46 protein-coding genes, 1 tRNA gene and 5 pseudogenes (2 of these 52 running past the window's edge) are annotated in these 56,951 nt (G+C 72.2%); 23 read left to right on the plus strand and 29 right to left on the minus strand.

What is annotated here, in order from left to right; genetic code table 11:
* The 3 genes from IO33_RS0118465 to IO33_RS0118475 all read left to right on the plus strand — a co-directional run.
* A protein-coding gene (locus IO33_RS0118465) for a DUF2293 domain-containing protein (RefSeq protein ID WP_037685633.1) crosses the window boundary here: on the plus strand, nt 1–570 show its 3' portion. The gene continues 126 nt to the left of window position 1, outside the view; 570 of the gene's 696 nt are visible here — the last part of the coding sequence; its start codon lies beyond the left edge, outside the window; it ends in the stop codon at nt 568–570.
* 142 nt (nt 571–712) lie between these two features.
* Nucleotides 713–1,192: an anthrone oxygenase family protein gene (locus IO33_RS0118470; protein WP_031166215.1), complete on the plus strand. Its 480-nt coding sequence runs from the start codon at nt 713–715 to the stop codon at nt 1,190–1,192.
* A gap of 210 nt (nt 1,193–1,402) precedes the next feature.
* Nucleotides 1,403–2,890 (plus strand): glutamate synthase subunit beta, encoded by a 1,488-nt coding sequence (locus IO33_RS0118475; protein ID WP_031166217.1) that lies wholly within the window; start codon nt 1,403–1,405, stop codon nt 2,888–2,890.
* A gap of 40 nt (nt 2,891–2,930) precedes the next feature.
* Here the strand turns inward: IO33_RS0118475 and IO33_RS0118480 are convergent, their stop codons facing one another.
* Complete coding sequence (locus IO33_RS0118480; RefSeq protein WP_031166221.1) at nt 2,931–3,449, minus strand: carboxymuconolactone decarboxylase family protein; 519 nt, start codon at nt 3,447–3,449, stop codon at nt 2,931–2,933.
* Nucleotides 3,450–3,495: 46 nt separating this feature from the next.
* Between IO33_RS0118480 and pdxR the strand changes: the two genes are divergently transcribed.
* On the plus strand, nt 3,496–4,920 hold the full coding sequence (pdxR, locus tag IO33_RS0118485) for a MocR-like pyridoxine biosynthesis transcription factor PdxR (RefSeq protein WP_031166223.1): 1,425 nt from the start codon (nt 3,496–3,498) through the stop codon (nt 4,918–4,920).
* Between the two features lie 223 nt (nt 4,921–5,143).
* Here pdxR and IO33_RS54095 read toward each other — a convergent pair.
* From IO33_RS54095 to IO33_RS0118500, 4 genes and pseudogenes are all read right to left on the minus strand, one after another.
* Nucleotides 5,144–5,376, minus strand: a pseudogene (locus IO33_RS54095) (SAM-dependent methyltransferase); the annotation flags it as partial.
* Nucleotides 5,377–5,378: 2 nt separating this feature from the next.
* Nucleotides 5,379–5,576 (minus strand): annotated as a pseudogene (locus tag IO33_RS54100) (SAM-dependent methyltransferase); the annotation flags it as partial.
* A 99-nt stretch (nt 5,577–5,675) separates the two neighbouring features.
* Entirely contained in the window at nt 5,676–5,930 is a 255-nt protein-coding gene (locus tag IO33_RS0118495; RefSeq protein WP_031166225.1) for a DUF397 domain-containing protein, read from the minus strand.
* On the minus strand, nt 5,931–6,791 hold the full coding sequence (locus IO33_RS0118500) for a helix-turn-helix domain-containing protein (RefSeq protein WP_031166229.1): 861 nt from the start codon (nt 6,789–6,791) through the stop codon (nt 5,931–5,933). It lies immediately after the preceding gene.
* Between the two features lie 200 nt (nt 6,792–6,991).
* On the opposite strand from IO33_RS0118500, the pseudogene IO33_RS0118505 reads away from it, so the two are divergent.
* The 3 genes and pseudogenes from IO33_RS0118505 to IO33_RS0118515 form a co-directional block, all read left to right on the plus strand.
* Nucleotides 6,992–7,615, plus strand: a pseudogene (locus tag IO33_RS0118505) (ATP-binding protein); the annotation flags it as partial.
* Nucleotides 7,616–7,932: 317 nt separating this feature from the next.
* Nucleotides 7,933–8,307: a hypothetical protein gene (locus tag IO33_RS0118510; protein ID WP_051926861.1), complete on the plus strand. Its 375-nt coding sequence runs from the start codon at nt 7,933–7,935 to the stop codon at nt 8,305–8,307.
* 362 nt (nt 8,308–8,669) lie between these two features.
* Complete coding sequence (locus tag IO33_RS0118515; protein ID WP_031166237.1) at nt 8,670–10,595, plus strand: ABC transporter ATP-binding protein; 1,926 nt, start codon at nt 8,670–8,672, stop codon at nt 10,593–10,595.
* A 6-nt stretch (nt 10,596–10,601) separates the two neighbouring features.
* Here IO33_RS0118515 and IO33_RS51230 read toward each other — a convergent pair whose 3' ends face one another.
* The 7 genes from IO33_RS51230 to IO33_RS0118550 form a co-directional block, all read right to left on the minus strand.
* Nucleotides 10,602–10,778: a hypothetical protein gene (locus tag IO33_RS51230; protein WP_167349458.1), complete on the minus strand. Its 177-nt coding sequence runs from the start codon at nt 10,776–10,778 to the stop codon at nt 10,602–10,604.
* 152 nt (nt 10,779–10,930) lie between these two features.
* On the minus strand, nt 10,931–11,575 hold the full coding sequence (locus IO33_RS0118525; protein ID WP_031166239.1) for a DUF899 domain-containing protein: 645 nt from the start codon (nt 11,573–11,575) through the stop codon (nt 10,931–10,933).
* Between the two features lie 100 nt (nt 11,576–11,675).
* On the minus strand, nt 11,676–12,842 hold the full coding sequence (locus IO33_RS0118530; RefSeq protein WP_031166242.1) for a cytochrome P450 family protein: 1,167 nt from the start codon (nt 12,840–12,842) through the stop codon (nt 11,676–11,678).
* Nucleotides 12,843–12,862: 20 nt separating this feature from the next.
* Entirely contained in the window at nt 12,863–14,215 is a 1,353-nt protein-coding gene (locus IO33_RS0118535; protein WP_031166244.1) for an amidohydrolase, read from the minus strand.
* A 162-nt stretch (nt 14,216–14,377) separates the two neighbouring features.
* Nucleotides 14,378–15,364 carry an SMP-30/gluconolactonase/LRE family protein gene (locus IO33_RS0118540; RefSeq protein ID WP_031166246.1) on the minus strand — a complete coding sequence of 329 codons (987 nt, stop codon included), beginning with the start codon at nt 15,362–15,364 and terminating at the stop codon, nt 14,378–14,380.
* A gap of 130 nt (nt 15,365–15,494) precedes the next feature.
* Nucleotides 15,495–17,342, minus strand: a complete 1,848-nt coding sequence (locus IO33_RS0118545; protein ID WP_031166248.1) for an FUSC family protein — start codon at nt 17,340–17,342, stop codon at nt 15,495–15,497.
* A gap of 199 nt (nt 17,343–17,541) precedes the next feature.
* The gene (locus IO33_RS0118550; RefSeq protein WP_031166251.1) at nt 17,542–18,306 is read right to left on the minus strand and encodes a nucleotidyltransferase domain-containing protein; all 765 of its coding nucleotides are present in this window, start codon (nt 18,304–18,306) and stop codon (nt 17,542–17,544) included.
* A gap of 196 nt (nt 18,307–18,502) precedes the next feature.
* Between IO33_RS0118550 and IO33_RS0118555 the strand changes: the two genes are divergently transcribed.
* Both IO33_RS0118555 and IO33_RS0118560 read left to right on the plus strand, forming a co-directional pair.
* On the plus strand, nt 18,503–18,919 hold the full coding sequence (locus IO33_RS0118555; protein ID WP_031166253.1) for a RidA family protein: 417 nt from the start codon (nt 18,503–18,505) through the stop codon (nt 18,917–18,919).
* On the plus strand, nt 18,919–19,371 hold the full coding sequence (locus IO33_RS0118560) for a GNAT family N-acetyltransferase (protein WP_031166255.1): 453 nt from the start codon (nt 18,919–18,921) through the stop codon (nt 19,369–19,371). The genes IO33_RS0118555 and IO33_RS0118560 overlap by 1 nt, the downstream gene beginning before the upstream one ends.
* A gap of 218 nt (nt 19,372–19,589) precedes the next feature.
* Here IO33_RS0118560 and IO33_RS0118565 read toward each other — a convergent pair whose 3' ends face one another.
* Entirely contained in the window at nt 19,590–20,285 is a 696-nt protein-coding gene (locus tag IO33_RS0118565; protein WP_031166257.1) for a uracil-DNA glycosylase, read from the minus strand.
* A gap of 347 nt (nt 20,286–20,632) precedes the next feature.
* On the opposite strand from IO33_RS0118565, the pseudogene IO33_RS52550 reads away from it, so the two are divergent.
* A pseudogene (locus tag IO33_RS52550) lies at nt 20,633–21,358 on the plus strand (RNA-binding S4 domain-containing protein); the annotation flags it as partial.
* A 469-nt stretch (nt 21,359–21,827) separates the two neighbouring features.
* On the opposite strand, the gene IO33_RS0118570 reads toward IO33_RS52550, so the two are convergent.
* From IO33_RS0118570 to IO33_RS0118580, 3 genes are all read right to left on the minus strand, one after another.
* On the minus strand, nt 21,828–22,295 hold the full coding sequence (locus IO33_RS0118570; protein WP_031166259.1) for a DoxX family protein: 468 nt from the start codon (nt 22,293–22,295) through the stop codon (nt 21,828–21,830).
* Nucleotides 22,296–22,408: 113 nt separating this feature from the next.
* Entirely contained in the window at nt 22,409–23,092 is a 684-nt protein-coding gene (locus tag IO33_RS0118575; RefSeq protein ID WP_031166260.1) for a class I SAM-dependent methyltransferase, read from the minus strand.
* A gap of 154 nt (nt 23,093–23,246) precedes the next feature.
* Nucleotides 23,247–24,158, minus strand: a complete 912-nt coding sequence (locus IO33_RS0118580; RefSeq protein ID WP_031166261.1) for an acyltransferase domain-containing protein — start codon at nt 24,156–24,158, stop codon at nt 23,247–23,249.
* A 109-nt stretch (nt 24,159–24,267) separates the two neighbouring features.
* Between IO33_RS0118580 and IO33_RS0118585 the strand changes: the two genes are divergently transcribed.
* Nucleotides 24,268–24,564: a DUF6343 family protein gene (locus IO33_RS0118585; protein ID WP_051926848.1), complete on the plus strand. Its 297-nt coding sequence runs from the start codon at nt 24,268–24,270 to the stop codon at nt 24,562–24,564.
* A 23-nt stretch (nt 24,565–24,587) separates the two neighbouring features.
* Here IO33_RS0118585 and IO33_RS0118590 read toward each other — a convergent pair whose 3' ends face one another.
* From IO33_RS0118590 to rpsA, 4 genes are all read right to left on the minus strand, one after another.
* A complete protein-coding gene (locus IO33_RS0118590; protein WP_031166265.1) occupies nt 24,588–24,968 on the minus strand; it encodes a tetratricopeptide repeat protein in 381 nt (126 codons plus the stop codon).
* Between the two features lie 50 nt (nt 24,969–25,018).
* Complete coding sequence (gene coaE / locus IO33_RS0118595) at nt 25,019–25,642, minus strand: dephospho-CoA kinase (RefSeq protein WP_031166267.1); 624 nt, start codon at nt 25,640–25,642, stop codon at nt 25,019–25,021.
* Nucleotides 25,643–25,786: 144 nt separating this feature from the next.
* Nucleotides 25,787–26,725: a PAC2 family protein gene (locus IO33_RS0118600; protein ID WP_031166270.1), complete on the minus strand. Its 939-nt coding sequence runs from the start codon at nt 26,723–26,725 to the stop codon at nt 25,787–25,789.
* A 165-nt stretch (nt 26,726–26,890) separates the two neighbouring features.
* Nucleotides 26,891–28,387 carry a 30S ribosomal protein S1 gene (gene rpsA, locus IO33_RS0118605; RefSeq protein ID WP_031166273.1) on the minus strand — a complete coding sequence of 499 codons (1,497 nt, stop codon included), beginning with the start codon at nt 28,385–28,387 and terminating at the stop codon, nt 26,891–26,893.
* 365 nt (nt 28,388–28,752) lie between these two features.
* Between rpsA and IO33_RS0118610 the strand changes: the two genes are divergently transcribed.
* Together IO33_RS0118610 and IO33_RS0118615 are read left to right on the plus strand one after the other, a co-directional pair.
* On the plus strand, nt 28,753–29,589 hold the full coding sequence (locus tag IO33_RS0118610) for a class I SAM-dependent methyltransferase (RefSeq protein ID WP_209438879.1): 837 nt from the start codon (nt 28,753–28,755) through the stop codon (nt 29,587–29,589).
* A 68-nt stretch (nt 29,590–29,657) separates the two neighbouring features.
* A complete protein-coding gene (locus tag IO33_RS0118615; RefSeq protein ID WP_031166278.1) occupies nt 29,658–32,345 on the plus strand; it encodes an ATP-dependent RNA helicase in 2,688 nt (895 codons plus the stop codon).
* Here IO33_RS0118615 and pgfA read toward each other — a convergent pair.
* The 3 genes from pgfA to IO33_RS0118630 form a co-directional block, all read right to left on the minus strand.
* A complete protein-coding gene (gene pgfA / locus IO33_RS0118620) occupies nt 32,335–33,327 on the minus strand; it encodes a cell envelope lipid trafficking protein PgfA (protein ID WP_031166280.1) in 993 nt (330 codons plus the stop codon). The two genes, IO33_RS0118615 and pgfA, sit on opposite strands and share 11 nt — an antisense overlap.
* Before the next feature lie 28 nt (nt 33,328–33,355).
* Nucleotides 33,356–33,490 (minus strand): SPW_0924 family protein, encoded by a 135-nt coding sequence (locus IO33_RS49415; protein ID WP_107069335.1) that lies wholly within the window; start codon nt 33,488–33,490, stop codon nt 33,356–33,358.
* Between the two features lie 163 nt (nt 33,491–33,653).
* Nucleotides 33,654–35,432 (minus strand): lytic transglycosylase domain-containing protein, encoded by a 1,779-nt coding sequence (locus IO33_RS0118630; protein ID WP_031166282.1) that lies wholly within the window; start codon nt 35,430–35,432, stop codon nt 33,654–33,656.
* A 315-nt stretch (nt 35,433–35,747) separates the two neighbouring features.
* Here IO33_RS0118630 and IO33_RS0118635 point away from each other — a divergent pair, with 315 nt between their 5' ends.
* Nucleotides 35,748–36,608: a DUF4184 family protein gene (locus tag IO33_RS0118635; RefSeq protein ID WP_031166284.1), complete on the plus strand. Its 861-nt coding sequence runs from the start codon at nt 35,748–35,750 to the stop codon at nt 36,606–36,608.
* Here the strand turns inward: IO33_RS0118635 and IO33_RS47495 are convergent.
* Nucleotides 36,526–36,936 (minus strand): hypothetical protein, encoded by a 411-nt coding sequence (locus IO33_RS47495; protein WP_209438873.1) that lies wholly within the window; start codon nt 36,934–36,936, stop codon nt 36,526–36,528. The two genes, IO33_RS0118635 and IO33_RS47495, sit on opposite strands and share 83 nt — an antisense overlap.
* An 845-nt stretch (nt 36,937–37,781) precedes the next feature.
* On the minus strand, nt 37,782–40,508 hold the full coding sequence (polA, locus tag IO33_RS0118645; RefSeq protein WP_031166286.1) for a DNA polymerase I: 2,727 nt from the start codon (nt 40,506–40,508) through the stop codon (nt 37,782–37,784).
* A 188-nt stretch (nt 40,509–40,696) separates the two neighbouring features.
* Here polA and IO33_RS0118650 point away from each other — a divergent pair, with 188 nt between their 5' ends.
* The 7 genes from IO33_RS0118650 (at nt 40,697) to IO33_RS0118680 (ending at nt 50,004) form a co-directional block, all read left to right on the plus strand.
* A complete protein-coding gene (locus tag IO33_RS0118650; RefSeq protein ID WP_031166288.1) occupies nt 40,697–43,021 on the plus strand; it encodes an FdhF/YdeP family oxidoreductase in 2,325 nt (774 codons plus the stop codon).
* Between the two features lie 48 nt (nt 43,022–43,069).
* Nucleotides 43,070–43,561: a hotdog fold thioesterase gene (locus IO33_RS0118655; RefSeq protein ID WP_037685634.1), complete on the plus strand. Its 492-nt coding sequence runs from the start codon at nt 43,070–43,072 to the stop codon at nt 43,559–43,561.
* 657 nt (nt 43,562–44,218) lie between these two features.
* A complete protein-coding gene (locus tag IO33_RS0118660) occupies nt 44,219–45,427 on the plus strand; it encodes a branched-chain amino acid ABC transporter substrate-binding protein (RefSeq protein WP_037685675.1) in 1,209 nt (402 codons plus the stop codon).
* Between the two features lie 109 nt (nt 45,428–45,536).
* Nucleotides 45,537–46,475: a branched-chain amino acid ABC transporter permease gene (locus tag IO33_RS0118665; protein WP_031166294.1), complete on the plus strand. Its 939-nt coding sequence runs from the start codon at nt 45,537–45,539 to the stop codon at nt 46,473–46,475.
* A 5-nt stretch (nt 46,476–46,480) separates the two neighbouring features.
* On the plus strand, nt 46,481–48,271 hold the full coding sequence (locus IO33_RS0118670) for a branched-chain amino acid ABC transporter permease (protein ID WP_031166296.1): 1,791 nt from the start codon (nt 46,481–46,483) through the stop codon (nt 48,269–48,271).
* 6 nt (nt 48,272–48,277) lie between these two features.
* Nucleotides 48,278–49,291, plus strand: coding sequence for an ABC transporter ATP-binding protein (locus IO33_RS0118675; RefSeq protein WP_063765770.1), 1,014 nt, complete (start codon nt 48,278–48,280; stop codon nt 49,289–49,291).
* Entirely contained in the window at nt 49,288–50,004 is a 717-nt protein-coding gene (locus tag IO33_RS0118680) for an ABC transporter ATP-binding protein (RefSeq protein WP_031166300.1), read from the plus strand. Before IO33_RS0118675 ends, IO33_RS0118680 begins: the two co-directional genes overlap by 4 nt.
* A 41-nt stretch (nt 50,005–50,045) precedes the next feature.
* On the opposite strand, the gene IO33_RS0118685 is transcribed toward IO33_RS0118680, so the two are convergent.
* Entirely contained in the window at nt 50,046–50,702 is a 657-nt protein-coding gene (locus IO33_RS0118685; RefSeq protein WP_031166302.1) for an ANTAR domain-containing response regulator, read from the minus strand.
* A 99-nt stretch (nt 50,703–50,801) separates the two neighbouring features.
* On the opposite strand from IO33_RS0118685, the gene IO33_RS0118690 reads away from it, so the two are divergent.
* Nucleotides 50,802–50,876, plus strand: a tRNA-Leu gene (locus tag IO33_RS0118690).
* Between the two features lie 76 nt (nt 50,877–50,952).
* Here the strand turns inward: IO33_RS0118690 and pyk are convergent.
* Nucleotides 50,953–52,389, minus strand: a complete 1,437-nt coding sequence (gene pyk, locus IO33_RS0118695) for a pyruvate kinase (protein WP_031166304.1) — start codon at nt 52,387–52,389, stop codon at nt 50,953–50,955.
* Nucleotides 52,390–52,647: 258 nt separating this feature from the next.
* Between pyk and IO33_RS0118700 the strand changes: the two are divergent.
* A pseudogene (locus tag IO33_RS0118700) lies at nt 52,648–54,300 on the plus strand (bifunctional metallophosphatase/5'-nucleotidase); the annotation flags it as partial.
* 67 nt (nt 54,301–54,367) lie between these two features.
* Here IO33_RS0118700 and IO33_RS0118705 read toward each other — a convergent pair.
* The gene (locus IO33_RS0118705) at nt 54,368–55,780 is read right to left on the minus strand and encodes a lysine N(6)-hydroxylase/L-ornithine N(5)-oxygenase family protein (protein ID WP_031166308.1); all 1,413 of its coding nucleotides are present in this window, start codon (nt 55,778–55,780) and stop codon (nt 54,368–54,370) included.
* A protein-coding gene (locus IO33_RS0118710) for a pyridoxal phosphate-dependent decarboxylase family protein (RefSeq protein WP_031166310.1) crosses the window boundary here: on the minus strand, nt 55,777–56,951 show its 3' portion. The gene runs 202 nt beyond the window's last position; the window shows 1,175 of its 1,377 coding nt (coding positions 203–1,377); the start codon falls outside the window, past its right edge; its stop codon occupies nt 55,777–55,779. Before IO33_RS0118710 ends, IO33_RS0118705 begins: the two co-directional genes overlap by 4 nt.

Genomic DNA, 56,951 nt, shown 5'->3' on the forward strand with positions numbered 1-56,951 from the left:
CGCTGCCTGGACTGCGCGGACCTCGGGCACCTGGTGTTCCTGCCGCGCGGGGACACCGCGCTGACCCGCAGGTCGAGGGAGGAGAGCGGGCTGTCGGTCGTGGTGGTGCGGTTCAACCGGCGCAAGAGCCGTTACGAGCGGCAGGGCGTGCTCGTGGAGGAGCCGGCGCTGGCCCGGGCCGAGGCCCGCTGTCTCGCGGACGCCGAGGCGCGGCGCAGACGGCGGGCGCGGGACGCTCGGCGCAGGGCGGTCGAGGACGAGCATTTCGCAGCGGCGTTCGCGGCCGAGATCCTCCGGCTGTTTCCCGGGTGCCCGGCCGACCGCGCGCGAGCCATCGCGGCGCACGCGTCCGCGCGGGGAAGTGGGCGTGTCGGGCGCAGCGCGGCCGGGCGGGCGCTGTCGGAGGGGGCGGTGATCTCGGCGGTGGTGGCGGCCGTACGGCATGTGGACACTCCGTACGACCAGCTGCTGATGAGAGGTGTGGCCCGGTACGAGGCGCGGCGCCGGATCGCCCAGGCCGTGGAGAGTGTGCTGTGGTCCTGGCAGGCCACCGGGACGGGCGTGGGCTGAGCGAATGAAGGGGACGGGCGAGCGGCGCGCGCATGTCGCCGCGCTCCTCGGCCATGGCCGGCGCCGTCGCCCAGGCCTTCACTGGGAGAGGTGGTGATGCCGGAGCCGAACCGGGCGGAACGAGACGAGATGGGGCGTGAAGATGATCGACGGGCCGTTCTTCGTGCTGGTGGTGGCGGGGATTGTCGGCACCGGGCTGACGGCCGGGGTGTTCTGCGCGTTCTCGACCTTCGTGATGCGGGGCCTCGCCGCGTTGCCGCCCGCGCAGGGCGTCGCGGCGATGAACGCGATCAACGGCGCGGCGGTACGGCCGGCCTTCATGACGGTGTTCACCGGCTCGGCGGTGCTGAGCGCGATGATCGCGGTGGTGACGTTCGTGGTGTGGCCGGACGACGGGAGGCTGGAACTGCTGCTGGGCAGCGCGCTGTACCTCGTCGGATCGTTCGGGCTGACGATCGTCGCGAACGTCCCGCGCAACGACAGGCTGGCCCGGCTGACCCCGGGCGCCCCGGAGACCGCCGTGTACTGGCCGGCGTATGTACGCGAGTGGACGTTCTGGAACCACGTCCGGGCCGTCGCGTCCGCCGTGGCCGCCTTGGTCTACGTCCTGGCTCTCACGTGATCTTCGTACGGGCCCGTGGCCCGGCCCGCTCCGGGGCCCTCACCTCCTGATCCACGCTGTCCGCCGCTCTGCGGGGTGGTCGGTGCGGACGTATCGTGGCCGAAAGAGTGCCGATGGAGTGGCGAAAGACTGCCGCAGGACGCCGTCGAACGGCGTACGGCCCGTCGTACACCGGTACCCGCGCGGTACCCGTACGCGAGGAAGACGACCATGGCCGATCCCAAGGGGTTCATGACCACGCCGCGCCAGGAGTGGCCGCGGCGGCCCGTCGAGGAGCGGGCGCGGGACTGGGACGAGGTGTACGTCCCGGGAGCCCTGCTGCCCATCATCAGCAAGCAGGCCGACCGGTGCATGGACTGCGGGATCCCCTTCTGCCACGACGCCTGCCCGCTGGGCAATCTGATCCCGGAGTGGAACGACCTGGTCTCGCGGGAGGACTGGCGTGCGGCGAGCGAGCGTCTGCATGCGACGAACAACTTCCCCGAGTTCACCGGCCGTTTGTGCCCCGCGCCCTGCGAGGCCGGATGTGTGCTGGCGATCAACCAGCCGGCCGTCACCATCAAGAACGTCGAGTGCGCGATCGCGGACCGGGCCTGGGCGGAAGGGTTCGTCCCGGCACGGCCTCCCGAGCGGCTGTCCGGGAAGACGATCGCCGTCATCGGGTCCGGGCCCACCGGACTGGCCGCGGCACAGCAACTGACCCGGGCCGGGCACACGGTCGCCGTGTTCGAGAAGGACGACCGGATCGGCGGTCTGATGCGGTACGGCATCCCCGAGTTCAAGATGGAGAAGCGGCATCTGGAACGGCGTATCGAGCAGATGCGGGCCGAAGGGACCAAGTTCCGCACCTCGATGACCGTAGGGCGCGATGTCGGGGCGGCGGAGCTGCGCGGCCGCTACGACGCCGTCGTCATCGCCACCGGGGCGACCGCGTGGCGGGAACTTCCGGTGCCGGGCCGGGAGTTGAACGGGATACACCAGGCGATGCAGTATCTGCCGCTGGCGAACCGGGTGTGCGAGGGGGATCTGGAGGTCTCCCCGCTGTCCGCGGCCGGCAAGCATGTGGTGATCGTCGGCGGCGGGGACACCGGCGCGGACTGTCTGGGGACCGCGGTGCGCGAGGGGGCCGCGTCCGTGACCCAGCTGGACATCTACGCGCAGCCGGGCGGTGAGCGTGACGAGGACGCCGAGCCGTGGCCGACGTATCCGAAGATCTACCGGCTGTCGGCGGCGCACGAGGAGGCGCGGGATCTGCGTACGGCACCGGCCGCGGACGCGGACGCGCGGCTGTTCGCGGCGTCCACGCTCCACTTCACCGGGGACGACAGCGGGCGGGTGCGGTCGCTGCACCTGGTGGAGGTGGACGAGATGCGGCGCCCGGTGCCGGGCACCGGGCGGGCGCTCCCCGCCGACCTCGTGCTGCTCGCCCTCGGGTTCTCCGGGCCGGACCAGGAGGACGGGCTGATCGGGCAGTTGGGGCTCACGCTCGAACCGCGCGGCACGATCGCGCGGGACGACGGTTTCGCGACCAACGTGCCCGGGGTGTTCGCCGCCGGGGACGCGGCACGCGGGCAGTCGCTCATCGTCTGGGCGATCGCGGAGGGGCGGGCGGTGGCGGCGGCCGTCGACCGCTATCTGATGGGCGGTTCACGGTTGCCCGCGCCGGTCTCTCCGCGGGACCGGCCGATGAGGGTGTAGCCCGGGCCGCGGATTCCCCGCGGCCCTTTCACCGTCCTGGTCAGCCCTTCCTCTCGTCCGTCCCCGCCACCTTGCCCGTCGACAGGGCCACCCGGTTCCACGTGTTGATCGCACAGATCAGGGCGATGACGTGGGCCAGTTCCTCCTGCTCGAAGCGGGCGGCCGCCTCGGCGTAGACGGTGTCGGGGACGCCACCGTCGGCGACCAGGGTCAGCGCCTCCGTGAGCGCCAGGGCGGCCTGCTCCTTCAGGGTGAAGAAGTGCCGGGCCTCCCGCCAGACGGCGACCATGTGCAGCCGGTCCTCGCTCTCGCCGGCCTTGCGGGCGTCGCTGGTGTGCATGTGCAGGCAGTAGGCGCAGTGGTTGAGGTGCGAGGCACGGATCTGGATGAGTTCGACCAGCGCCGGGTCGAGGCCCGCGCGGGCTGCGGCGTCGAAGCCGATGAGGGTCCGGAAGACCTTCGGGGCGGACCGGGCGAAGTCCAGTCGGGTGCGGCCGGCCTCGGCCTCGGTGATCGCGGGCGTGAAGTCGGCTGCGGTGGCTGTCGGGTTCGTCGTCATGGCTTTAACCTACGGGCCTGAAAGACCGGCTGTAGGGTGCATTTCCATGACACAATCGTGGGTCAATTCCGCGCAGCGGATCGGCGCCGACCTGCATCTGGAGCTGTCGGGTCCGGGCGGGCGGCGGGCGGCGCTGACCCGGGCGCTGCGGGAAGCGGTGCGCAGCGGTCGGCTGGCGCCGGGCACCCGGCTGCCGCCGTACCGGTCGCTCGCCGCCGATCTGGGCGTGGCCCGCAACACCGTGGCCGACGCCTACGCGGAGCTGGTCGCGGAGGGCTGGCTGACCGCACGCCAGGGCTCGGGTACCCAGGTGGCCGACCGGGCGGAACCGCTGTGCCGCGCCGAGCGGACGCCCGCGAAGACACCTCCCCCGCGCGCGCGTGGCCCCCGGCATGATCTGCGGCAGGGCACTCCGGACGCCTCGGCGTTCCCGCGAGCCGCCTGGTCGGCCTGCTACCGGCGGGCGCTGGGGGCGGCGCCGAACGAGGCGTTCGGGCCGGGGGACCCGGCCGGGCGCCGGGAGCTGAGGGAGGCGCTGACCGGATATCTGGCACGCGCGCGCGGGGTGCGGACCGAGCCGGACCGGATCGTCGTCTGCTCGGGCTTCGCGCACGCTCTGCGGCTGCTGTTCGGCCAGGGCGCGGGCGGGGTGCTGCGCGGTCCGCTCGGCGTGGAGGCGTACGGGCTGGAGTTCCACCGGGGGCTGCTCGCCACGGCCGGGGTACGGACGGTGCCGCTCCCGCTGGACGAGGACGGCGCACGCGTGGACCTGCTGGAGCGGGAGCGGGCCGTGCTGCTCACTCCGGCACACCAGTTCCCGACCGGCGGCCCCCTGCACCCGGAGCGCCGGGCGGGCGTGATCGACTGGGCACGCGCGCGTGGGGCGGTCGTCCTGGAGGACGACTACGACGGCGAGTTCCGGTACGACCGCAGGCCGGTCGGCGCGCTCCAAGGGCTCGATCCGGAGCGGGTGATCCATCTCGGGTCGGTCAGCAAGAGCCTGTCACCGGCCCTGCGGCTGGGCTGGATGGTCCTGCCGGAGCGGTATGTGGAGCCGGTGCTCGCGGCCAAGGGAGAGCGGGAGGCCTGGGCGAGCGTCCTGGACCAGCTGGCGCTGGCGGAGTTCATCGTCTCCGGGGCGTACGACCGTCATGTGCGGCGCATGCGGCAGCGCTACCGGCGCCGCCGTGACCGGCTCGTCGCCGCGCTCGCCGTGCACGCTCCGCAGGTCGCCGTGACGGGCATCGCGGCCGGGCTGCACGCGGTGCTGCGGCTGCCGCCGGGCACCGAGCGGTCCACGCTGAAGGCCGCCGCGTGGCAGGGCGTCGCTTTGGACGGACTCGCCGCCTTCCGGCACCCGGAGGCCGAGGCGACCGCGGGTGACGGGCTGGTGGTCGGGTATGCGGCCGCCGCCGAACACGCCTACGGCGCGGCGTTGGAGGCGCTGTGCGGGGTGCTGCCTCCCGGGTGAGGAGTGTGGTTCGGAGATCAGAGTCGGCGGCGGTGACGTAAACCTTCGCGGACCGGAGGCCGACGCTCGGCCGGCTTCCGGCAGGACCGGCCGGCCGGAACGGATCCGGCCCACCGGGGGGTAGCGATGACTTGCGACGGAAGGATCCGCTGCCTGCGCACCCGAACCACGGTCACCGTACGCCCCGTGCAGGCGTCGGCGCAGCCGGATTACGGCGCGCGGCCTACCGCTCGCGCGCCACCGGCCCGTACTCGGGAATCACCCCGTCGTCCTGGCCCGGGACCGGTTCTCCCAGGTCGGGGCGCCACTTGTGCACGATCTCGACGCCGGGCGCGACCAGGCCGAGGCCGTCGAAGAAGCGGGCGAACTCCTCGCGGGGGCGCAGGGCGCGGGTGACGCCGGCCACCCTCAGCTTCGCGGTGCGGCCGCCGACTCCTCGGGGGTGAAGCCGGCCGTGGCCAGCGCGTGGCGCGGTGCATGAACGCGCGGTTGACCCGGGCCATCACCGGCACCCGGGGATCGAGGGCCGGCATCTGCCGGCCCATCGCCTCGTCGACGGGGTAGTTGTCCTTGCCGCCGAGACACCAGTCGTACGTCGGCGCGGGATGCGGCGTGCTGGTGTCGATCCCGACGGCGGTCGGGTCCTGCCCTGCCATGCGGCACTCCGTGGACGTCTGGCCGGGCGTGTGGCGTGGTGGGCTTTCAAGTCGGCATCAGGATAAGGAAGTGGAGAATAGAACAGCACACGAGCTGGATCAGGACAGCAGGAAGTCGGCCGCCCCCGCCTTGGCGCCCTCGATGAACGCGGTCATCTCGTCCGCGGTGTAGATGAGCGCCGGGCCGTCCGGGTCGGTGGACTGGCGTACGGCGATCCGGCCGTCGGCCAGCTTCATCGCCTCCAGGCAGTTCCCGCCGTTGCCGCCGCTCCAGGGCTTGTGCCAGCCCTCGCTGCCCAGCTCCCGCGCGGGCATGCCGTTGTAGACGCGCCCGCGCGGCTCGATGCGATCCATTCACAGCTCCTTGCGGAGATCCCGGAGGATCTCCTTCGTGCGTTGTGCCGTAGCGGCCTGCGCCGCCATGCGGTCCATGACCTCCAGGTGGGTCGCCACCTCGGCGCGCGCGTCCAGATAGACGGCGCCGGTCAGGTACTCGCTGTAGACCATGTCCGGCAACTCCGGCATGGCGAACCGGAACAGCACGAAGGGCCCGTACGTCCCCGGGTGGGGTCCGCTCACGAACGGGGCGACCTGGAGCGTCACATGGGGCAGCTTCGTGGCCTCGAGCAACTTGTCGATCTGCGCGCGCATCACCTCCGGACCGCCGGCCTGGCGGCGCAGGGCGGTCTCGTCCATCACCGCCCAGAAACGCGGGGCGTCGGTACGGGTGAGCAGTTGCTGGCGCCGCATGCGCAGGGCGACGTGCCGCTCGATGTCGTCCGGGCTCGTCTGGCCGATGGCTCCGGACCTGAGCACGGCGCGGGCGTAGTCCTCGGTCTGCAGCAGGCCGGGCACGAAGTGCGGTTCATAGGAGCGGATGAGGCTCGCCGCGCCCTCCAGGCTGACGTACATCGAGAACCAGTCGGGCAGGATGTCGCGGAAGCGCTGCCACCAGCCGGGCCTGTTGGCCTCCTCGGCGACCTGGACGAAGAGTTCGGCCTCGTCGTCGGAGACGCCGTAGGCCTTGAGCAGGAGTTGCAGGTACGGGATCTTGAGGGCGACCTCGGCCATCTCCATACGGCGGACGGTGGCGGGCGCGACGCGCAGGACGCGGGCAGCGTCCTCACGTTTCAGTCCGGCGCGTTCCCGCAGGTCCAGCAGGCGCCGGCCGAGGACCACCTGACCCACCGTCGGCGCGGACCGCGGTTCGCTCACGCTCCCACCTCCATCGAAAGCTCCACCGGCCGTTGCGCCGAAATGTTTCCCGACAGCCCTACGGCGCCATTCGAAGATGCATTCGAAGACCGGGCGAGTCTCCGATGCCTCCAATTGGCGCCGCGCGACGTGCTGTTGCGAGCAGTGTGCCACGGCCTCCGACCGAGTCACACAGCACTCTGCAATTTTCAGAGTGACACTTGCCAAGTGTTCACGGCGGGGAGATAGTGGCAAGCGTGATTCCGTCCGCGCCCTTAGGAACAGACGCCGCAGACCGTCCCGGTCTCGGTGCCGCCACGGCAGCCCCTCCCGGGGGCACGGCCGAGCGCCGGTTCCGCTTCGAGCTGGCCGCACATCCGGGTTCCGTCGCCCAGGCGAGGCGTCTGGCACATGCCCGGCTGACCCGCTGGTCGGTGTGCGCGGACACCTGCGACAGCGCGGCTCTGGTCATATCCGAACTGGTCACGAACGCGATCGTGCACACGGCGAGCCGTCGCGTCCTGTGCGAGCTGCATGAACACGCCGACACCGTACGCATAGCCGTACGCGACGAGGGCTGCGCCCCAGGCGAACCCCACCCATCCCCACAGCGGCCCGACGAGGAGCACGGGAGGGGATTGCTTCTCGTCGACGCGCTGTGCCGGGCCTGGGGCGCGCAGGAACACGGGCCCGGACTTCTGGTCTGGGCCGAACTGCCCCGCCGGACCGACGCGGCCGACGGCGCCGCCGATCCGTGCAACGACCTTGGCTGGGGCGCCCGCCCCAAGCCGGGCCGCCCGGACGACTCCGGCGAGGACGACACCCCGGAGGGCCGGCGCCACGCCTCCGGGCACCCCCCGCACCGGGCGACGGGGCAGCAGCACCACGGGATCCCGGAGCGGCAGCACCACGGGCCCCCGGAGCCGCACCGTCACGGGATCCCGGAGCAGCGCCACCCCGCGCCCCCGGAGCCCCGCCGCCACCGGCCCCTGGACCGGCCCCCGCAGCAGCCCGCGCACCGGCCCCCCGAGCAGCACCGCACCGGGGAGCGCCCGTGACCGGCGGCCACGAGGCCGGCCACCGGCATGCCGTCGGCCCGGCCCGGCACCGCGCCACCGCCCCCACGGGGCACACCAGCACCCCGGGCCTCGGTCTCGACACCCTGGTGCGGCTGCAGCGTCGGCGGTCCACGCCGGACACGCCGCATCGGCTGACGGTGCCGGAGGACATGACCGCACCGCTCGGCTGCGACGCCGTGGCCGTGCCCGACCGGCTCGGCCCGCTCGTCGTACCCCGGCTGCCGCGGCTGGGCTGCGTGTACGCCGACGGCGCCCGCTGGTGGTGGATCGTGCCGTCGGACTCGGACTACGCCCTGCCCTGGCCGTCCCCGGCCCACTACGCCCCCGGCGCCCTGGTCGCCGGCGCCGCCCGGCTCATCCACCGCCCGGAGGGCACGGTCCCGTACACCCCGCCGATCCCGCTGTACCTGGCCCTGTGCCGGGTGACGGGGACGGCCCCGGACTGGTCCCGGGCCTAGCCGCCGCGCCTGACCCGCCGTGCCGCCCACTGGGCGTTCCGCTTCATGGGCGACCGCGGATTCACGGGCAGCTCCGGGTTCATGGGCGACCGCGGATTCACGGTTCGGCCCCGGGTTCACGGGCAGCCGCGGTCTGTCCGTCGCCGGTCGCGCCGCTCCTGACGCCCCCTTGACCGGCCCTCGGCCGGGTGACCGCCCCCTCCAGTCTCCCCCGGAAGCCCCGCGCTCCCCCATCACTCCGCCCGTGCTCCACCGCACCGCCCCCTCGCTCCCCCAGGCGCCCTGCCCCCCGCCGGTCCGCCCGGGGATAGTGGCCGTTCGGTGACGCACCGGGGAGGTCGGTCGTGAGGAAGCGGCACGGGATGCCCGAGCCCGCGGTGTCGGAGTCGGAGCGGCTGCTGTTCGGGGGGCCGCTGCGCTACGACGTGGGCTGGAGCGAACACGAGGACGCCGTCCTGAAGCTCGGCTTCCGGACGATGCTGGGCCGGCTGCCCGGCATGCTGGCGTCCGGCCTGCGGCTGGCCCTGCAGGCCGACGCCCGGGCCGCCTGGATCGTCCTGGCCGCCGAGGCGGTCCGCGGTGGCACCCAGGCGGTGAGCCTGCTGGCCGTGAACAGCGCGCTCGGCAGGCTGCTGACCGGCCCGGGCATCGAGCAGCGACTGCGCTCGGCCGCCCCCGCCCTGGTCGCCATGGCCGCCGTGGCCGTCGTGGCGGTACTGCTGCGCGCGGCGTCCACCTACGCCACCGGACGCCTGGAGCCCAAGGTGGAGCGGGTGGCGACCGAGCTGTATCTGGAGCGGGCGGCGAACGTGGAGCTCTCCGCGATCGAGGACCACGCCTTCCACAAACTGCTGGACACCGCCCAGTACGGCGCCGAGTCCGCGCGCCGCATGATCTCCTACGGCACCCGCGTGACGGGCGCGCTGATCTCGCTGATCGCGGCCGCGGGCGTGCTCGCGGTACTGCACCCGCTCCTGCTGCCGCTGCTGGTCACCATGACCCTGCCCAGCGCCTGGGGTGCGCTCACCAACGCGCGGCGCCGCTACGAGTCCTTCCACGTCTGGGTCCAGCACGCGCGCGCCGGCCGGCTGATCAGCCATCTGCTCACCGAGCCCGCCGCCGCCCCCGAGATCCGGGTGCACGGCGTGGGCCCGTTCCTGCTGCGCCATTTCCGGTCCATGTCGGAGACGGCGGAGGCGGAGCAGACCCGGCTGTCCCGGCTCGCCGCCCGTACCGGTCTGATCGCCGCGACCTGGACGGGCCTCGCCACGCTCGCCACCTACGCCACGCTGGGTGCGCTGCTGCTGGCCGGTGCCATGGCCCTGTCGGTGGCCGGTACGGCGCTGATCGCGATCCGTACGGGGGCGGCGAGCCTGGACACGCTGGTGCTGGAGATCAACCAGCTGCACGAGGAGGCCCTCTTCGTGGGGGATCTGCAACGGCTGTACGTGGAGGCGGCCGAGCGGGCCATCCCGGCGGGCGGTGAGGCCCTGCCGGAGGACCCGAAGGAGATCCGCTTCGAGAACGTCACCTTCCGCTATCCGGGCGACTCGGCCCGGCCCGCCCTGGACGACGTCACCCTGACACTGCCGCTCGGCCGGATCATCGCGCTCGTCGGCGAGAACGGCTCGGGGAAGACGACCCTGGTCAAACTGCTCGCCGGGCTGTACACCCCGGACCGGGGCCGGATCCTGTGGGACGGCGTCGACGCGGCGCGGGCCGACCGGCGGCTGCTCGCCGAGCGCATCGCGATGGTGGCGCAGGACTTCAAACGCTGGCCGTTCACCGCCCGGGTGAACGTGGCCGTCGGCCGCTCCTGCGCGTCCATGACCGAGGAGGGCCTGGCCGCGGCGGTCGCCGAGGCGGGCGCCGAGGAGATGGTGGCGGAGCTGCCGCGCGGTCTGGACACCCTGCTGGCCCGTGACTTCAGCGGCGGACACGAACTGTCCGGCGGTCAGTGGCAGCGGCTCGGCATCGCACGGGCGGCGTACCGGCGCGGGCGGGTGCTGATCGTGGACGAGCCGACGGCCGCGCTGGACGCGCGGGCCGAGCTGGAGGTGTTCGAGAAGATCCGGGCGCTGGCGGGCAGCGGGCAGACGGTCGTGCTCATCACCCACCGGCTGGCCTCGGTCCGGCACGCCGACCTGGTGCATGTGCTGGAGCACGGGCGGCTGGTGGAGTCCGGGACCCCGGACGAGCTGCTGGCCAGGGGTGGCGTCTACGCCGAGCTGTACGCGCTGCAGGCGCAGCAGTTCACGGCGCGGGTACCGGCACCGAAGCCGGTCTGAGCACCCTCACTCCGTGTGGTCACCGCCCCGGACGATCACCAGGAACGCGTCCGTCGCGAGGTCCATGACGACTTCCGCCGGCAGTCCTTCCAGACGCCGCGCGTGCGCGAACTCCTCCGCAGGCCAGGATCCCCGCGGACCACCGGCGGGAAAGCGTTCGAGCACGGTTCGCCCGTTCACCATCTCGCACCTCCAGTAGCGTCGTGCTTCTGGGAGTTAACGCCCTGGAGACCGCAATCGCCTCGCTCGGTGACGGGACTGAGACATTACCTACACCCGTCCTGCGCGGGCCGTGAGGATTCGTTCACTTTGTGACACGAACAGCACCGGCTGTGTCAGTAGTCGTACTCGTCGTGAAGGCGGAGCCGGTCGCTGCCGGCGGGACTGCGGCCGAGGGCGGTGAGGTCGAGCAGACCGGCGAGGGTGCCGAGTCCGTCCAGCCCGTCGTCGTACCCCGAGTAGGTGTGGAACACCCGGTCGTGGTCGCGCAGGAAGCAGCTGACGCCGGGGCGGTCGCGCAGGCCTTCGTCCGACTCCACGGTGGCCTCGAAGTCGAGGTTGAAGTCGCCGTGCGCCGAGGAGTACCAGGGCACCGCCCAGCCCATGCGCGCCTTGAACGGCAGGATCCGGGTGAACGGTGCCCTGGAGACGACCGCGAACGAGGTGTTCCGGGCGCGCAGGTGGGCGAGGTGGCCGAGCTGGTCCAGGAAGGCCGAGCAGCACGGGCAGCCGGTCTGGGACTCCGGCGCGAACATGAAGTGGTGGACGACGAGCTGCGCCCGGCCCTCGAAGAGGTCCAGGAGGGTCGCCTTGCCGTCGCCGCCCTCGAAGACGTACTCCGTGTCCACCTCGACCATGGGCAGCCGCCGCCGCTCCGCCCCGAGGACCTCCCGCGCCCGTCTGACCGCCTCCTCCTTGCGCAGCAACTCCTCGCGCGCCGTGCGCCACTGCTCGCGCGAGACGATCTCCGGAAGCGACATGGGCCCTCCTGTCCGACGGTCGGTTCGGGGTGGTGACCGCCGCCGGGAGCGGAACTCATCGCCGCGCACGGAGATTTCCGCGGCGATTTTCCGCCGGGATCTAGTACGTCACGGGAAGGGCCCGCAGTCCCCGGGCGCGCATCGACCGCCGCCAGGTCACCTCCCCGTCCGCGAGGGCGAGTTCCGGGAGCCGCTCCAGCAGGGCCGCCAGGGCGATCTCCGTCTCCGCGCGGGCCAGCGGCGCGCCGAGGCAGTAGTGGATGCCGTGGCCGAGGGCGAGCTGCCCGGTGGCGTCGCGGGAGAGGTCGAGGCGGTCGGGGTCGGGGAAGCGGTCGGGGTCGCGGTCGGCGGCGGACAGGGACACCCAGACCGTCTCGCCCGCCGGGATGGTCACCCCGGCGATCGTCACGTCCTCGACCGGGAACCGGCGCATGGCGAGCAGCATGGGTCCCTCGTAGCGGGCGAACTCCTCGACGGCGGCGGGGAGCCGGGCCGGGTCCTCGCGCAGGGCGGCGAGCTGGTCCGGATGCCGCAGCAGGGCCAGCACGGCGTTGCCGATGAGCTGGACCGTGTTCTCGTACCCGGCGAAGAGGATGAGGAAGGCCAGGGACATCAGCTCGTCCTCGCCGAGCCGGTCGCCCTCGTCGCGTACGGCGATCAGGTCGGAGAGCAGGTCGTCGGCGGGCGCCCGGCGCTTGGCACCGAGGAGCCGGGTGAGGAAGTCGAGCATGGCCGCCATCGCCTCCTTGGTGGCGTGGGGCCGGGCCGGGTCGGGGGCCGTGAGGCTGTCGGTCCACTGCCGGAAGTCCAGCCGGTCCCCCTCCGGGATGCCGAGCAGGTCGCAGATGACGGTGATGGGCAGCGGGGCGGCGTAGGAGGCGACCAGGTCCGTGCTGCCGTGCGGGCCGAGCGCGTCGAGGAGCCGGTCGGCGGTGCGCCGGATCGGCTCGCGCAGTCGCTGGACGCGGCGCGGGGTGAAGGCGCGGCCGACCAGGCGCCGGATGCGGGTGTGGTCGGGCGGGTCCATGTTGAGGAGGTTGGCGTCGAGCGCGGGCGGCAGCGAGAGGCCCTTGTACGCGCCGGCGGTGCCGCGCCGCTTGTCCAGCGACAGCCGGGGGTCGGCCAGGGCGGCACGGACGTCCTCGTACCGGGTGACGAGCCAGGCGGCGGTGCCGTCCGGTCCGGTGATGCGGTGCACGGGCGCGGTGGCGCGCAGGTGGCGGTACACGTCGTAGGGCTGGTCGACAAGGCCGTCCGCGAGATCCATGACGGGCAGCCTACGCGGGATCAGGTGTCGTACTCCTGGATGCGCCGCCCGTGTCCCCGGTCGGTCAGCGCGGGCAGGCGGCGCGTCAACTCGCCGGTGACGGCGGGCAGATCGAGGGTGAGGAGTTCCCGGTCGCGCATCAGGACCCGGCCGTCGACGACGGTCGTACGGACGTCGGACGAGCGCGCGCTGTGCACGAGGGTCGCGGCGAGGTCGTGGACGGGCTGGGTGTGCGGACCGGTGAGGTCGACCAGGATGATGTCGGCGCGCCGGCCGGGCGCGAGGGTGCCCACGCTGTCGCCGAGGCCGACCGCGCGGGCGCTCTGCAGGGTGGCGTGGTGGAGGGCTTGGCGGGACGTCAGCCAGCGCGGATCGCCTTCGGCCGACTTCTGGATCAGGGAGGTCAGCGCCATCGACTCCCAGACGTCGAGGGAGTTGTTGGAGGCGGCGCCGTCGGTGGCGAGTCCGACGGGGACGCCGGCCGCGCGCAGGGCCCGCACCGGAGTCGTGGTCGGCCAGGCGAACTTGAGGTAGCCGCGGGGCGCGGTCGCCACGGCCGTACGGCCGCCCGTGCGGGCCAGCAGGGGCAGGTCGCGCTCGGTGATCCCGGTGCCGTGCGCGATGAGCAGGTCGGTGTCGAGGAGTCCGGCGCGGTCCAGGGTCTCGATGGGGGTGCGTCCGTGCCGGGCGAGGCTGGTCTCGGTCTGCTCGCGGTTCTCGGCGGCGTGGATGTGCACGGGCAGGCCGTGTGCGCGGGCCAGGCCGGCGGTGGCGGCGAGGTCGGCGTCGGTGACGGTGTAGGGGGCGTGCGGGGCGAGGGCGGTGGTGATGCGGCCGCCGGCGCCGCCCCGGTGCCGTAGCGCGAACTCCAGTGATCCCTCCCGGCCTCGGGCGCCCTGCGAGGAGAAGTACGCCTCCCCGAGGTGCGCCCGGATCCCGCACTCGGCCACGACTGCCGCCACCGCGTCCATGCGGAAGTAGTGGTCGGCGAAGCAGGTCACGCCGCCGCGGATCATCTCGGCGCAGGCCAGTCGGGCCCCCAACTCCACGTCTCGCTCGGTGAGGTTGGACTCGATCGGCCAGACGACGTCGTTGAACCACTCGTCGGTGGGCAGGTCCTCGGCGACGCCGCGCAGCGCGGCCATCGGCGCGTGGGTGTGACAGTTGACGAGGCCGGGCATGGCGACCTGTCCGCGGGCGTCGATGCGCTGCGCGGCGGCCGTCCGCCGCACGGCGGCCGCGGTCGTCACCGCGTCGATCACCCCGTCCCGTACGACGACCGCGGCGTCCTCCTCGAACCCGATCCGCTCCTCGTCGTCGTGCACCAGGACGGTGCATCCGGTGATGAGGAGATCGGCGGGTGACTCGGTCATCACGCCACGGTACGACGCGGCCGTCACCTCGGGTGCGCCGAACCGCGCATCCGCTCACCGCTCCGGCACGGGACGGGTCTGCGGACATCCCGGCCGCGCCACCACCGGCGGCAGCGGCGGGGCGGGGCGGGCCCGGGAAGCCGCCCGGGCCCGCCCGGCCTGTCAGAGCCCGTCTTCGCAGCTCAGACGGGCCAGCAGCAGGTTCGGGTCCTGCCGGGTGAAGTACGCGGCGCTGTCGACGTAGACCGTCCCGTCGTGCACGGCCAGGGAGGTGGGGTTGGACAGCCCGTCGGCGTGCGTGAGGACGGCGGTGTGGGTGCCGTCGGGGTGCACCTCGGCGACCTCGTCGTCGCCGATCAGGGCGGCGAGGACGGTGTCGCCGCGCGGTGTGGCGAAGGTGAAGTCGTCGATGTGGTCCAGCCCGGTGGCCCGGGTCTCGACCGTTCCCGCGGAGCCGTTCGGCCGCACGGGGATGCGCAGCAGCGTCCCGCGGTCGCTGTTGGACACCCACACGGCGCCGCCGTGGATCTTGACGCCGTTGGCACCGAATCCGGCGCCGGTCACGGGGACCGGGTCGAGGGCGGTGTCCTTGGCCCACACGGTCGGCGTGCCACCGGCCTGCGGAACCCGCCACACGGCACCCTGCACCGAGTCGGCGGCGTAGAGCAGCCCGTGGCGTTCGTCGAGGGCGAGGCCGTTGGGCAGTGCGGTCGCGGGCAGCTGGGCGATCTGCCGGGGCGTGCCGCCGTCGGGGTCGATGCGCCAGATGCCGGTCTTGCCGGTGCCGGTGGCGTAGTCGACGTAGAGCGTGCCGTCGTGGGCGCGGGCGATGCCGAAGACGGTGGCGGCCTTCAGGTTGGGGGTGTTGGCGTCGGGCTCGTCGGGCAGGGTCGCGCGGATCGTCGTGTGTCCGTCCGGGGTGACGTGGGCGATCTGCCGGGCGGAGGCGAAGGTCAGGTCGGCGGAGCCGTCGGGTTCGACCGCGATGTTCTCCGGCGACTGCCCTGCCGCCAGGTCGAAGTGGGCGACGATGTGCGGCTGGGACACGGCCGGTTCGCCGGCGACCGCGGGCGACGCCGTGAGTACGACGGCGGCGGCGACGGCCGTGGCGGCACCGGTCGCGAGTCTGAGACGGGTGAGTCGGGACATGGACTGGACCTCTCCTCGGGCGGGGAACATGGACCTCTCCCTGGGACGCGGGAACGCCTGTGGAGGTTGACTCTCCCTGAGACACCAGTGATTGATGAGTCGTCAGATCACGGGAGGGATCCGGACCGCCTCATCCGGCGAGGGGAAGTCCGGGCAGCCGCAGCGCCGTCCGCTCCCGGCCCTTCTCGAACTCGGCCAGCAGCTCCGCGAGTCGGTCCAGGTGCCGGGCCGCGAGACGGCCGGAGTCGTCGAGGTGGACGGCGCAGGCGGTGGTCGTGTCCACGAGCCGTTCCAGGGTGGCGACGATCTCGTCCGCGCCCTCCGCGTGCCGGGCCAGCGGGGGGAGTTCGGCGGCGGCGAGGACGACGGCCGCGCGGGCCTCGGCGAGAGCGCGGTAGGCCTCGCGGCGCAGCGTCCAGCGGGTGGCGCGGTCCTGGGACCGGGTCACCACGTGGGCGAGGTACGCCTGCGCCGCGTCCCCCGCGGCGGTCAGCCGGGCCCGCACTCCCCCGCCCCGCTGCCCCGGCATCGGCAGGTGCCCGACGACGAGCACGATCACGCAGGCCAGCAGGGTCTCCCCGATCCGGCTGACGGAGGCCTGGGGCTCCCCGCCGGTCATCAGGAGGCTGAGGACGAGGACGGTCACGACGGCTGTCTGGGCGGCGAAGTGCCGTGTGGCCACGGGGATCAGGGCGCCGCTGACGGCCACGAGCGCGATGAGCCCGCCGGGCCTCGGCAGGACGGCGGCGAACCCGGCGAACACGAGAGCGCCCAGCACGGTCCCGGCCGCCCGGCACAGCACCCGGGACACGAGCGGCCCGAGGTCGGGCTTGACGAGGAAGACGGCGGTGGCCGGCAGCCAGTACCAGTGCTGGTGGTGGCCGTACCAGCGGGTGTGGTGCAGCGCCTGCGCCACGGCGGCGCCGGCGCCGAAGCAGAGGGCGACCCTGAGGCCGTACTCGCGTCCGCCGGCGCCGAGGGCGATGCGCACCAGGGTTGCGGCCGTACGCCTGCGGGTGTGCAGGTCGGTCGGCTTGCCGCGGTCGAAGGCCTCGGCGGCGCGCAGCAGGGCGTCGTCGAGGGCGCGCAGGGCGGGCGCCGACCGGTGCGGGGCGGGCAGCGGGCCGGTGGCGGTGTTGTCGCGGACGGCTGCGGCGAGTCGCCGGGGCCCTGCGGCGGCCCGCGCCGAGACGGGCTCCCCGGCCCAGAACAGGGCGGTGGCGGCCTCGGCGAGGGGCAGCGCGGCCGCGTACCGCGCGTGCAGCCGGCGCTCGGCGGCGGAAGAGGCGAACCGGCGCAGCCGGGGCCCGGCGAGGGCGTCCTGGGCGTGGTCGAGGGCGGCGGTGAGTGCGGCCCGCCGGGCGGTGGCCTGCTCACCGCCCACGGCATCGAGCAGGGCGGCGACGGCGTCGTACACCGCGGCGACCGCCGCCCGCTCCCCGTCGAAGCGGAAGTCCCCGGCGAGCGAACCGGGTGTGGGCAGGGCGAGCCGCAGCACGAGCAGCCAGCCGGCCCCGGCGAGGAAGGCGAGGGCCCGCTGCCAGCCGCTCTCGGCCGCCGGCATCCCGGCACCGAGGGCGGCGCCGACGAGCAGCTGCGTGCCCGCGGCGGAGGCGACGGGTCCGATCGCGCTGACACCGCCGGCGAGCAGCCCGAGCCCGGTGAGCGCCAGGGTCAGCGGTACGGCCGTCAGCCCCTGCCCGGCACACGTGCCCACGAGCAGGCCGAGCGCGCCGGCCAGCGCGGGCACCCCGAGCCGCCTGACGGCGGCCCGGCGGCTGCCGGGCCGGTCGTTGAGGCCGGCGAGCATCGCACCGATGGCGGCGAGCACCCCGGCGGGTGTCCGCCCGGCGAGCACACCGGCGAGCAGCAGCGGCCCGGCGGCGAGCGCGCCCCGGGTCACCGCGCTCCAGGGCACGGGACCGCGCTGGGCGCGCAGGGCGTGGGCGAGCCAGGGGGGTACGGCGGGCCGGGACACGGGGCTCCTTGTGCGTACGAGGGCAAGGGTGGGGGGCCTTCGGACGACGGTGGCCGGGTGGGCTGTGCTTCCACGGTAGGGCGGGTTTCCCGGGGGACCGGGGCGATCACGTTTCAGGCAGGTGAAAGGTGCCCGGGACGGCTGGTTTCTTTATGAACGCAATGCCCGGCGCCTTCACGAACGCACCGCTTCGACGGTTCTACACACGCGGTGCCCCGACGATCCGCTCGGCTTCGGTGACGGCACGCACCAGCACGTCGGGTGCGCCGCGCAGCCCGCCCACCACCGCGTCCATCCGGCGCAGCCCCGCCCGCTCCAGCAGCTGCTTCTCGTTCGTCACCCACTCGCCGCGGGCCGCGAGCACGCCGTGCGCGGCCTGGGCGGCGGCCGTGGCGATGGCCCCGGCGGTCTCGGTGAGGCGGCCGTGGGCGGCGTGGTGGGCCTTCGCGTACGCGAGGGTGGCACCGGCGGTGCCGTGCCAGCGCTCGGCGGCGCTGACGCGCAGCCTGGCCGGGTAGCCCGCGGGGCGGGGGAGGGTGCCCCGGAGCACCTGGTTGACGGCCAGTTCGGCCACGACCAGATAGGTGGGGATACCGGCGAGATGGAAGAGCAGCGGCTCCACCCGGAACCGTCCCTCCTCCGCCTCCGCCAGTTCGTGCTCCACCACGTCCAGATCCCGGTAGTGCACATCCACCCGGCGCCCGTCGACGGTCAGCCAGGCCCCGCCGTTGAAGACCCCGCCGCCCCAGCCGCCGACCTCGGACACCTCCCCCTCCCAGCCGACGGCCCGCAGGTCGTCCGGGTCGAAGGCGCCGCGGTAGTAGACCGCCAGGTCCCAGTCGCTGTCGGGGCGATGGGTGCCCTGGGCCCGGGAGCCGCCGAGGGCCACGGCCTCGACTGCGGGGAGGGCGGCGAGACGGTCGGCCGTGGCGGCGAGGAACTCCGTGTCGGGAAGGGCGGGCATGGTGGGGGCCTCCACTGGTGCGGGGGAAGGGAGGGGGCGGGGAAGGGAGCGTAGGGCGCGGCCGGGGGCCGCGGCGACCCGATAAGTGGCGGCGGCGGGCCAAGTGGGGGCGGCGGGGCGGAAATCCGGATGCGTGGGGCCGTACGGGCCACCGATGATCGGCATTTGACGATTCCGACTACCCCAGGGAGCCGCCATGATCCGCCGGGTCAACGCGCCCAGCCTTTTCCCGCCGCCCACCTACGCGCATGCCTCGGTGGTGGAGGCGGGCACCAGGCTCGCCTTTCTGGCGGGAGCCGTGCCGCTCGACGCGAAGGGGGAGATCGTCGGTCCGGACGACCCGGTACGGCAGGCCGAGCAGGTGATCGCCAATCTGCGGGAGCAGCTGGCGGCCGTCGGGAGCGATGTGGCGCACGTGGTCGCGACGGACGTGTACGTGGTGAGCGGCGAGCCCTCGGTGCTGTCCGCGGTGTGGGAGGTCGTGGAGTCCTCGGGGCTGAGCACGGGTCCGCACTCGTCCACTCTGCTCGGCGTCGCCTGCCTCGGTTACACCGGTCAGCTGGTGGAGATCACGGCCACGGCCGTGGTGCCGGAGCGGGAAGGGGGCCGGTGATGGCGGAAGTGGTGCTGCGCCGGGCCGTGGCGGCGGATGCCCGTGCCGCCGCCGATGTGTGGCTGCGGTCCTTCCGTGCCGCACTGCCCACCGTCGTACGGCCGCACTCCGACGACGGCGTGCGGGAGTTCTTCCGGCATGTCGTGGTGCCGTCGCGGGAGACCTGGGTGGCGGAGGCGGACGGTGAGGGGATCGTCGGACTGATGGTGCTGGACGGGGAGGCGCTGTCCCAGTTGTATCTGGACCCCGACTGGCGGGGGCGCGGCATCGGCGACCGGTTCGTCGCGCTGGCCAAGGAGCGCAGCCCCGGCGGGCTGACCCTGTGGACCTTCCAGGTCAACAAACCCGCCCACCGTTTCTACGAACGCCACGGTTTCACCGCCGTCGAGTGCACCGACGGGGCCGGGAACGAGGAACGGGAGCCGGACGTGCGGTACGTCTGGCAGCCGTGAGGGGCGTTTTCCTGCGGCACGTCTGGCAGCCGTGAGGGGCCCTTTCCTGCAGCACGTCTGACGACCGTGCGACCGGCCCCGCGGCACGTCCACCAGCCGTCGGGCCGGGCCTGCGGCACGTCTGGCAGCCGTACGGGGGTTTGTCCGGCACCGATTCCGAGGACGGGGACGGAGCGATCGCCGCCGGCTCCCCCGAAGGCGGTTTCGGTGAGCGCCGGCTACGGCAGACCGGCCGCGTCCGCCGCTGTGCGCAGCACCTCGCGCAGCATCTGCGGGGTGAGCCGGCCGGTGAAGGTGTTGCGCTGGCTGACGTGGAAACAGCCGAAGAGCTCCAGGCCCTCCAGGGGGACCCGGATGCCGTGGGCGAAGGCCGGGCGGGGGCGGGGCACGGTCCAGCCCGCCTCGGTGAAGGCGGGCAGTGCGGCCTGCCAGCCGAAGGCGCCGAGGACGACGGCGGCCTTCAGGGCCGGACGCAGCAGCTTCAGCTCCTGGACCAGCCACGGGCGGCAGGTGTCCCGCTCGCCGGGGGTCGGCTTGTTCGCGGGCGGTGCGCAGTGCACGGGCGCGGTGACGCGGACGCCATACAGTTCCAGCCCGTCGTCGGCGCTGACGGAGGTGGGCTGCGAGGCGAGTCCCACGTCATACATCGCCTGGTAGAGCACGTCTCCGGAGCGGTCCCCGGTGAACATCCGGCCGGTGCGGTTGCCGCCGTGCGCGGCGGGAGCCAGCCCGATGATCGCCAGCCGGGCGTCGGCCGGACCGAACCCGGGCACCGGCCGCCCCCAGTACGTCCAGTCGGCGAACGCGGCCCGTTTCGTCCGGGCCACCTCCTCCCGCCACTCGACCAGCCGCGGGCAGGCCCGGCAGTCCGCGACACGCCGGTCGAGCCGCGCGAGTGCGCTGCTGTCGTCCATACGGCCACCGTATGCCCGGGCCAGGCCGGACCGGCGAAAACGCCTCTCCCCCACCTCTCCCACACCACCACGGCACCCCCGCCGGGACCGCCCCCGCCGCGCCGGCCCCGGGTCGGCCACGCGCCCAGACGGCCAGACGGCCAGACGGAGACCGCTCAGCTGCCAAGCTGCCAAGCCAACGGCTCCCTCGGGGCGGCGGTGCCGTGGGATGGCACCGGGTCCGCTCCATCGCCGGCCGGACCGGCCCGGGTTCCCTCGACCGGCGGCCTCCAGCTGCTCTCCGGCCACCCCGCAACCCCGGAAAAATCGCCCCCGGCTCATCCGGCCCGGGAGTTAGGGTCGGGGACATGGCTTCCGAGGATGCGGACGAGAACGTGAGCGGTGGGACCGGCGGGCCGGACGCGACCGGTTCTGCTCAGGACGCCCAGGACACCGGTGCCTCCGCTCACCGGCCTGTCGCTGCCGACCAGCCTGTCGATCCGAAGATCGCCGCCGCGGTGGCCGCCGCCGAGGCCGCCGGCCCGGGCCGGGGCGAGACGGTACGGATCGACAGCTGGATCTGGGCCGTACGTCTGATCAAGACGCGTTCCCTGGGCGCCACCGCCTGCCGAGGCGGCCACGTTCATGTGAACGGTGAGCGGGTGAAGCCCGCCTACTCCGTGCGCGTCGGCGACGAGGTGCGCCTGCGGCACGAGGGCCGCGAACGGATCGTGATCGTCAAGCGTCTGATCCGCAAGCGGGTCGGCGCCCCCGTGGCCGCGCAGTGTTACATCGACAACTCCCCTCCGCCCCCTCCCCGAGAGGCCCTCGCCCCTGCCGGAATCCGTGACCGAGGCACCGGCCGCCCCACCAAGCGCGACCGCCGCGAGATGGAGCGCCTCCGCAGCCTCGGGGGCCCGGGCATCCCGGGCGGCGGCTCCGTTGCCTTCCGCGGCCCCGCAGGCCCCAGCGGCTTCGCCGGACCCGGCGGGCTCGGCGGCCCCGGTGGATCCGGTGCCTTCGGAGGATCCGGTGGAGCAAGCGGGCGGGCTGGATCCGGGGCCGGCAGGCGCGGTGGAACCGCGGCTGGGGGGCGGACTGGATCCGGAGCCGGCGGGCCCGGTGGATCCGGCGGAACCAGCGGGCACGGTGGGTCCGGCAGGCACGGTGGAACCGGCTCGAACGGATCCGGTGGATCCGGTGGATCCGGTGGATCCGGTGGATCCGGTGGATCCGGGGCCGGTAGAACCGGTGGGCGTGGGTCCGCTGGGCGCCCCCGGGGACGGTGATCCGAGGGCGGGGGCCCTACCCGCAGGCATGCATCCGCCGAGTACAGCGACCGGGCCCCCGCGCCCGGCCGTTGCGTCGACCCGCCGCCACGGTGAGGCCCGCCTCCTTCGCCCCTGCGGCGGCTCAGACCGACGGCCCAGGCCCATCCGCCCGTGCTCTCGTCCGCTCGTCCGCTCGTCCGCTCGTCCGCTCGTCCGCTCGTGCAGGCTTCGGCCCGGTCGGCTTGGCCGTCGAGGCACCGGAGTCTCCGCACGGTGCCAGGGGACGTCGGCGTCATCCTCGCCGCACCGACCGCAGCAGCTCCCTGTTGTGACCACGTCGCGCCCAGGCGATCAGGGCGAGCGGCACCATCAGGATCAGCGGGGTCGCCGCGTTCTGGCCGTCGAAGACCGTGAGCTGGACGATGAACGCGCCCACCATGAGCGCGCTGAGCGCGATCGCCGCCACGGACTGCAGGACGGGGATCAACAGCGCTATGGCTCCGGCGAGTTCGAGCGCGCCGATGGTGTACATGGCCCCGCTGCCCCAGCCGATCCTGTCGAAGGACTCGACGGCCGAGGGATGCGCGATGAGCTTGGGAAGCGCGCTCGCGACGCCGTAGAACAGCGCGAGCAGCACCTGCACGGACCGCAGCGCGACCCGAGCCGCGCGCCTCCGGCCGCTGGGGGAACCGGCGAGGGTGACCGGAGTGGCGGGGGTGACCGGAGTGGCGGGCGCGACGCGGGCGGTGGACTCGGACATGGGGGTCTCCTGGGGGAAGCGGTGCCGGTTGCTTTCACAGAGGTAGACCCCACCCGAACCGGAAACTCATCGCTCTCCGCCCGCCCGCTGCGACCAAGTGCCCGCTGCGACCGCTACGCCTTCGGCACCGCTCTCACCCAGGTCCCGTCCGGGGTCAGATACGCGTCCACCTCCAGTCCCGCTTCCTCCAGTGCCGACTCGAACTGCTGCTTTGTCAGCGGTCGGGCCAGGAACGTCTGGGTCCAGAACGCGTCCGGGAAGACGTACTCCGCGCGGACCGAGTTCACCCCGTCTCCGGCCGGCTCCACCGAGGCGATCCTCACGGTGAATCCGCTCGGGTCGACCCGCTCCCTCGGCACATTCGTGTGGTAGTCCTCGCCCTCCCGCTGAATGAGCACGCAGCCGCCCTCCGCCACATGGCCGGCGCAGGTGCGCAGCATGCCCAGGCGCACTTCCTCGTCGCCGTTGTGCACGAGGAACGACGCGAGCATCACCACCTCGAATCTCTCGCCGCCCAGGTCCAGGGCCTCGATCGGACTGCATATCGTGCGCGCCCCGCGGACCCGGCTCAGCATGTCGGCGGACTCGTCCACCGCCGTGACCGTGAAACCCCGCTCGATCAAGGGGTGGGTCATGCGGCCCACCCCGCTGCCCAGCTCCAGGATGTGCGCCCCGGCCGGTGCCGCCGCGGCGATGATGTCCGGCTCGTTGCCCACCGGCAGCCGCTCGTACAGCTCCACCGCGCAGCCGTCCGGGGTGATCGCACCGGGTCCCGTGCCCTCGTATCCCTCACGCATCTCGACCGTCATGCCCGGACAACGGCCCGTCTCCGCACGTCCGTTCCCCTACGCCGACGATTCACCCGTTCGAGTCATTCCGCGTCAGCCGGCGGAGACGCCAGGGGGCGGAGAACGTCAGCCGACGGAGGACGTCGATCGGTGCAGGACGTCGTCAGTCGGCCGAGAACGGGAACCACCCGTGGCCGACGTACCAGTGGCCGCCCGCCCGCAGGTGGTCTCCCACGGCCCGCTCCACGGAGGTGCGGCGCGGCAGTTCCGCGACCGGCAGGTCGGGGTCGCCGAAGACGAACAGGACCGGTTCGGTGTCGGACGGCTCGGTGTCCTCGCGGGCGGTGCGGAACCGGTCCTGGAAGCGGACGATGTGGGAGTCGGCGGGCAGGTACCGCTTCAACTGCGGGTCGAGGAGCCAGGAGTGGCACAGCGCGGCCACCGGCCGCTCCTCGGGGTAGTGCACCGCGAAGAACTCGCGGGCCCGGGCGAGGGAGCGGTCACAGGCGGACGGTGTCAGCGGGCCGTGGAAGTCGGGGATGTGCAGGTTCAGACAGGGCGTACCGGGGGCCGCGTCCAGTCCGGCCGCCGCGATCACCGGTGCCGAGCGCTGACCGAGCCGTGCCCGCTCGAACTGGAGCCTGCCCAGCTGGTACAGCTCTCCCCGGAAGTGCCGGACGAGCCAGCTCTGGGCGTGCACGCCCGTCGTACCGTGCCGTCGCCGGTGCACCGCCATCTGACGGCCCAGGTCGGCCAGGGTGCGCCGGGAGACCTCGGCCGGGATGCCGCGTTCCCGGTGCCGGGCGAGTGTGTGCGGGAGCGCGGCGATGAACACGTACGCGGCGAAGGTGCCGCTCAGCCCGGCCGGCGCCGCGGCGAAGAGGTCGGCGAGGTCGGGTGGGTGACCGGTCGCCTCCGGGTGGCGGAAGAGCTCCTCGACGCACTCCTGCAGGAGTACCAGCGCACCCGGGTCAGCGGTCACCCGGCGCCGACCGGCCACCAGTTCGTTGACGTCCTCGTGCGGCACGGCCAGGTCGAGGAGCAGTTCGGGCAGGTCATCGGCGTCCGGCAGCAATGGATCCCCCTTCGACGCGCGGCGACACCCGCGCCTGGGCGCCGGACGGAAGCGCGCCGTTGATGAACGTCGTCACCGAAGAGTACGTTGCTGGAAGGAGTGGTGACCGATGCGTACCGGCAGTGAACCGGCGACCGCGCGCAGTGTTCTGCGGGCGCGGTTCTGGTTGTGCGTGTGGGGGCTGGTCTGGGCGGTGTTCGGCACGGCGGCGTTCGCGCTCGCCGGGCGTCCGGGGTGGGCGGCGGCCTGCGGGGTGCTGTGGCTGGTGGTCACCGTGGACATGACCATGATCCTCAGACACATCCGGCAGGGCCCGCACTACCAGCCGGGCCGTGACGTGCCGCCGTACCCGCCGCCGGACGGTGGGCCGCCGTACCCGGGGCCGCCGAGGCACCGTCATCCGTGATCGGCCGACGGAGCGGGGGCCGCTCACTCGTCGAAGCGCGCCGCCTTCACGTACTGCGGGTTCGGGTCGAGCGCGGCCGCGAGGCGGAAGTGGCGTTTGGCCTGGTCGGGACGTCCCTGGCGTTCATAGGTGCGGGCCAGTGCGAAGTGCGCGAACGCGTTGTCCGGCTCACGCTCCAGCACAATGGTGAATTCCAGCTCGGCGGGCCTCAGTTGTGCCGCGGCGAAGAAGGCACGCGCGCGGAGCAGGCGGGCCGCGGTGTTCTCCGGGTACGCCGCGATGACTCCGTCGAGCAGCTTCACCGCACCTCGCGGATCCCGCGAGTTGAGCAGATGCTCGGCTGCACGGAAGTCGATGACATGCGTTTCCGGAGTACGTCCGGTGGAACCGCTGGTCTCGGGCACGGCAGAGTCCTTCCCTCGCTGCGGCACTTCAACGCCCGCGGCGGGGCCCGCTATTCCGCGCCCTGCGCCGCTGAACCCGCGCGGGCCCGCCGTACGAGGTCACCCCACACCTCGGCGACACGCTGGTGCAGCGCGTCCAGGGGTACGTCGTTGTCGATCAGGACGTCCGCGATCTGCCGGCGCTGCTCGCGGGTCGCCTGCGCGGCCATACGCGCGCGTGCGTCGCTCTCGGTCATCCCGCGCAGCCGGACCAGCCGGTCGAGCTGGGTCGCGGGGCTCGCGTCGACGACGACCACGAGGTCGTAGAGCGGTGCCAGACCGTTCTCCGTGAGGAGGGGCACGTCGTGGATCACGACGGCGTCGTCGGCCGCGGCGTCCTCCAGCTCGCGGGAGCGGGCGCCCACCAGGGGGTGCACGATCGAGTTGAGGACGGCGAGCTTCTCGGGGTCGGCGAAGACGATCGAGCCGAGCTTGGGCCGGTCCAGTCCGCCGTCCGCGGTGAGGATCTCCTCGCCGAAGGCCTCGACCACGGCGGCGAGGCCGGGGGTGCCCGGCGCCACGACCTCCCGCGCGATGCGGTCCGCGTCGATCAGCACGGCCCCGTGCTCCACGAGCAGCCGTGACACCTCGCTCTTGCCGGCGCCGATCCCACCGGTCAGGCCCACTTTCAGCATGACGGGAAGCCTAGACGCTCCGCTTGGCGGCCGGAGCGACGGGTGCTGCCGCTGCGAGGGGTACGGGCCGGTACGCCGCACAGGCAGGTGGGAGCCGGGCACCCCGCACGGCGAAGCCCCCATCGATACGGCTCCGGCGTGCTCTCAGCTGTCGCCCTCCCGCTCCGCCAGGAACCGCTCGAACTCGCGCCCGATCTCGTCGGCCGACGGGATCTCCACGGGCTCGGCGAGCATGTTGCCCCGGGTCTCGGCGCCCGCGGCGGCGTCGTACTGGTGCTCCAGGCCCTGGACGAGCGCGGTGAGTTCCTCGTCGCCCTCCTGGATCTGCCGGTCGATCTCCGTCTGGGTGCGGTGCGCGTCCGTGCGCAGCGCGTGCGCCACGCCCGGCAGGACGAGCCCGGTGGCAGCCGTGATGGCTTCCAGGACGGTGAGGGCGGCGTCCGGGTAGGCGGAGCGGGCGATGTAGTGCGGGACGTGCGCGGCGACGCCGAGGACCTCGTGTCCGGCTTCCATCAGGCGGTACTCCACCAGCGCCTCGGCGCTGCCGGGCACCTGGGCCTCGTCGAAGGGGCTGCGGTGGCCGGGGACGAGGTCCGTGCGGTTGCCGTGCGGGGTGAGGCCCACCGGGCGGGTGTGCGGGACGCCCATGGGGATGCCGTGGAAGTTCACGGACAGGCGGACGCCGAGCCGCTCCACGATCTGCCGTACGGCCGCCGCGAACCGCTCCCACTCCACGTCCGGCTCGGGACCGGACAGCAGCAGGAAGGGGGCGCCGGTGGTGTCCTGGACGAGGCGGACCTCGATGGCCGGGACCTCGTATTCGGTCCAGCGGTCCTGCTTGAAGGTCAGCAGGGGCCGGCGGGCCCGGTAGTCCACGAGCCGGTCGTGGTCGAAGCGGGCGACGAGCTGGTGGGGCAGTGAGTCGAGCAGCCGGTCGACGATCTGGTCCCCGGTCTCGCCCGCGTCGATGTATCCGTCGAAGTGGTAGAGCATGACAAGGCCGGCCGACTCCTGGGCGAGCGCCATGTCGACAACGGCGAGGCCCTTCGGCTCCCATGCGTACAAACCCTGCGGATCAAGCACTGTGACCGCTCCTCCTCGTGTTCGTCGTCGTCAACACGCCCTGGAGAGCGGGCATTCCCGCGACACGCCACTGATCAGCATCGGCCTCGAAAACGCCTGAGGGGCCGCACCTCGAAAGGTGCGGCCCCTCAGAGCCGACTATCGGCTACGCCTCAGCGGCTGCGCTCAGCTCTGGCCGCCGGCCAGCTTCTCGCGCAGCGCGGCCAGCGCCTCGTCCGAGGCCAGCGCACCGGAGGTGTCCGCACCCTCGGAGGAGTACGAACCGCCACCCGCGGCCGGAGCCGCACCGGCGGCGTCGCCACCCTCGGCGGCAGCGGCAGCGTCGGCCTCGCGGCTCTTGATGACCTGCTGCTGGTGCTGCTCGAAGCGCGTCTGCGCCTCGGCGTACTGGCGCTCCCACTCCTCGCGCTGCTTCTCGTAGCCCTCGAGCCAGTCGTTGGTCTCGGGGTCGAAGCCCTCGGGGTAGATGTAGTTGCCCTGGTCGTCGTAGGACGCGGCCATGCCGTACAGGGTCGGGTCGAACTCGACCGAGGCCGGGTCGGCACCGAAGGACTCGTTGGCCTGCTTCAGCGAGAGGCTGATGCGACGACGCTCGAGGTCGATGTCGATGACCTTGACGAAGATCTCGTCGTTGACCTGGACGACCTGCTCCGGGATCTCCACGTGGCGCTCGGCCAGCTCGGAGATGTGGACCAGACCCTCGATGCCCTCGTCCACGCGGACGAACGCACCGAACGGAACCAGCTTCGTGACCTTGCCGGGCACGACCTGGCCGATCTGGTGGGTGCGGGCGAACTGCTGCCACGGGTCTTCCTGGGTCGCCTTCAGCGACAGGGAGACGCGCTCGCGGTCCATGTCGACGTCGAGGACCTCGACGGTGACCTCCTGGCCGACCTCGACGACCTCGGAGGGGTGGTCGATGTGCTTCCAGGACAGCTCGGAGACGTGGACCAGACCGTCGACGCCACCCAGGTCCACGAAGGCACCGAAGTTGACGATCGAGGAGACCACACCGGAACGGACCTGACCCTTCTGGAGGGTCGTGAGGAACGTCTGGCGGACCTCGGACTGGGTCTGCTCCAGCCAGGCACGGCGGGACAGGACCACGTTGTTGCGGTTCTTGTCCAGCTCGATGATCTTCGCCTCGAGCTCCTTGCCCACGTAGGGCTGGAGGTCGCGGACACGGCGCATCTCGACCAGGGAGGCCGGGAGGAAGCCGCGGAGGCCGATGTCGAGGATGAGACCACCCTTGACGACCTCGATGACGGTACCGGTGACGATGCCGTCCTCTTCCTTGATCTTCTCGATGGTGCCCCAGGCACGCTCGTACTGGGCGCGCTTCTTCGAGAGGATCAGGCGGCCTTCCTTGTCCTCCTTCTGGAGGACCAGGGCCTCGATCTCGTCACCGACGGCGACGACCTCGTTGGGGTCGACGTCGTGCTTGATCGAGAGCTCGCGGCTCGGGATGACACCTTCGGTCTTGTAACCGATGTCGAGCAGGACCTCGTCCCGGTCGACCTTCACGATGACGCCGTCGACGATGTCGCCGTCGTTGAAGTACTTGATCGTCTCGTCGATCGCGGCGAGGAAGGCTTCCTCGTTACCGATGTCGTTGACCGCAACCTGCGGGGTGGTGGCGGTGGTCTCGGTGCTGCTCGTCATGTGGGAAAGGGCTCCGGTACGGACATTGAAGTCGTAGGTACTGCTACGCCGGGAGCCCGTATCGCTCTGAAGAAGCCGGACAGCCAAGGAAGCGCCCCACCAGAGAACTGGTGATGGCGCCTCGACAACCGAGGGGACATACAACAGATGCGAGCGCAGCCTGCTACGTCTGAGGTGCGCAGGCCCGCAGCGCAACTTGTAGCATACGGGGGCAGCCGGAAAGGGTCAATGCGCGAAGGCGCACACCGGGGGCAGAACGCCACATAACCGGCAGAAGAAACGTCCTTTGAGGCCACACGGCCCATGAACCCGCCTGGGTCGCGGGCCCCGTCCGGGCTGGACGGAAGAGTACGACGAGGGAGCCGATCATCCAAGAGTCGGAAACGTACGAGACCCGGGAATCCGAGGCGGCCGAGCCGGAGGCCACGCGGCGTGACGCGGGCGTCACGGAGAGCGCACGGGCCAACCGGGGCTGGTGGGACCGCAACGCGGACGAGTACCAGGTCGAGCACGGCACGTTCCTCGGCGACGACCGCTTCGTGTGGGGCCCTGAGGGTCTGGACGAGATCGAGGCCGAGCTGCTCGGCCCGCCGGAGGAGCTGAAGGGCAAGGAGGTCCTGGAGATCGGCGCGGGTGCGGCACAGTGCGCGCGCTGGCTGGCCGCCCAGGGGGCGCGCCCGGTGGCCCTGGACCTCTCGCACCGCCAGCTGCAGCACGCCCTGCGCATCGGCGGCTCGTTTCCCCTGATCTGTGCCGACGCCGGCGCGCTGCCCTTCGCGGACGGCTCCTTCGACCTGGCCTGCTCGGCGTACGGGGCGCTGCCGTTCGTCGCCGACCCGCGGCTGGTGCTGCGCGAGGTGCGCCGGGTGCTGCGGCCGGGCGGCCGGTTCGTCTTCTCGGTGACGCATCCGATCCGCTGGGCGTTCCCCGACGAGCCGGGCCCCGAGGGCCTGTCCGTGGCCTCGTCCTACTTCGACCGCACGCCCTATGTGGAGCAGGACGAGGAGGGCCGCGCGGTCTATGTCGAGCACCACAGGACACTCGGGGACCGCGTGCGGGACATCGCGGTGTCCGGCTTCCGGCTGGTGGACCTGGTGGAGCCGGAGTGGCCGGCCTGGAACACCTCGGAGTGGGGCGGCTGGTCGCCCCTGCGCGGCAACCTGATCCCGGGGACGGCGATCTTCGTGTGCGAGCGGGACTGAGCACCGGCCGACCCTGATGGGCACGCGCGCGTAGGGGCCGTTTTCGCCGTCGTACGACACTAGGGGGCGTGATCCGTTACGACGCCCTGGACGCGCTGCCCGTGCGTTCCGCCCTGCCTGCCCTGACCGAGGCCCTGGAAGGAGCCGGCACCGCCGTGCTCGTGGCGCCGCCCGGCACGGGCAAGACGACGCTGGTACCGCTCGTCCTGGCGGGGCTGGTCGGCGGCGGTCCCGCGCGGCGCGTCGTGGTGGCGGAGCCGCGCCGGATCGCGGCCCGGGCGGCGGCCCGGCGGATGGCGTGGCTGCTGGGTGAGAGGCCCGGCGAGCGGGTGGGGTTCACCGTGCGCGGCGAACGGGCCGTGGGGCGGCACACACGCGTGGAGGTCGTCACGACCGGTGTGCTGCTGCAGCGGCTGCAGCGGGACCAGGAGCTGCCGGGCGTCGACGTCGTCGTCCTCGACGAATGCCACGAGCGGCATCTGGACGCCGACACGGTGGCCGCGTTCCTGTGGGACGTACGGCAGGCGCTGCGGCCGGAGCTGCGGCTGGTGGCCGCGTCCGCGACGACGGACGCCGAGGGCTGGGCGCGGCTGCTGGGCGGGGCGCCCGTGGTCGAGGCGGCGGGCGTCGCGCATCCGGTGCGGGTGGTGTGGGCGCCTCCGGTGCGTCCGCTGCGGCCGCCGCACGGGATGCGCGTCGATCCGGCGCTGCTGGCGCACGTGGCGTCGGTGGTGCGCCGGGCGCTGGCGGAGCGGGATGGGGACGTGCTGTGCTTCCTGCCCGGTGTGGGCGAGATCGCGCGTGTGGCGGGGCAGCTCGGGGATCTCGGGGCGGTGGACGTGCTCCAGGTGCACGGGCGGGCGCCGGCCGCCGTGCAGGACGCGGTGCTGGCGCCGGGGACGCGGCGCCGGGTGGTGCTGGCGACCTCGGTGGCGGAGTCGTCGCTGACGGTGCCCGGCGTGCGGGTGGTGGTGGACTCGGGCCTCGCGCGGGAGCCGCGGGTGGACCACGCGCGCGGGCTGAGCGGGCTGACGACGGTGCGGGCCTCACGGGCCGCCGGGCGGCAGCGGGCGGGGCGGGCCGGGCGCGAGGCGCCGGGGACGGTGTACCGGTGCTGGACGGAGGCCGAGGACGGGCGTCTGCCGGCGTTTCCGGCGCCGGAGATCAGGGTGGCCGACCTGACCGCGTTCGCCCTGCAGGCGGCCTGCTGGGGCGATCCGGACGCCTCCGGGCTGGCGCTGCTCGACCCTCCCCCGGGTGGGGCGATGGCGGCGGCGCGCTCCGCGCTGACGGCGGTGCGGGCGGTGGACTCCCTCGGCCGGGCCACGCCGGTCGGTGTGCGGTTGGCCCGGCTCGGAGTGCATCCCCGGCTGGGGCGGGCCTTGCTGGACACGGCCGGTGAGGGTGCGGAGGTCGTCGCTCTGCTCTCGGAGGAGGTGCCGCGGGACTACGGGGACGATCTCGCCGGTGCGCTGCGGCGTGCCCGGCGCGGGGGTGACGCCTACGCCGCGCGATGGGCTGCGGAGGTGCGGCGGCTGCGGGCCGTCGCGACGGAGTTCTCCCGCCCGCCCGCTCCCGGCCGTCGGCCGGAAGGCACCGGGCAGGCCGGTGCGGGCACCCCGGCCGAGGCGCGCGACCGTCGGGCAGGGACGGGCGCCGGGGCGGGAGCAGCTGCCCTGGCCGAGGGGGGTGACCGGCTGCGGGCGGGGGGCGTCGAGGGCAGGCCGGACGCTTCCGCGGCCGCCTCGGCCCCGGCCGGGACGGACGGGCGGGCCGGGGCCGGGGAGGACGGGCTCGCCGGTCTGGTCGCCGCCCTCGCCTTTCCCGAGCGGGTGGCCAGGCTGAACGGCGGGTCGTACCTCATGGCCTCCGGGACGCGCGCCGAGCTGGTGGACGGGTCGGCGCTGCGGGGCGCTCCCTGGATCGTCGTAGCCGTGGCCGACCGGCCCGCCGGGAAGGGTCACGCGCGCGTGCTGCTCGGAGCCGCCGTCGAGGAGGGCGTGGCGCTCGCCGCCGCCGGGGCGCTGTTCGCCGAGCGGGACGAGGTGCACTGGGCCGGCGGCGACGTCGTGGCCCGGCACGTCGAGCGGCTGGGGGCGATCGAGCTGGCCGCGCGCCCGCTGCGGGACGCCGACCCGGCGCTCGTACGGGAGGCCCTGCTGGACGGGCTCCGGCAGGAGGGGCTCGGGCTGTTGCGGTGGACGGCGGAGGCGGAGACGCTGCGGCAGCGGCTGGCGTTCGTGCGGGCACACCTCGGGGAGCCGTGGCCGGACGTGTCGGACGACGCGCTGCACGCGCGCGTGGACGAGTGGCTGGAGCCGGAGCTGAGCAGGGCCGGGCGACGGGCCGATCTCGGCCGGGTCGACGCCGGGCAGGCGCTCGCGCGGCTGCTGCCCTGGGCCGGCGGGGAGGCCGCCCGGCTGGACGAGCTGGCGCCCGAGCGGATCGCCGTGCCGAGTGGGTCCATGATCCGGATCGACTACGGGGATCCGGAGCGGCCGGTGCTCGCGGTGAAGCTCCAGGAGATGTTCGGGCTGCGGGAGACGCTGGCCGTGGCGGGGGTGCCGCTGCTCGTGCATCTGCTCTCCCCCGCCGGGCGGCCCGCCGCCGTCACGGCCGATCTGGCCTCCTTCTGGCAGGACGGTTACAAGGGTGTGCGGGCGGAGCTGCGCGGCCGGTATCCGAAGCATCCCTGGCCCGAGGACCCGGCCGCCGCCGAGCCCACCCGGTTCACCAATGCGCGGCTCAGGCGCTGACCGGTTCGGGGTCCGTCGCCTCCGCGGGGGCCGGGCCCTCCGGGCGGCGGCCGAGGGCTTCCAGGCAGAGGGAGAGGGCGAGGAGCAGCAGGCCCGCCGTCAGGGAGCCCCAGGGGACGTACGAGGTGAGCATCAGGACCAGGGTGCGGTTGTGCTCGACCAGGGCGACGGTGTGCTCGATGTAGTCCTCGCGCATCTTCACGTCCCCGGCGAACGCCGTGACGCCGGGCCGGCCGCCCAGCAGGGTGCCGCCGCGCAGTTCCTCCTGGTGGAGTTCCTCGCCGTAGACGGGTGCGCCGGTGACCGGCTCGACCCAGAACCTGCGGACCGTGCTGTACCAGCGGGTGGTGCCCGTCCTGGCGACCGATTCGGGTGTGATGCCCCGCACCGGCATGCTCCTGGGCATCGGGACCTTGGTCCAGGGGATGGTCTGTTCGAAGAAGTAGACCTTCAGACCGCGGAAGGTCCGGGTGCCCTTGTAGTGGATGGGGCTGGTGGTGCGGGTCTGCGCGTCGAAGTACTCGTAGTCGCGTTTCTGGGTCAGGAAGGGCCACTTGAACTCGATGCCCTGGCGGGTGACCGGGTCGCCGTCGACCATCTCGCCGGTGGCGTGGACGGGGTCCTGGCTGTGGGCGTCGAAGATGTACCGCTCGGGGACCTTGGAGACCATCTTGCCGTCGGGGCCCTGGACGTAGGAGAGGCCGTCCCAGACCACGACCGGCCGCCCCGCCGTCTTCCCGATCCTCTTGGCCGCGTCCACATCGCCCTTGAGGGTCTGCACGATGGTGACCTTGGAGACCTTCTTCGCGCGCATGGTGCCGTAGTCGAGGAGGGTGGCGCCCCTGGCCTCCAGGACCATGTCCTGGTACTGGTTCGCGGGGATCCTGGCCAGGCGCGGGAAGGCGTACCAGCGCATGAGCGGGGACAGCGCCGCGCAGAAGACGGCGCAGGCGAGCAGGACCAGGCTTGCCTTGCGGCGCATGGCCGGCCTCCCTCCCGGACGGGTGCGGCTACGGGTGCGAGGGCACCGTCGTCAGCAGCGGCTTGGGGGACGTACGGCCCGCCGGTGTGCCCGTCGCGGTGATCGTGAGGACGACGGCGAGGGCGAGGACGAGACCGGTGGCGGCGGCGATCAGGGCGCGCATACGGGCCTCCCGGCGGACGGTCTGACTGCCGACGATGTTCTGATGACTCGTCAGGTCTCGGCACCGTAGCAACGGGCGGGTGAGATGAGAACAGCGGTGCACGGACGAACGGGGGCGCCCTCCCCGCGGGTGCGGGGAGGGCGCCCTGCCGGTGCGCGTGGTGTCAGGAGGCGGACGGGGACGGCGACGGGCTCGCCGAGGTGCCGGCCGCGGCGACGTTCAGTTCGACGGTGAGGGTGCCGCCGCCGGGGGTGGTGATGCGGAGCAGGAAGGTGCCGGTGGTGTCGTCCGCGTACAGCTTCGGCAGGGTCAGCAGCCCCCTGGCGTCCGTCCGGAGGCCGGTGAGGGTGCGTACGGGCTTGCCCTCGGCGTCCTTGAAGTAGGGGCCCTTGTCGTTCTCGGTGGCGTCGGTGTCGGACGTGATCAGGGTGGCGGTGGCCGCGACCTTGTCCGCGACGGCGTCCTTGTACGTGGCCTTCACCTGGACCTGGTCGGCGAACTCGCCGCCCGGGGTGCAGGTCAGCGGGGTGTCGCTGGCGCGGGCCAGGGTGTCAGCGGCACGCTCGGTGACGGTGGCCGTGTAGCCGGCGCCCTTGACCTTGCGGCCCACGACGGTGGCCGTGACCTTGAAGTCGCCGGTCTTCTCGCCCGCTTCGAGCGCCGGGGCGAGTGCGACACCCTTGGCGTCGGTGGCGACCGTGGCCACGGTCTCGCCGCCGGTGAAGGTGGCGTCGGTGTCTCCGCTGATCGTGAACCTGAGCCTGACCTTGGCGACGGACTTGTCGGCCTTGGTCTCGGCACGGGTGCCGATCCGCTCGGTGAAGGCGTGCCCGGCCATCGCGGTGAGCTTGGCGGTCCCCGCGTCCTCCAGGTGGTCCACCGTGTCGGTGGGCGTCGACGGGGTCGCCGGCGGGGGTGTGGGCGGGACGGGCGGCTTGGGCGGCTTGGGGCTGGGACTTTCGTTCCCGCCACCCGGCTTGTCCGGCTTTCCAGGCTTTCCGGGCGTTCCAGGCTTTCCGGGCCTGTTCGGCTTGTGGTGCTTCGGGGCGGACCTGGGCTTCGACGGGCCGGAGTGCTTCGGCGACGTGGCGTGCGGGGTGTCGTCGTCGCTGCGGTGGGTGGGCACCCGGCCGGTGCCGTCGGGCACGGAGTGGGTGCCCTTGCGGTAGTACTCCAGCCAGTTCAGGACCAGGTTCAGATAGTCCTGCGAGTTGTTGTAGCTGAGGATCGCGCTGTGCAGGTCGGCCTCGCGCGACAGGTCCCAGCCGTTGCGGCACAGGTAGTGGCCGGCGGCGAGGGCGGCGTCGTAGACGTTGTTGGGGTCCTTCTTGCCGTCGCCGTTGCCGTCGCGGCCGGCCCAGGCCCAGGTCGACGGGATGAACTGCATGGGGCCGACGGCCTGGTCGTACGCCGTGTTGCCGTCGTAGGCGCCGTGGTCGGTGTCCTTGATGAGCGCGAAGCCGTTGCCGTCGAGGGCCGGGCCCAGGATCCGCCCCAGCGTGGTGCCGTCCGCGTCGACCCGGCCGCCGCGGGCCTGGCCCGACTCCACCTTGCCGATGGCGGCGAGCAGCTGCCAGGGCAGATTGCAGCCGGCCTTGGCGGAACGCAGTTCGGCCTCGGCCCTCTTGTAGGCGTCGAGGACCGTCGTCGGGATGCCGGCCTCGGCGTCGCCCCGCGCGACGGGGGTACCGGCGCTCGGCGAGGGGCTGGGGCGGGGGCTGTTGAGCGGTGGCAGGTCCGTGTAGTACGGGGAGTCGCCGGTGGCGTTGCCGTCGGAAGGCGGGTCGGGCACGGGGGCCGAGGCGCCGGCCGCGGCCTGTCTGCCGTGGTCCTCGCCGGTCACTCCCGGAGCCTGGGACGCGGACAGTGCCGCGACCGCTGCCGCGGCCACGGCGGTGGTCGCCGCCCCCTTGCGCAGCCGCCTTCCGAAATGCGCCGCCATCGAGTGAATCCCTCCCGTGGACGCCCCGCGTCCGTCTCCGTCGGTCTGTCCTGCTCTGGTCTGACGGTTGACCCGGCGATCCGGTTGCCCCTGTGTCGTCCTTCCGTCCGAGTGACGCGTGTTCGACCCCGTGCGCCCGGCAGGCGACGCAGGTGACCCTACGACAACTTTCTTGGCGTCGGGACCCGTTCACGCCCGTTTTCACCGGTTGGCCAACTCTCGTTACCGCCTACGGCTCCGAAGGGGGGTCCCGCATACTGAACGGACTTGATCACCGGCTCGGCACCCGTGCCGACGACCGCCGCGGAGGCCTCGTTGCCGTTCACGCTCAGCCATGCGGCCGCCGTCCTGCCCGCGGTCCGCCGGGACGGCACCGGCCGCGGTCCGCTGGTGCCGGCGGTGCTCGTCGCGGGGTCGTTCGCGCCCGACATGACCTTCTATGCGGCGAGTGTCCTTCCGGGTGGCATGGAATTCGGCGCGGTCACCCACTCGTTCGCCGGCGTCGGCACGGTCGACGTGCTCATCTCCTGGGCGCTGGTGGGGCTGTGGCTGCTCGTCCGCGAACCGTTGCTCGCGCTGCTGCCCCGGTCCCGGCAGGGGCGGCCGGCCCTGCTGCTGGCCTGCGCCGTGCCACGCAAACGGGTACGGGCCGCGACGGTGGGGTGGTGGTACGTCTCCGCCGCGCTGGGTGCGCTGACCCATGTGGTGTGGGACGCGTTCACACATCACGGGCGGTGGGGGACGCGGCTGGTTCCGGCCGTCGGTCGGGATCACCCGGCGGGCGTGCCGCTGTTCACGTGGCTGCAGTACGGCTCCTCCGCCGTCGCCGCGGTCGTGATCGTGGTGTTCTCCGTGCGTGCGCTGCGGCGGGCGCCGGCCGGGCAGCCGGTGGGGGTGCCCGTGCTGTCCGGGCGGGACCGGTGCTGGGCCGGCGCGGTGATCGGCGGCTGCGCGGTGGCCGGGGCGGTGCAGCGGGCGGCGCGCCGGTGGGGCGCCGGGGGCGCGCCCCAGCGGCTCTGGGAGCTGGTGCCCACTCTGTGCTTCGGGGTGGGCTCCGGGCTGGTCCTGGGGCTGGTGCTGTACGCCGTCGGGGTCAGGGTGTGGCGTCCGGGCCCGGTTCCGGGCGGCCCCGGTGGGGTGGTCGGTGCGAGCCGGGAGAGGCCGGTCGCTCGGTGAGGGACGCGACGAAGACCGTGAGGGTGGGCCGGGGGCGTGAGCGCGGGATCACGGTGAGCGCGAGGGCCAGGTAGCCGCGGGCCAGGTCGGCCCACTGGCGCCAGTCCGGGGCGTGGTCCGCGCGGGCGGTCAGGCCGGCGAGTCTCTGCCGGAGGTGCATGGCGGCTCTGCGGACCGTCGCGGCCAGGTCGGCGGGGATGCGGGCGGTGCTTGCGTCGGCCGCGAGGGCCGGGACCGGCGAGGCGGGCATGGCCTGCGCCGAGGCGGTGTCCGCCCAGGCCCGGGTGACTGCCTCGGGCGTCCGGCGGTGAAGCATGCGTATACCCATGCCCGCAGTTTTGCGGCTGTGGGGGGTGGGGGGCGTTTTGGCGGGGGCCACGTGAGTGACGGTCCCTCCGGGGGTCCGGCGGACGGTTCCGTGTGGCGCCGGTCCCTGTGCTGGTGGGGTGGGGTGCCGCGGGGCGGAAGGCGCGGGGGAAGCGGGAGGAGCCGGAGGAGCGAGGTGGCGCCCGGTTCGGCACCGCCGGTACGCGCCGAGGCGGCTGAACACCATCACGGCGGAGACACCGCCGCAGGTCCTGCGAAGAACGCGCCGCAGATACTACGGCCGAGTACCACGAAGGCGGCGCCCACCCGGAAAAGCAGGCTCGCACCCAGATCGCCACCGCCGGTACGCGCCGAGGCGGCTGAACACCATCACGGCGGAGACACCGCCGCAGGTCCTGCGAAGAACGCGCCGCAGATGCTACGGCGGGGCGCCGCAAGTGCCGCGGAGGGGGCCCGCAGTTGCCCTGAGGGCGCGCCGCGGATGCCGCGAACGGGACACCGCAAGTGCCGCGAGGGACGCCGCGGACGAGGCGCCGCAAGCGCCACGAGGGACGCCGCGGACGAGGCGCCGCAAGCGCCACGAGGGACGCCGCGGACGGGGCACCGCAAGCGCCACGAGGGACGCCGCGGACGGGGCACCGCGGATGCCCGCGAGGAGGCGCCGCAGGTGCTGCCGACGGCACACCGCAGGAGCCGCGATGGGCCCGCCGCAGCTGCCCCGGACGGGGCCACCCCGCAGGCCGCGAAGGGCGCGCCACAGACGCCGCTGAGGGGGCACCGCAGCCCCGCGAGGGGGCGCCGCAGCCGGATCGGCTGTGGCGGCCCCCGCCGCCGGGGTGCCGCGGGCTAGTGGGCTGCCGACTCCCAGTCCGGGCCCACGCCCACCGAGACGTCCAGTGGGGCGTGCAGCTGGACGGCGCTCGCCATTTCGCGGCGGACGATCTCCTCCACGGCCGCCCGCTCGCCCGGGGCGATCTCCAGGACGATTTCGTCGTGGACCTGCAGGAGCATGCGGGACCTCAGGTCCGCCGCCCGCAGCGCGCTGTCCACCTTGAGCATGGCGATCTTGACGATGTCGGCCGCGGTGCCCTGGATGGGCGCGTTGAGGGCCATGCGCTCGGCCGCCTCGCGCCGCTGGCGGTTGTCGCTGTTGAGGTCCGGCAGATACCGGCGGCGGCCGAACAGTGTCGCCGTGTAGCCCGTCGCCCGTGCCTCGTCGACGGCACGGCGCAGATAGTCCCGGACGCCGCCGAAGCGTTCGAAGTACGCGTCCATGAGGGCGCGCGCCTCCGCCGCCTCGATGTTCAGCTGCTGGGAGAGCCCGAAGGCGGACAGGCCGTAGGCCAGGCCGTACGACATCGCCTTGATCTTGCGGCGCATCTCCGCGTCCACCGCGGCGGGCTCGACGGCGAACACCTGGGAGGCGGCGGTGGTGTGCAGGTCCTCGCCGGAGGTGAACGCCTGGATCAGGCCCTCGTCCTCGGACAGGTGGGCCATCACCCGCAGCTCGATCTGGCTGTAGTCGGCCGTCATCAGGGACTCGAAGCCCTCGCCGACGACGAAGCCGCGGCGGATGGCCCGGCCCTCGTCCGTGCGGACCGGGATGTTCTGGAGATTCGGGTCCGTGGAGGAGAGGCGGCCGGTCGCGGCCACCGTCTGGTTGAACGTGGTGTGGATGCGGCCGTCGCCCGCGATGGTCTTGATCAGACCCTCGACCGTGACCCGCAGCTTCGCCTGCTCGCGGTGGCGGAGCATGATCACCGGCAGTTCGTTGTCGGTCTGGGTGGCGAGCCAGGCCAGCGCGTCGGCGTCGGTGGTGTAGCCGGTCTTGGTCTTCTTGGTCTTCGGCAGGGCCAGCTCCTCGAAGAGGACCTGCTGGAGCTGCTTGGGCGAGCCCAGGTTGAACTCGTGGCCGGCGGCGGCGTGCGCCTCCTTCACGGCCTGCTGCACCGCGCCCGCGAACATCTGCTCCATCGCTTCGAGGTGCGCGCGGTCGGCGGCGATGCCATGGCGCTCCATGCGGGCGAGCAGGGCGGACGTCGGCAGCTCCATGTCGCCCAGGAGTTCCGCCGCGCCGACCTCTTCGAGGCGGGTCCGGAAGGCAGTGCCGAGGTCGAGGACCGCGCGGGCCTGGGTCATCAGGGCGTCGGCCTCGGCGCCCTCGTCGGTGCCGAAGGCCAGCTGGCCGTCGGCCGCGGCGGCGGGCGCCAGCTCGCGGTGCAGGTACTCCAGGGACAGCGCGTCCAGGTCGAAGGAGCGGCGGCCGGGCTTGACCAGGTAGGCGGCGAGCGCGGTGTCCATGGTCACCCCCTCGACGGACCAGCCGTGCTCGGCGAAGACGCGCATGGCGCCCTTGGCGTCGTGGAACACCTTGGGGCGGGCGGTGTCGGCCAGCCAGGCCGCGAACGCCTTCTCGTCGGCCTCGTCCAGCTCGGCCGGGTCGCACCAGGCGGCCGCTCCCCCGGCCGCGGCCAGGGCGACCTCGGTCACCGAGCCCGTGCCCAGCGCCCAGGTGTCCACGGTGGCGACGCCCAGGGTCTCGGCGCCGTGCTCGGCGAGCCAGGGGGCCAGCTCGCCGGTGCGCAGGATCGTGCCGTCGATCTCCACACCCTCCGCCGTGACCGGGGTGGCCTCGGCCTCCTCGGAGCCGGGGTCGACGGCGAAGAGACGCTCGCGCAGGGACGGGTTGCGGATCTCCAGGGTGTCCAGGACCATCGTGACGGTCTTGCGGTCGTACGCGGCCCGCTCCAGGTCGAGGACGGACCGCGGCAGCTCGACCTGGCGCTCCAGCTCGGTCAGGACGCGGTTGAGCTTGACCGACTCCAGGTGGTCGCGGAGGTTCTGCCCGGCCTTGCCCTTGACCTCCTCGGCGCGCTCCACCAGCTCCGCGAACGAGCCGAACTGGTTGATCCACTTCGCGGCCGTCTTCTCGCCGACGCCGGGGATGCCGGGGAGGTTGTCGGAGGGGTCGCCGCGCAGGGCCGCGAAGTCCGGGTACTGGGCGGGCGTCAGGCCGTACTTCTCGAACACCTTCTCCGGGGTGAACCGGGTCAGCTCCGAGACCCCCTTGGTCGGGTAGAGCACCGTGATGTTCTCGGTGACCAGCTGGAAGGAGTCGCGGTCGCCGGTGACGATCAGCACCTCGAAGCCCTCGGCCTCGGCCTGGGTGGCGAGGGTGGCGATGATGTCGTCCGCCTCGAACCCCTCGACGGCGAAGCGCGGGGCGTGCATCGCGTCGAGCAGCTCGCCGATCAGCTCGACCTGGCCCTTGAACTCGTCCGGGGTCTTGGAGCGGTTCGCCTTGTACTCGGTGAAGCGCTCGGAGCGCCAGGTCTTGCGCGAGACGTCGAAGGCCACGGCGAAGTGCGTGGGCTCCTCGTCACGCAGGGTGTTGGCCAGCATCGACGCGAAGCCGTAGATCGCGTTCGTCGGCTGGCCGGTCGCGGTCGTGAAGTTCTCCGCCGGCAGCGCGAAGAACGCGCGGTAGGCGAGCGAGTGCCCGTCCATGAGCATCAGCCGGGGACGGGTGCCGCCAGGGGTCTTGTCGGTCTTCTTCGATGCTGTCTCTGCCACGCCCCCGATCCTGCCACGCCGCACTGACAGTCCGGGTCGCGTCCCGCTGGTGGGTGTGACCGCCGGCACAGCGATCGAAGATCGACGAGGGGAGGTCAGGGCGGGTGGGGCGGGGGCGGCACCGTTGTCGGTGCCGCGTGGGAGGATCGTCGGCGTACTCGGACCGCGCAGTCGAAGAGGAGCGTGCGATGGCGACGAAGCCACCGAAGGGGGATCCGGTTCAGGACGCGCCGCAGGTCGCGGAGCCGAAGCACGCGGCCGCGGGGCTGCCCGCCATCGGGCACACCCTGCGCATCGCCCAGCAGCAGATGGGTGTGCGGCGCACGGCGCTGACCCTGCTGCGGGTGAACCAGAAGGACGGGTTCGACTGCCCGGGCTGCGCCTGGCCGGAACCGGACCACCGGCACAAGGCGGAGTTCTGTGAGAACGGCGCGAAGGCGGTGGCCGAGGAGGCCACCCTGCGCCGCGTCACCCCGGAGTTCTTCGCCGCGCACCCCGTGACCGACCTGGCCGGCCGCAGCGGCTACTGGCTGGGCCAGCAGGGCCGGCTCACCCACCCCATGTACCTCCCCGAGGGCGGCACGCACTACGAGCCGGTCAGCTGGGAGCGAGCCTTCGGCATCGTCGCCGAGGAGATCGCCGCCCTGTCCTCCCCCGACGAGGCCGTCTTCTACACCTCGGGCCGTACCAGCAACGAGGCCGCGTTCCTGTATCAGCTCTTCGCGCGCGAGCTGGGCACGAACAACCTCCCGGACTGCTCCAACATGTGTCACGAGTCGTCCGGGTCGGCGCTGGTCGAGACCATCGGCATCGGCAAGGGCAGCGTCCGCCTGGAGGACCTCCACAAGGCCGACCTGATCATCGTCGCGGGGCAGAATCCGGGGACGAACCATCCGCGCATGCTCTCCGCGCTGGAGAAGGCCAAGGCGAACGGCGCGAAGATCATCAGCGTCAACCCGCTGCCCGAGGCCGGCCTGGAGCGGTTCAAGAACCCGCAGACCCCGAAGGGCATGCTCAAGGGCGCCGCGCTCACGGACCTGTTCCTGCAGATCCGCATCGGCGGCGACCAGGCCCTCTTCCGGCTCCTCAACAAGCTGATCCTGGCCGCGCACGACAGCGCCCCCGGCGCGGTCGACGAGGAGTTCATCCGCGAACACACCCACGGTTTCGAGGAGTTCGCGAAGGCCGCCCGCGCCGCCGACTGGGACGAGACGCTGAAGGTGACGGGTCTCACCAGGGAGGAGATCGAGCAGGCCCTCGGCATGGCGCTCGCCTCGCAGCGGACGATCGTCTGCTGGGCCATGGGCCTCACCCAGCACAAGCACGCGGTCCCGACCATCCGCGAGGTGGTCAACTTCCTGCTGCTGCGCGGCAATATCGGCCGGCCGGGCGCGGGCGTGTGCCCGGTGCGCGGCCACTCGAACGTGCAGGGCGACCGCACGATGGGCATCTTCGAGCGCCCCGCGCCGGCCTTCCTGGACGCGCTGGAGAAGGAGTTCGGGTTCGCACCGCCGCGCGAGCACGGCTTCGACGTCGTACGGGCGATCCGCGCGCTGCGTGACGGCGAGGCGAAGGTCTTCTTCGCCATGGGCGGCAACTTCGTCTCCGCCTCCCCCGACACCGAGGTCACCGAGGCGGCGATGCGGCGCGCGCGGCTGACGGTGCATGTGTCGACCAAGCTGAACCGTTCGCACGTCGTCACGGGCGCGCGGGCACTGATCCTGCCCACGCTGGGCCGCACCGAGCGGGATCTGCAGGACAGCGGCGAGCAGTTCGTGACCGTCGAGGACTCGATGGGCATGGTGCACGCCTCGCGCGGGCGGCTGGCGCCGGCGGGTCCGCAGCTGAAGTCGGAGCCGGCGATCATCTGCGGTCTCGCGCGCCGTGTGCTCGGCGCGGACAGCGTCGTGCCGTGGGAGGAGTTCGAGAAGGACTACGCGACGGTCCGTGACCGCATCGCGCGCGTGGTCCCCGGTTTCGAGGACTTCAACGCGCGCGTGACCCGCCCGGGCGGCTTCGCGCTGCCGCACGCCCCGCGCGACGAGCGCCGCTTCCCGACCGCCACGGGCAAGGCGAACTTCACGGCGGCACCGGTGGAGTATCCGGAACTGCCCGAGGGCCGGCTGCTGTTGCAGACCCTGCGCTCGCACGACCAGTACAACACCACGATCTACGGCCTGGACGACCGGTACCGGGGCATCACGGGCGGCCGCCGGGTGGTGCTGGTGCACCCCGAGGACGCGCGGGCGCTCGGCTTCGCCGAGGGGTCGTACGTCGACCTGGTGAGCGAGTGGAAGGACGGCGTGGAGCGGCGGGCGCCCGGCTTCCGGGTCGTGCACTATCCGACGACGCGGGGCTGCGCGGCGGCGTACTACCCCGAGACGAACGTCCTGGTCCCGCTCGACGCCACAGCCGACACCAGCAACACCCCGGCCAGCAAGTCCGTGGTGGTCCGGCTCGAAGACCACACGGAGGGCACGACGGACCGTCTGGAACAATCAGCGACCGACTGAGCGTTTGCTCAGCCAGCAGACAGGTGGACCAAGAACGGAGCCGGGCCCATGGGCGAGCAGCAGCGAGTGAAGTTCCCGCAGGAGATCATCGACGAGTACGCGGCGCTCGGTGTCGACCTGCCCGCCCTGTTCTCGGCCGGGCACCTCGGCACCCGCATGGGGGTCGAGATCCTGGAGGCCTCGCCGGACAAGGTCGTCGGCACCATGCCGGTGGAGGGCAACACCCAGCCCTACGGCCTGCTGCACGGCGGCGCCTCCGCGGTGCTGGCGGAGACCCTGGGCTCGGTCGGCTCCATGCTGCACGGCGGCAGCTCGAAGATCGCGGTGGGGGTGGACCTCAACTGCACGCACCACCGCGGGGTGCGCTCGGGTCTGGTGACGGGTGTGGCCACGCCGGTGCACCGGGGCCGTTCGACGGCGACGTACGAGATCGTGATCAGCGACGAGGAGGGCCGCCGGGTGTGCAGCGCCCGGCTGACCTGCCTGCTGCGCGACGTGAACAAGGACGACGCGGCGCACGCCCGGGGCGCGGGCGCCTGACGACAGGCCGGCGGGGCCGCGCGGCCCCGCCGAACCGCCGCGCCCGGTTCCCCGGGCCGCCAGGGACGAAACAGCCCGCGCACCGATGAGTTGACGGACCGACAGGTCCTCGCCAGTCCCGCCCCGTACCGCCGGGGCCCTTACCGGCCGGCCCGGCACGCCCTGGGCGTGCCCCCGCGTGAACCCGCCCCGGCGCGGAGACGCGAAGAATTTCCGAAGCCTGGACTTCCCTCCCCCGCGTAACTCTACGTAATACGCGTGCAATATACATTTGTTCTTTCACTCCAGACTCGCGTCGCGGACAACGCCCCCCAAGGCCGCGGAAGTAGCCCCCGGCAACAGTGATGTGTCATTACCAAATCGCCTGAGACGCCTGAACGGATCATGGTGAGTCCTGCGGGTTCTCAGAATGCGGACGGGGTGAATCGGCCTGAATTCCTGCTTTCCCCCCACGCTGTACCGCTCTCCATTACCTCGTGTCATAACAAGAGCGTCACAGCCTTGGTCAAGCCCTCCTCCACGTTCCCTACACACGCTTAGAGTCACGGCCAGTCACCGCTCCATCGGGAGTTCGGTACCGGCGCGGCACCCGCCGTTCCCCTTGAAGACGGGGGCGGATTGTGCCTGCGGAAAGGATCGATTGTGCGACAGCGTTCTCTGGTGATTCTTACCTCCGTGCTGACCACCGGAGCTCTGACCCTCACCGCGTGTGGCTCCCGCGACAAGGACAACAAGGGCGGCGACAGCGGCAACGTGACGGTCACGATCGGCGTCGACGCCCCGCTGACCGGCCAGAACTCCGCGACAGGCCTGGGCATCCAGTACGGCGCCCAGATCGCCGTCGACGACGCAAACAAGAACAAGGCCGTCCCGGGCGTCACCTTCAAGATCAAGGCGCTGGACGACAAGGCGATCCCCGCCACCGGCCAGCAGAACGCCACCCAGCTCGTCTCCGACAAGGACGTCCTCGGCGTGGTCGGCCCCCTCAACTCCGGTGTGGCCACGCAGATGCAGCAGGTCTTCGCGACCGCCAACCTGGTGGAGATCTCCCCGTCCAACACCGGTGTCGAGCTGACCCAGGGCAAGAACTGGCAGACCACCAAGTCCCGCCCGTTCAAGACCTACTTCCGCACCGCCACCACCGACGCGCTGCAGGGTGCCTACGCGGCGGACTACGCCTACAACGGCATTCACAAGAAGAAGGCGTTCGTCGTCGACGACAAGCAGACCTACGGCGCGGGCCTTTCCAAGATCTTCAAGGAGCAGTTCGTCAAGCAGGGCGGCAAGGTCATCGGTACCGACCACGTCAACACCGGCGACCGCGACTTCTCCACCCTGGTCACCAAGATCAAGAATTCCGGTGCCGACGTGCTCTACTACGGCGGCCAGTACGACGAGTCCGAGGTGCTGACCAAGCAGCTCAAGGACGCCGGCGCCAAGATCCCGCTGTTCGGCGGCGACGGCATGTTCACCCCGACCTACATCAAGACCGCCGGCAAGGCCTCCGAGGGCGACCTGGTCACCTCGATCGGTGTCCCCGTCGACACCCTGCCCGCCGCCAAGGACTTCGTCGCGACCTACAAGGCCAAGAAGTACCCCGGTGACTACGGCACTTACGGCTCCTACGCCTACGACGCCACCACCGCCATCATCAAGGCCGTCGGCCAGGTCGTGAAGGACGGCAAGGTTCCGTCCGACGCCCGCAGCCAGGTCGTCGACGCCGTCCAGAAGACCTCCTTCGACGGCATCTCCGGCAAGATCTCGTTCGACGAGTACGGCGACACCACGAACAAGCAGCTGACCGTCTACCAGGTCACCAAGGGTGTCTGGAAGTCCGTCAAGAGCGGTACGGCCAACCCGAAGTAAGCCACCGCAGCACATCGCACCCCCAGGGCCGCGCGGCGCAGACCACCGTCACCGCGCGGCCCGCCTTCTACCGCCCCCTTGACTCTCCCCACCACATGGAGGCCATGCGGTGAACACCCTGCCGCAGCAGCTGGCCAACGGGCTGTTCCTCGGCTCGATGTACGGGCTGATCGCCATCGGCTACACGATGGTGTACGGCATCGTCCAGCTCATCAACTTCGCCCACGGCGAGATCTTCATGACCGGAGGTTTCGGCGCCCTCACGGTCTACCTCGCCCTGCCGGACGGCATATCCATGTGGATAGCCCTGCCGGCGATGCTGATCGGCGGTGCACTGGTCGCCGTACTCATCGCCGTCGGCGCCGAACGTTTCGCCTACCGTCCGCTGCGCGGCGCGCCACGCCTCGCCCCGCTGATCACCGCGATCGGTCTGTCGCTCGCGCTGCAGCAGGCGGTCTTCAACTGGTACCACGTCGACGGCGACGCCAAGTCCGCCCGGGTCTTCCCGCAGTTGCCGTTCGGCCCGCTGCACATCGGCTCCGTGACCGTGCAGAGCGGTGACGTCTTCCTGATCATCGCCGCCCCGCTGTGCATGGCGGCCCTCGCCTTCTTCGTCCGGCTCTCCCGCACCGGCCGCGCCATGCAGGCCACCGCCCAGGACCCGGACACCGCCCAGCTGATGGGCATCGACACCAACCGCATCATCGTCATCGCCTTCGCCATCGGCGGCTTCTTCGCCGCGGTCGCCGGTGTCTCCTACGGCCTCAAGTACGGCTCCGTCTCCTACGACATGGGCTTCCTCGCCGGTCTGAAGGCGTTCACCGCGGCCGTCCTCGGCGGCATCGGCAACATCTACGGCGCCATGCTCGGCGGTCTCGTGCTCGGCGTGGCCGAAGCCATGGCCACCGCCTACATCGCCGACGTTCCCGGCATGCACCAGCTCGGTGGCGGCAGCTGGGCTCCGGTGTGGGCCTTCGTCCTCCTCATCCTCGTACTCCTCTTCAGGCCACAGGGCCTGCTCGGCGAACGCGTCGCGGACAGGGCGTGAGCAGCATGACCGACACCACCACCGAGCCCACCGCCAAGGCCCCGGAAGCGGCCGGACGCGGACTCGTCCCGCTCCCCCGGGCCGCCGCCCGGCTGCTCATCATGATCGGCGCGATCGGCACTATCGCCAGCACCTTCCTCAGCTGGACCTGGACCTCCGACTTCCCCGGCGACCTGACGATCTACGGCTACCCGGCGGGCCTGCAGGTCATCGCTCTCGTGGCCGGCGCCCTCACCCTGCTCTACGGGCTCGTCCTGTGGAACGTACGAGGGCTGGGCTGGCTGAACCCGGGGAAGGCCACCACACCCGTCTTCCTGATCGCCCTCTCGGCGTTCGCCGTCTGCTGGTTCACCGGCATCGCCATCGCCGTGGACCTCGGCGGCCTGGTGAACCTGGACCCGGGCGCCTTCGTGGCGATGGCGGCCTCCGCACTGCCCGTCGTCGGTGCCCTCGCGCTGCCCCACCCGGCCCCCGGAACGGGCCTGCGCGGCTACTTCGCCAAGCCCGACCAGCCCCGCCACGGCGCACTCTCGCCGCTCGCCGAGCGTGCCGTCATCACCGTGGGCACCGCCCTCGGCCTCGTGGTGTTCACCTACGGCATCGGCATCAACGACGACGACAGCGAGACCTTCATCGGCTTCCTGCTCGTCCTGGCCTTCGGTGCCTGGGGACTGGTCCACGCCGGACTGCTCGACCGGTACGCGACGATGTCCGCCCGCCACAAGGGCTTCGCCACCACCCTGGCCTTCGTCGCGGCCGTGCTCTTCCCCTTCACCCAGAGCGACGACCACAACGCCAACATCGGCGTCAACATCCTCATCTTCGCCACCGTCGCCCTGGGCCTGAACATCGTCGTCGGTCTCACGGGTCTGCTCGACCTCGGTTACGTCGCCTTCCTGGGCGTCGGCGCCTACGCCGCCGCGCTGGTCTCCGGCTCGGAGTACTCCCCCTACTCCGTCCACTTCCCCTTCTGGGCGGCGGCCGTCACCGGTATGGGCGCCTCGCTGGTCTTCGGCGTCCTGATCGGCGGGCCCACGCTGCGACTGCGCGGCGACTACCTGGCCATCGTCACCCTCGGCTTCGGAGAGATCTTCCGCATCACCGTCAACAGCCTCGACGGCGACTCCGGTCCGAACGTCACCCGGGGCCCCAACGGCATCACCCAGATCCCCGACATCAACATCTTCGGGTTCAACCTGGGCGACGCCCACGACGTCGCCGGATTCACCCTCGGCCGCTTCGCCAACTACCTCTTCCTGATGCTCGTCATCACGGCGATCGTCGTCCTCGTCTTCACGCGCGCCGCCGACTCCCGCATCGGCCGCTCCTGGATCGCCATCCGCGAGGACGAGACCGCCGCCACCGCCATGGGCATCAACGGCTTCCGCGTCAAGCTGATCGCCTTCGCCCTCGGCGCGTCCCTCGCGGGCCTCGCCGGCACCGTGATGGCGCACGTCAACTACAGCGTGAACCCGCAGCCGTACCAGTTCGCCGGCGCAGCCCCGCCCAACTCGGCCTTCCTGCTGGCCGCCGTCGTCCTCGGCGGCATGGGCACCGTCAGCGGCCCGCTGCTCGGCGCGAGCGTGCTCTACCTGGTCCCGGAGAAGCTCCAGTTCCTGCAGAACTACGAGCTGTTCGCCTTCGGTATCGCGCTGATCCTGCTGATGCGGTTCCGGCCGGAGGGCATCATCGCCAACCGCCGCCGCCAGCTGGAGTTCCACGAGACCGGCCAGCTCGACGTACCGGCGCAGACGACGCTCACGGACGATCCGGCCGTCACCAAGGCAGGGGCGTGAGGAACCATGACGACACCTGTACTCGAAGCCCGTGACGTCACCATGCGTTTCGGCGGCCTGACCGCCGTCCGGTCCGTCGACTTCACGGTCAACAGCGGCGAGATCGTCGGTCTCATCGGCCCCAACGGCGCCGGCAAGACGACCTTCTTCAACTGCCTCACCGGTCTGTACGTCCCGACCGAGGGCACGGTCGCCTACCAGGGCCGGGTCCTGCCGCCCAAGCCGCACCTGGTGACGCAGGCGGGCATCGCCCGTACGTTCCAGAACATCCGGCTCTTCGCCAACATGACCGTTCTGGAGAACGTCCTCGTGGGCCGCCACACGCGGACCAAGGAGGGCCTGTGGTCCGCGCTGCTGCGCGGCCCCGGGTTCCGCAAGGCCGAGAAGGAGTCCGAGGCGAAGGCCATGGAGCTCCTGGAGTTCGTCGGCCTCGCCGCCAAACGCGACCACCTCGCCCGCAACCTGCCCTACGGCGAGCAGCGCAAGCTGGAGATCGCGCGGGCACTGGCGAGCGAGCCGGGACTGCTGCTGCTCGACGAGCCGACGGCCGGCATGAACCCGCAGGAGACCCGGGCGACGGAGGAACTGGTCTTCGCCATCCGGGACAAGGGCGTCGCCGTCCTCGTCATCGAGCACGACATGCGCTTCATCTTCAACCTGTGCGACCGGGTCGCCGTGCTCGTCCAGGGCGAGAAGCTCGTCGAGGGCACCTCCGAGGTCGTACAGGCCGACGAACGCGTCGTCGCCGCCTATCTGGGCGAGCCCTTCGAGGGCGACCCGGGAGAGGCGGAGGCCGCGGAGGTCGAGGCCGCGGAAGCAGCCGCCGCGTCGGAGACCGCTGCCGAGTCGGAGTCCGACACCGCCGCCCCGTCCGAGACCGAGACCGCCGCCGCGCCGGAGTCCGACACCGCCGCCGTATCCGAGACCGAATCCGAGACCGCCGTCGCGGAGAGCACCGGTGACCCGGAGGACACCACCGACGCGGAGAGCACCGGCACCACCGAGGGAGAGGCCCAGTGACCGCACTGCTGGAGGTCGAGGACCTCAGGGTCGCCTACGGCAAGATCGAGGCCGTCAAGGGCATCTCGTTCAGCGTCGAGGCCGGCGAGGTCGTCACCCTCATCGGCACCAACGGCGCCGGCAAGACGACGACCCTGCGCACCCTGTCGGGTCTGCTCAAGCCCACCTCGGGAAGGATCGTCTTCGACGGCAAGCCGCTCACCGGGGTCCCAGCGCACAAGATCGTCGCGCTCGGGCTCGCCCACTCCCCCGAGGGCCGGCACATCTTCCCGCGCCTGAGCATCACCGAGAACCTGCAGCTCGGCGCCTTCCTCCGCAAGGACAAGGAGGGCATCGAGAAGGACATCCAGCGTGCCTACGACCTCTTCCCGATCCTCGGGGAGCGGCGCAAGCAGGCCGCCGGCACCCTTTCCGGCGGTGAGCAGCAGATGCTCGCGATGGGCAGGGCGCTGATGTCCCGGCCCAAGCTGCTGATGCTGGACGAGCCGTCCATGGGTCTGTCGCCGATCATGATGCAGAAGATCATGGCGACGATCGCCGAGCTGAAGTCCCAGGGCACGACGATCCTGCTGGTCGAGCAGAACGCCCAGGCGGCGCTCTCGCTCGCCGACCAGGGTCATGTCATGGAGGTCGGCACCGTCGTCCTGTCCGGCACAGGGCAGGATCTGCTGCACGACGAGTCCGTGCGGAAGGCCTATCTGGGCGAGGACTGAGCCGGGCCACGCCGAGCCCCGCGCCCCTCGGGACGCGGGGTTCAGCCCTTCTTGGCCGCCTTCTTCTCCTCGTTGTCCGCGATGACCGCCTCGGCGACCTGCTGCATCGACATGCGGCGGTCCATCGAGGTCTTCTGGATCCAGCGGAACGCGGCCGGCTCGGTCAGCCCGTACTCCGTCTGCAGAACGGACTTGGCGCGGTCGACCAGCTTGCGGGTCTCCAGGCGCTGGCTGAGGTCGGCGACCTCCTTCTCCAGCTGCTTCAGCTCGGTGAAACGGGAGACGGCCATCTCGATGGCGGGGACCACGTCGCTCTTGCTGAACGGCTTGACCAGGTACGCCATGGCGCCGGCGTCCCGGGCGCGCTCGACGAGGTCGCGCTGCGAGAAGGCGGTGAGCATCAGGACCGGCGCGATGGACTCCTCGGCGATCTTCTCGGCCGCGGAGATGCCGTCCAGCTTGGGCATCTTCACATCGAGGATGACCAGGTCCGGCTTGTGCTCGCGGGCCAGCTCTACGGCCTGCTCGCCGTCCCCGGCCTCGCCGACGACGGTGTACCCCTCCTCCTCCAGCATCTCCTTCAGGTCGAGCCGGATCAGCGCCTCGTCCTCGGCGATGACGACACGGGTCGTCAGCGGAGGCACGTGCGACTTGTCGTCGTCGGGCGCGTCTACGGGCTGGGGCGACTCGGCGGTCACGGGGGCTCCTCGTTCCAGGCAGGGTACTGCTGACAAGAGCCTACCTAGCTACGGTATGGTGGACGCGCGGAGGGTCGGGGGAAACCTTGGATTCTGCGAGCCCCGGTAGCCCAATTGGCAGCAGGCAACGGATTCAAAACCCGTACAGTGTCGGTTCGAGTCCGACCCGGGGCACTTTTCCTTGGATTCCAAGGTCAGCGCTTCCGGCGGGCCCCTCTCGGTGAGGGGCCCTTCGCTGTGACAGGCGCCGTCACCTGGGCCTGTCGTCCTCGCCGATGCGGTGCACCCGGACCATGTTCGTCGAGCCGGAGACCCCCGGCGGGGAGCCCGCCGTGATCACGACGACGTCGCCCTTCTCGCAGCGTCCGTACTTCAGCAGCAGCTCGTCCACCTGGTCGACCATGGCGTCGGTGGAGTCGACGTGCGGGCCGAGGAACGTCTCGGCACCCCAGGTGAGGCTGAGCTGGGAGCGGGTGGCCGGCTCCGGGGTGAAGGCGAGCAGCGGGATCGGCGAGCGGTAGCGGGACAGCCGGCGGGCGGTGTCTCCCGACTGCGTGAACGCCACCAGGAACTTCGCGCCGAGGAAGTCACCCATCTCGGCGGCGGCCCGGGCCACCGCACCGCCCTGGGTGCGCGGCTTGTTCCGCTCGGTCAGCGGGGGCAGGCCCCCCGCCAGCATGTCCTCCTCCGCCGCCGCGACGATCTTCGCCATGGTGCGCACGGTCTCGACCGGGTACGTGCCGACGCTGGTCTCGCCGGACAGCATCACCGCGTCCGTGCCGTCGAGGACCGCGTTGGCCACGTCGGAGGCCTCGGCGCGGGTCGGCCGGGAGTTGTCGATCATCGAGTCGAGCATCTGGGTGGCGACGATGACCGGCTTGGCGTTGCGCCGGGCGAGCTTGATCGCGCGCTTCTGCACGATCGGCACCTGCTCCAGCGGCATCTCCACGCCCAGGTCGCCGCGCGCGACCATGAGCCCGTCGAAGGCGGCCACGATACCTTCGAGGTTCGCCACGGCCTGCGGCTTCTCGACCTTGGCGATCACCGGGAGGCGCCGGCCCTCCTCGGCCATGATGCGGTGCACGTCCCTGACGTCGTCGCCGCTGCGGACGAAGGAGAGGGCGATGACGTCGAAGCCGGCGCGCAGCGCCCAGCGCAGGTCGTCCTCGTCCTTCTCGGAGAGGGCGGGGACGGAGACGGCGACGCCGGGGAGGTTCAGGCCCTTGTGGTCGGAGATCACCCCGCCCTCGACCACGCGGGTGCGCACGCGAGGACCGTCGACGTCGGTGACCTCCAGGCAGACCTTGCCGTCGTCCACGAGGACGCGCTCGCCGGGGGTGACGTCGGCGGCGAGACCGGCGTAGGTGGTGCCGCACCGGTGGCGGTCGCCCTCGACACCCTCCTCCACGGTGATGGTGAAGGTGTCGCCGCTTTCAAGGAGTACGGGGCCTTCCGCGAAACGGCCGAGCCGGATCTTCGGACCTTGAAGGTCGGCGAGCAGTCCGACACTACGACCCGTCTCGTCGGCCGCCTTGCGCACGCGCCGGTAGCGCTCCTCGTGTTCGGCGTGCGTGCCGTGGCTGAGATTGAAGCGGGCGACGTCCATTCCGGCGTCGACCAGTGCCTTGATCTGGTCGTACGAGTCGGTGGCGGGCCCCAGAGTACAGACGATCTTTGCTCGGCGCATACGTCGAGCCTAGGCCTTACCCGTGGGTAGAGAATCGGGCCCACATGTCCACTCAACAACCTTTGGGTGAAGGCTCATTGACAAGTGTTGAATTGGGCGGCCACTCGCTCCGATGAGCGAATTCCCCTGTCGCAAAGCCTGGCGCCTTGGGTCATGTTCAGGTCAGAATCTACGCGCGTCGTTGACCGATCCAGCACGCGCCTTTGACCGATCCCCCAGGAGAGCATGAGATGGCCTTGAACCGCCGGACGTTCCTCAAGCAGCGATCTGCACGGCCACGTCTTCAACTGGGACTACTTCAAGGACGCGGAGTACTCCGACAAGGCCGGCAACGCGATGGGCCTGGCCCGCATCTCGACCCTCGTCGATCAGGTACGCAAGGAAAGGGGCCGCTGCAACACCCTGCTGCTGGACGCCGGCGACACCATCCAGGGCACCCCGCTGGCCTACTACTACGCCAAGGTCGACCCGATCACCGCCCAGGGCGGCCCGGTGCACCCCATGGCACGGGCGATGAACGCGATCGGGTACGACGCCGCGGCGCTCGGCAACCACGAGTTCAACTACGGCCTCGAGACCCTGCGCGCGTTCGAGGACCAGCTCGACTTCCCGCTGCTCGGCGCCAACGCGGTCGACGCGAACACGCTGCGGCCCGCCTTCCGCCCGTACGTCCTCAAGACGTTCCACGTGCCGGGCGCGAAGCCGGTCAAGGTCGCCGTGCTGGGCCTGACCAACCCGGGCATCGCCATCTGGGACAAGGCCTGTGTGCAGGGCAGGCTGGCGTTCCCCGGGCTGGAGGAGCAGGCCGCGAAGTGGGTGCCGAAGCTGAAGTCGATGGGCGCGGACGTGGTCGTGGTGTCGGCGCACTCGGGCACCTCGGGCACCTCCTCGTACGGCGACCAGGTGCCGTACGTGGAGAACGCGGCCGCCGAGGTGGCCAGGCGGGTGCCCGGCATCGACGCGATCCTCGTCGGGCACGCACACGTGGAGATCCCGGAGCTGAAGGTCGTCAACGAGAAGACCGGCAGGACGGTCGTCCTCTCCGAGCCCCTGTGCTACGCCGAGCGCCTCACCCTCTTCGACATCGAACTTGCCTTCGCCAAGGGCAGGTGGGAGGTCCGGTCGGTCTCCGCCTCGCTGCGCAACTCCAACGCGGTCGCCGACGACCCCAGGATCACCAGGTTGCTGCGGGAGGAGCACCGGAAGGTCGTCGCGTACGTCAACCAGGTCGTGGGCAGGGCGACCGAGACGCTGACCACGGTCGAGGCCCGGTACCGGGACGCCCCGGTCATCGACCTGATCACCAAGGTGCAGGAGGACGTCGTCAAGGCGGCCCTCGCGGGCGGCGCGTACGCCTCGCTGCCCGTGATCGCCCAGGCCTCGCCGTTCTCCCGGACCTCCGAGATCCCGTCCGGCGACGTGACCATCCGGGACCTGTCGGGCCTGTACGTCTACGACAACACGCTGGTGGCCAAGCTGCTGACGGGCGCCCAGGTGCGGGCGTACCTGGAGTACTCGGCGGAGTACTCCACGCAGACGGCCGCCGACGCCCCCGTCGACGTCGACAAGCTCACCAACGCCGGCGGCCGTCCGGACTACAACTACGACTACGTCTCGGGCCTGTCGTACGACATCGACATCGCGCAGCCCGCCGGGTCGCGGATCAGGAACCTCACCTTCAAGGGCGCCCCGCTGGACGACACCCAGCAGTTCGTGCTCGCGGTGAACAACTACCGCGCCAACGGCGGCGGCGCCTTCCCGCACGTCGCCACCGCGAAGGAGCTGTGGTCGGAATCGACGGAGATCCGCACCCGGATCGCGGAGTGGGTCACCGCGAAGGGCGTCCTGGACCCGAAGGACTTCGCGTCCGTGGACTGGAAGCTGACGCGGAACGGTACGCCGGTGTTCTGACGGCCGGTCCGGCCTCATGTCCCCCCACCGCGGACATGAGGCCGGCGCCGCTGCCGTGCTGTGCCCGCTACCACCTCTCGACGAGCGGAGTGAGCAGCTCCGCCCGCCGGGCCCGCAGCACCCGGGTTCCGGCGGTTTCGAGCCCGAAGGTGGTGAAGGCCGTTCGGGCGGGCAGCCGGTAGGGCTCCTCGCCGGTGAGGGAGTTGAGGATGGTGGCGCTGCGCCAGGCGGCCAGGCCGAGGTCGGGGGCGCCGACGCCGTGGGTGTGCAGTTCGGCGTTCTGGACGTAGACCGTGCCGGTGACCAAGGGGTCCAGGACGAGGCGGTACTCCTCGTCGATGCGCGGGCGTTCGCTGCTGTCGCGGCGCATATAGGGGTCGAGTCCGGCGAGCAGGCGGCCGAGGGGGCGTTCGCGGTAGCCGGTGGCGAGGACGACGGCGTCGGTGGTCAGCCGGGAGCGGCTGTCCTGCTGGAGGTGCTCCAGGTGCAGCTCGACCTTGGTGGTGGCGATCCGGCCGGCCGTGCGGACGCTGACGCCGGGGGTGAGGACGGCGTCGGGCCAGCCGCCGTGCAGGGTGCGCCGGTACAGCTCGTCGTGGATGGCGGCGAGGGTACCGGCGTCGATGCCCTTGTGCAGCTGTCCCTGGGCGGCGACCAGCCGGTCGCGGACGGGCTCGGCGAGGGCGTGGAAGTAGCGGGTGTAGTCGGGGGTGAAGTGCTCCAGGCCGAGCTTGGAGTACTCCATCGGCGCGAACGCCTCGCTGCGGCCGATCCAGTGCAGCTTCTCGCGGCCGGGCGGGCGGTGGCGCAGCAGGTCCAGGAAGACCTCGGCGCCGGACTGTCCGGAGCCGACGACGGTCACGTGTTCGGCGGCCAGCACGGCGGACCGGTGGTCCAGGTAGTCGGCGGCGTGGATGACGGGCACGCCCGGGGCGTCCACCAGCGGCTGGAGCGCGTCGGGCACATAGGGGGCGGTGCCGACACCGAGGACGATGTTCCGGGTGTAGGTACGGCCCAGCGCCTCGACCTCGCCCTGGGCGTCCAGCTGGGTGAAGTCGACCTCGAACACGTCCCGTTCGGGGTTCCAGCGGACCGAGTCGACCTGGTGGTGGAAGCACAGCCCGGGCAGGCTCTGCGCGACCCAGCGGCAGTAGGCGTCGTACTCGGCGCGCTGGATGTGGAAGCGCTCGCCGAAATAGAAGGGGAAGAGCCGCTCGCTCGTCCTGAGGTAGTTCAGGAAACTCCAGGGGCTGGTCGGGTCGGCGAGGGTCACCAGGTCCGCAAGGAAGGGCACTTGGACGGTGGCACCCTCGATGAGCAGGCCGGGGTGCCAGTCGAAGCCGGGGCGCTGTTCGTAGAAGACGGCGTCGAGTTCGGCGAGCGGGTGGGCGAGGGCGGCCAGGGAGAGGTTGCACGGTCCGATGCCGATGCCGACCAGATCGCGGGGGGAGGCCGGATCGTGGCCTGGGGAGTTGGTCATGCGCGGGTGCCTTCTTCTGCGAGTTTCAGGAGCTGGGCCAGGTCGTCCGGCCGGGTGTGGGGGTTGAGGAGGGTGACCTTGAGCCAGAGGCGGCCGTCGAGCCGGGCGCGCCCGAGGACGGCCCGGCCCTCGTGCAGCAGCCCGCGGCGTACGGCGGCCACGGTGTCGTCGCCGGCGCCGGCGGGCCGGAACAGGACCGTGCTGATCACGGGCCGGTCATACAGCTCGAAGCCGGGGTGTTCCCGGACCAGCGCCGCGAACTCGGCGGCCCGGGAGCAGACTTGGTCGACCAGGGCGCCGAGTCCGGTGCGGCCGAGGGTCTTCAGGGTGACGGCGATCTTGAGGATGTCGGGGCGGCGGGTGGTGCGCAGCGAGCGGTCGAGCAGGTCGGGAAATCCGGCCTCGGTGTCGTCGGCGGCGTTCAGGTAGTCGGTGCGGTGGTGGAGTACGGCGAGTTCGGCGGGGCGGGCGACGGCGAGGAGGCCGGCGGCTGCCGGCTGCCAGCCGAGCTTGTGCAGGTCGAGGCCGACGGTGTGGGCGGCCTCCAGGCCGGCGAGCTTCTCGCGGTGCCGGTCGCTGAAAAGGAGGCCACCGCCGTAGGCGGCGTCGATGTGCAGCCGGGCGCCGTGGGCGGTGCACAGACCGGTGATCTCCGGCAGCGGGTCGATGAGGCCGGCGTCGGTGGTGCCGGCGGTGGCGGCGACCAGCAGGGGGCCGGAGAGCGCGGTCAGGGCCGCGTCCAGGGCGGCGAGGTCGAGGGTGCCGCCCGGCGCCGGGACGACGACCGGGTCGGGCAGACCGAGCAGCCAGGCGGCGCGCGGCAGCGAGTGGTGGGCGTTGGCCCCGCACACCAGCCGCACGCTGCCGCCGTGGGCCTCGCGGGCGAGCAGCAGCGCGAGCTGGTTGGACTCGGTGCCGCCGGAGGTGACGAGGGCGTCGGCGAGGCCCGCGGCGTGGGCGAGCGCGCGGGTGACGGCGGCCTCCAGCGCGGAGGCGGCCGGGGCCTGGTCCCAGGAGTCCAGGGACGGGTTGAGGGCGCTGGCGGCGAGGTCGGCGGCGGTGGCCACGGCGAGCGGCGGGCAGTGCAGATGGGCCGCGCACAGCGGGTCGGCGGGGTCGGCGGCGCCCTCCGCGAGGGTGTGCACCAGGGCGCGCAGGGCATCGGGGTCGC

It is taken from the genome of Streptomyces durhamensis (genome assembly GCF_000725475.1).
GTDB lineage: Bacteria > Actinomycetota > Actinomycetes > Streptomycetales > Streptomycetaceae > Streptomyces > Streptomyces filipinensis.

Excerpts from the sequence above, each read along its gene's own strand:
- IO33_RS0118470 (WP_031166215.1), top strand. The coding sequence starts at position 713 with ATGATCGACGGGCCGTTCTTCGTGCTGGTGGTGGCGGGGATTGTCGGC.
- IO33_RS0118475 (WP_031166217.1), top strand. The coding sequence starts at position 1,403 with ATGGCCGATCCCAAGGGGTTCATGACCACGCCGCGCCAGGAGTGGCCG.
- IO33_RS0118480 (WP_031166221.1), bottom strand. The coding sequence starts at position 3,449 with ATGACGACGAACCCGACAGCCACCGCAGCCGACTTCACGCCCGCGATC.
- pdxR (WP_031166223.1), top strand. The coding sequence starts at position 3,496 with ATGACACAATCGTGGGTCAATTCCGCGCAGCGGATCGGCGCCGACCTG.
- IO33_RS0118495 (WP_031166225.1), bottom strand. The coding sequence starts at position 5,930 with ATGGATCGCATCGAGCCGCGCGGGCGCGTCTACAACGGCATGCCCGCG.
- IO33_RS0118515 (WP_031166237.1), top strand. The coding sequence starts at position 8,670 with ATGCCCGAGCCCGCGGTGTCGGAGTCGGAGCGGCTGCTGTTCGGGGGG.
- IO33_RS51230 (WP_167349458.1), bottom strand. The coding sequence starts at position 10,778 with ATGGTGAACGGGCGAACCGTGCTCGAACGCTTTCCCGCCGGTGGTCCG.
- IO33_RS0118525 (WP_031166239.1), bottom strand. The coding sequence starts at position 11,575 with ATGTCGCTTCCGGAGATCGTCTCGCGCGAGCAGTGGCGCACGGCGCGC.
- IO33_RS0118530 (WP_031166242.1), bottom strand. The coding sequence starts at position 12,842 with ATGGATCTCGCGGACGGCCTTGTCGACCAGCCCTACGACGTGTACCGC.
- IO33_RS0118535 (WP_031166244.1), bottom strand. The coding sequence starts at position 14,215 with ATGACCGAGTCACCCGCCGATCTCCTCATCACCGGATGCACCGTCCTG.
- IO33_RS0118540 (WP_031166246.1), bottom strand. The coding sequence starts at position 15,364 with ATGTCCCGACTCACCCGTCTCAGACTCGCGACCGGTGCCGCCACGGCC.
- IO33_RS0118550 (WP_031166251.1), bottom strand. The coding sequence starts at position 18,306 with ATGCCCGCCCTTCCCGACACGGAGTTCCTCGCCGCCACGGCCGACCGT.
- IO33_RS0118555 (WP_031166253.1), top strand. The coding sequence starts at position 18,503 with ATGATCCGCCGGGTCAACGCGCCCAGCCTTTTCCCGCCGCCCACCTAC.
- IO33_RS0118560 (WP_031166255.1), top strand. The coding sequence starts at position 18,919 with ATGGCGGAAGTGGTGCTGCGCCGGGCCGTGGCGGCGGATGCCCGTGCC.
- IO33_RS0118565 (WP_031166257.1), bottom strand. The coding sequence starts at position 20,285 with ATGGACGACAGCAGCGCACTCGCGCGGCTCGACCGGCGTGTCGCGGAC.
- IO33_RS0118570 (WP_031166259.1), bottom strand. The coding sequence starts at position 22,295 with ATGTCCGAGTCCACCGCCCGCGTCGCGCCCGCCACTCCGGTCACCCCC.
- IO33_RS0118575 (WP_031166260.1), bottom strand. The coding sequence starts at position 23,092 with ATGCGTGAGGGATACGAGGGCACGGGACCCGGTGCGATCACCCCGGAC.
- IO33_RS0118585 (WP_051926848.1), top strand. The coding sequence starts at position 24,268 with ATGCGTACCGGCAGTGAACCGGCGACCGCGCGCAGTGTTCTGCGGGCG.
- coaE (WP_031166267.1), bottom strand. The coding sequence starts at position 25,642 with ATGCTGAAAGTGGGCCTGACCGGTGGGATCGGCGCCGGCAAGAGCGAG.
- rpsA (WP_031166273.1), bottom strand. The coding sequence starts at position 28,387 with ATGACGAGCAGCACCGAGACCACCGCCACCACCCCGCAGGTTGCGGTC.
- pgfA (WP_031166280.1), bottom strand. The coding sequence starts at position 33,327 with ATGCGCCGCAAGGCAAGCCTGGTCCTGCTCGCCTGCGCCGTCTTCTGC.
- IO33_RS49415 (WP_107069335.1), bottom strand. The coding sequence starts at position 33,490 with ATGCGCGCCCTGATCGCCGCCGCCACCGGTCTCGTCCTCGCCCTCGCC.
- IO33_RS0118630 (WP_031166282.1), bottom strand. The coding sequence starts at position 35,432 with ATGGCGGCGCATTTCGGAAGGCGGCTGCGCAAGGGGGCGGCGACCACC.
- IO33_RS47495 (WP_209438873.1), bottom strand. The coding sequence starts at position 36,936 with ATGGGTATACGCATGCTTCACCGCCGGACGCCCGAGGCAGTCACCCGG.
- IO33_RS0118650 (WP_031166288.1), top strand. The coding sequence starts at position 40,697 with ATGGCGACGAAGCCACCGAAGGGGGATCCGGTTCAGGACGCGCCGCAG.
- IO33_RS0118655 (WP_037685634.1), top strand. The coding sequence starts at position 43,070 with ATGGGCGAGCAGCAGCGAGTGAAGTTCCCGCAGGAGATCATCGACGAG.
- IO33_RS0118670 (WP_031166296.1), top strand. The coding sequence starts at position 46,481 with ATGACCGACACCACCACCGAGCCCACCGCCAAGGCCCCGGAAGCGGCC.
- IO33_RS0118675 (WP_063765770.1), top strand. The coding sequence starts at position 48,278 with ATGACGACACCTGTACTCGAAGCCCGTGACGTCACCATGCGTTTCGGC.
- pyk (WP_031166304.1), bottom strand. The coding sequence starts at position 52,389 with ATGCGCCGAGCAAAGATCGTCTGTACTCTGGGGCCCGCCACCGACTCG.
- IO33_RS0118705 (WP_031166308.1), bottom strand. The coding sequence starts at position 55,780 with ATGACCAACTCCCCAGGCCACGATCCGGCCTCCCCCCGCGATCTGGTC.